53 protein-coding genes (1 of these 53 cut by a window edge) are annotated in these 57671 nt (G+C 52.0%); 34 read left to right on the top strand and 19 right to left on the bottom strand.

What is annotated here, in order from left to right; all coding sequences use genetic code 11:
- From JUF22_RS01710 to JUF22_RS01690, 5 genes are all read left to right on the top strand, one after another.
- On the top strand, positions 1 to 712 hold the 3' portion of the coding sequence (locus JUF22_RS01710) for an MFS transporter (RefSeq protein WP_203642829.1). 431 nt of this gene lie to the left of the window's left edge; 712 of the gene's 1143 nt are visible here — the last part of the coding sequence; its start codon lies beyond the left edge, outside the window; its stop codon occupies positions 710 to 712.
- A 611-nt stretch (positions 713 to 1323) separates the two neighbouring features.
- Entirely contained in the window at positions 1324 to 1833 is a 510-nt protein-coding gene (locus tag JUF22_RS01705) for a TetR/AcrR family transcriptional regulator (protein ID WP_203642691.1), read from the top strand.
- 11 nt (positions 1834 to 1844) lie between these two features.
- Positions 1845 to 2906: an ABC transporter permease gene (locus JUF22_RS01700; RefSeq protein ID WP_203642690.1), complete on the top strand. Its 1062-nt coding sequence runs from the start codon at positions 1845 to 1847 to the stop codon at positions 2904 to 2906.
- Positions 2907 to 2909: 3 nt separating this feature from the next.
- Complete coding sequence (locus tag JUF22_RS01695) at positions 2910 to 3581, top strand: ABC transporter ATP-binding protein (RefSeq protein ID WP_203642688.1); 672 nt, start codon at positions 2910 to 2912, stop codon at positions 3579 to 3581.
- A gap of 246 nt (positions 3582 to 3827) precedes the next feature.
- Positions 3828 to 5210, top strand: a complete 1383-nt coding sequence (locus tag JUF22_RS01690) for a sugar porter family MFS transporter (RefSeq protein ID WP_203642686.1) — start codon at positions 3828 to 3830, stop codon at positions 5208 to 5210.
- A 133-nt stretch (positions 5211 to 5343) separates the two neighbouring features.
- Here the strand turns inward: JUF22_RS01690 and JUF22_RS01685 are convergent, their stop codons facing one another.
- The 3 genes from JUF22_RS01685 to JUF22_RS01675 form a co-directional block, all read right to left on the bottom strand.
- Complete coding sequence (locus tag JUF22_RS01685) at positions 5344 to 5856, bottom strand: hypothetical protein (protein WP_203642684.1); 513 nt, start codon at positions 5854 to 5856, stop codon at positions 5344 to 5346.
- Between the two features lie 11 nt (positions 5857 to 5867).
- Entirely contained in the window at positions 5868 to 6362 is a 495-nt protein-coding gene (locus JUF22_RS01680; RefSeq protein WP_203642682.1) for a hypothetical protein, read from the bottom strand.
- Between the two features lie 366 nt (positions 6363 to 6728).
- A complete protein-coding gene (locus JUF22_RS01675; protein ID WP_203642680.1) occupies positions 6729 to 7694 on the bottom strand; it encodes a helix-turn-helix transcriptional regulator in 966 nt (321 codons plus the stop codon).
- A gap of 79 nt (positions 7695 to 7773) precedes the next feature.
- On the opposite strand from JUF22_RS01675, the gene JUF22_RS01670 reads away from it, so the two are divergent.
- Positions 7774 to 8244: a GyrI-like domain-containing protein gene (locus JUF22_RS01670; protein ID WP_203642678.1), complete on the top strand. Its 471-nt coding sequence runs from the start codon at positions 7774 to 7776 to the stop codon at positions 8242 to 8244.
- 71 nt (positions 8245 to 8315) lie between these two features.
- Positions 8316 to 8942: a GyrI-like domain-containing protein gene (locus JUF22_RS01665; RefSeq protein WP_203642676.1), complete on the top strand. Its 627-nt coding sequence runs from the start codon at positions 8316 to 8318 to the stop codon at positions 8940 to 8942.
- Between the two features lie 52 nt (positions 8943 to 8994).
- Here JUF22_RS01665 and JUF22_RS01660 read toward each other — a convergent pair whose 3' ends face one another.
- Complete coding sequence (locus tag JUF22_RS01660; RefSeq protein ID WP_203642672.1) at positions 8995 to 9651, bottom strand: HAD family hydrolase; 657 nt, start codon at positions 9649 to 9651, stop codon at positions 8995 to 8997.
- A gap of 491 nt (positions 9652 to 10142) precedes the next feature.
- Positions 10143 to 11315 carry an iron-containing alcohol dehydrogenase gene (locus JUF22_RS01655; RefSeq protein ID WP_203642671.1) on the bottom strand — a complete coding sequence of 391 codons (1173 nt, stop codon included), beginning with the start codon at positions 11313 to 11315 and terminating at the stop codon, positions 10143 to 10145.
- A gap of 1350 nt (positions 11316 to 12665) precedes the next feature.
- Here JUF22_RS01655 and JUF22_RS01650 point away from each other — a divergent pair.
- From JUF22_RS01650 to JUF22_RS01640, 3 genes are all read left to right on the top strand, one after another.
- Complete coding sequence (locus JUF22_RS01650) at positions 12666 to 13436, top strand: hypothetical protein (protein ID WP_203642670.1); 771 nt, start codon at positions 12666 to 12668, stop codon at positions 13434 to 13436.
- A 71-nt stretch (positions 13437 to 13507) separates the two neighbouring features.
- Positions 13508 to 14482 carry a serine hydrolase gene (locus JUF22_RS01645; protein WP_203642668.1) on the top strand — a complete coding sequence of 325 codons (975 nt, stop codon included), beginning with the start codon at positions 13508 to 13510 and terminating at the stop codon, positions 14480 to 14482.
- 84 nt (positions 14483 to 14566) lie between these two features.
- Positions 14567 to 15544 (top strand): cation diffusion facilitator family transporter, encoded by a 978-nt coding sequence (locus tag JUF22_RS01640; RefSeq protein WP_203642666.1) that lies wholly within the window; start codon positions 14567 to 14569, stop codon positions 15542 to 15544.
- A 607-nt stretch (positions 15545 to 16151) separates the two neighbouring features.
- Here the strand turns inward: JUF22_RS01640 and JUF22_RS01635 are convergent.
- Positions 16152 to 16580 (bottom strand): hypothetical protein, encoded by a 429-nt coding sequence (locus tag JUF22_RS01635; protein ID WP_203642664.1) that lies wholly within the window; start codon positions 16578 to 16580, stop codon positions 16152 to 16154.
- 152 nt (positions 16581 to 16732) lie between these two features.
- Here JUF22_RS01635 and JUF22_RS01630 point away from each other — a divergent pair, with 152 nt between their 5' ends.
- From JUF22_RS01630 to JUF22_RS01620, 3 genes are all read left to right on the top strand, one after another.
- Entirely contained in the window at positions 16733 to 17104 is a 372-nt protein-coding gene (locus JUF22_RS01630) for a winged helix-turn-helix transcriptional regulator (protein WP_203642663.1), read from the top strand.
- Between the two features lie 78 nt (positions 17105 to 17182).
- Positions 17183 to 17491, top strand: coding sequence for a hypothetical protein (locus tag JUF22_RS01625; RefSeq protein ID WP_203642662.1), 309 nt, complete (start codon positions 17183 to 17185; stop codon positions 17489 to 17491).
- Positions 17481 to 18668, top strand: a complete 1188-nt coding sequence (locus JUF22_RS01620; RefSeq protein WP_203642661.1) for an NADH-dependent flavin oxidoreductase — start codon at positions 17481 to 17483, stop codon at positions 18666 to 18668. Before JUF22_RS01625 ends, JUF22_RS01620 begins: the two co-directional genes overlap by 11 nt.
- A 179-nt stretch (positions 18669 to 18847) precedes the next feature.
- Here JUF22_RS01620 and JUF22_RS01615 read toward each other — a convergent pair whose 3' ends face one another.
- Both JUF22_RS01615 and JUF22_RS01610 read right to left on the bottom strand, forming a co-directional pair.
- A complete protein-coding gene (locus JUF22_RS01615; protein ID WP_308439779.1) occupies positions 18848 to 20125 on the bottom strand; it encodes an MFS transporter in 1278 nt (425 codons plus the stop codon).
- A 178-nt stretch (positions 20126 to 20303) separates the two neighbouring features.
- A complete protein-coding gene (locus JUF22_RS01610; RefSeq protein ID WP_203642659.1) occupies positions 20304 to 20726 on the bottom strand; it encodes a MerR family transcriptional regulator in 423 nt (140 codons plus the stop codon).
- Between the two features lie 175 nt (positions 20727 to 20901).
- Here JUF22_RS01610 and JUF22_RS01605 point away from each other — a divergent pair, with 175 nt between their 5' ends.
- The 3 genes from JUF22_RS01605 (at position 20902) to JUF22_RS01595 (ending at position 23412) form a co-directional block, all read left to right on the top strand.
- The gene (locus tag JUF22_RS01605; RefSeq protein ID WP_203642658.1) at positions 20902 to 21582 is read left to right on the top strand and encodes a hypothetical protein; all 681 of its coding nucleotides are present in this window, start codon (positions 20902 to 20904) and stop codon (positions 21580 to 21582) included.
- Between the two features lie 204 nt (positions 21583 to 21786).
- Positions 21787 to 22860, top strand: coding sequence for an NCS2 family permease (locus tag JUF22_RS01600; protein ID WP_203642827.1), 1074 nt, complete (start codon positions 21787 to 21789; stop codon positions 22858 to 22860).
- A 3-nt stretch (positions 22861 to 22863) separates the two neighbouring features.
- On the top strand, positions 22864 to 23412 hold the full coding sequence (locus JUF22_RS01595) for a phosphoribosyltransferase family protein (protein ID WP_125764133.1): 549 nt from the start codon (positions 22864 to 22866) through the stop codon (positions 23410 to 23412).
- 365 nt (positions 23413 to 23777) lie between these two features.
- Here JUF22_RS01595 and JUF22_RS01590 read toward each other — a convergent pair whose 3' ends face one another.
- Together JUF22_RS01590 and JUF22_RS01585 are read right to left on the bottom strand one after the other, a co-directional pair.
- The gene (locus JUF22_RS01590) at positions 23778 to 25451 is read right to left on the bottom strand and encodes a glycoside hydrolase family 13 protein (protein WP_203642651.1); all 1674 of its coding nucleotides are present in this window, start codon (positions 25449 to 25451) and stop codon (positions 23778 to 23780) included.
- Between the two features lie 30 nt (positions 25452 to 25481).
- Positions 25482 to 26879, bottom strand: a complete 1398-nt coding sequence (locus tag JUF22_RS01585) for an SLC45 family MFS transporter (protein WP_203642650.1) — start codon at positions 26877 to 26879, stop codon at positions 25482 to 25484.
- Positions 26880 to 27167: 288 nt separating this feature from the next.
- On the opposite strand from JUF22_RS01585, the gene JUF22_RS01580 reads away from it, so the two are divergent.
- From JUF22_RS01580 to JUF22_RS01570, 3 genes are all read left to right on the top strand, one after another.
- The gene (locus JUF22_RS01580; protein ID WP_203642649.1) at positions 27168 to 28166 is read left to right on the top strand and encodes a LacI family DNA-binding transcriptional regulator; all 999 of its coding nucleotides are present in this window, start codon (positions 27168 to 27170) and stop codon (positions 28164 to 28166) included.
- A 234-nt stretch (positions 28167 to 28400) separates the two neighbouring features.
- On the top strand, positions 28401 to 28883 hold the full coding sequence (locus JUF22_RS01575; RefSeq protein ID WP_203642648.1) for a hypothetical protein: 483 nt from the start codon (positions 28401 to 28403) through the stop codon (positions 28881 to 28883).
- Positions 28884 to 28901: 18 nt separating this feature from the next.
- Positions 28902 to 29414: a hypothetical protein gene (locus tag JUF22_RS01570; RefSeq protein WP_203642647.1), complete on the top strand. Its 513-nt coding sequence runs from the start codon at positions 28902 to 28904 to the stop codon at positions 29412 to 29414.
- Positions 29415 to 29685: 271 nt separating this feature from the next.
- Here JUF22_RS01570 and JUF22_RS01565 read toward each other — a convergent pair whose 3' ends face one another.
- The 7 genes from JUF22_RS01565 to JUF22_RS01535 all read right to left on the bottom strand — a co-directional run bounded on the left by JUF22_RS01565 (position 29686) and on the right by JUF22_RS01535 (position 37532).
- The gene (locus JUF22_RS01565; RefSeq protein ID WP_203642646.1) at positions 29686 to 31335 is read right to left on the bottom strand and encodes a peptide ABC transporter substrate-binding protein; all 1650 of its coding nucleotides are present in this window, start codon (positions 31333 to 31335) and stop codon (positions 29686 to 29688) included.
- A 771-nt stretch (positions 31336 to 32106) separates the two neighbouring features.
- Positions 32107 to 32763 (bottom strand): EAL domain-containing protein, encoded by a 657-nt coding sequence (locus JUF22_RS01560; RefSeq protein WP_203642645.1) that lies wholly within the window; start codon positions 32761 to 32763, stop codon positions 32107 to 32109.
- A 178-nt stretch (positions 32764 to 32941) separates the two neighbouring features.
- A complete protein-coding gene (locus JUF22_RS01555) occupies positions 32942 to 33469 on the bottom strand; it encodes a GNAT family N-acetyltransferase (RefSeq protein ID WP_125764147.1) in 528 nt (175 codons plus the stop codon).
- A 104-nt stretch (positions 33470 to 33573) separates the two neighbouring features.
- Positions 33574 to 34434, bottom strand: a complete 861-nt coding sequence (locus JUF22_RS01550; protein ID WP_203642643.1) for a zinc ribbon domain-containing protein — start codon at positions 34432 to 34434, stop codon at positions 33574 to 33576.
- Positions 34435 to 34445: 11 nt separating this feature from the next.
- Positions 34446 to 35924: a zinc ribbon domain-containing protein gene (locus JUF22_RS01545; RefSeq protein WP_203642641.1), complete on the bottom strand. Its 1479-nt coding sequence runs from the start codon at positions 35922 to 35924 to the stop codon at positions 34446 to 34448.
- A gap of 17 nt (positions 35925 to 35941) precedes the next feature.
- Entirely contained in the window at positions 35942 to 36382 is a 441-nt protein-coding gene (locus JUF22_RS01540; RefSeq protein WP_203637730.1) for a zinc ribbon domain-containing protein, read from the bottom strand.
- Positions 36383 to 36398: 16 nt separating this feature from the next.
- Positions 36399 to 37532, bottom strand: coding sequence for a TcaA second domain-containing protein (locus tag JUF22_RS01535; RefSeq protein ID WP_203642639.1), 1134 nt, complete (start codon positions 37530 to 37532; stop codon positions 36399 to 36401).
- A 685-nt stretch (positions 37533 to 38217) separates the two neighbouring features.
- Here JUF22_RS01535 and JUF22_RS01530 point away from each other — a divergent pair.
- From JUF22_RS01530 to JUF22_RS01510, 5 genes are all read left to right on the top strand, one after another.
- Positions 38218 to 38892 carry a TetR/AcrR family transcriptional regulator gene (locus JUF22_RS01530; RefSeq protein ID WP_203642637.1) on the top strand — a complete coding sequence of 225 codons (675 nt, stop codon included), beginning with the start codon at positions 38218 to 38220 and terminating at the stop codon, positions 38890 to 38892.
- Positions 38870 to 40666 carry a translation elongation factor 4 gene (gene lepA / locus JUF22_RS01525; protein ID WP_203642635.1) on the top strand — a complete coding sequence of 599 codons (1797 nt, stop codon included), beginning with the start codon at positions 38870 to 38872 and terminating at the stop codon, positions 40664 to 40666. The genes JUF22_RS01530 and lepA overlap by 23 nt, the downstream gene beginning before the upstream one ends.
- 534 nt (positions 40667 to 41200) lie before the next feature.
- Positions 41201 to 42415, top strand: a complete 1215-nt coding sequence (locus JUF22_RS01520) for a cupin domain-containing protein (protein WP_203642633.1) — start codon at positions 41201 to 41203, stop codon at positions 42413 to 42415.
- 10 nt (positions 42416 to 42425) lie between these two features.
- The gene (locus JUF22_RS01515; protein ID WP_203642631.1) at positions 42426 to 43754 is read left to right on the top strand and encodes a dihydrolipoyl dehydrogenase family protein; all 1329 of its coding nucleotides are present in this window, start codon (positions 42426 to 42428) and stop codon (positions 43752 to 43754) included.
- Positions 43755 to 44253: 499 nt separating this feature from the next.
- Positions 44254 to 44433, top strand: coding sequence for a hypothetical protein (locus JUF22_RS01510; RefSeq protein WP_125764166.1), 180 nt, complete (start codon positions 44254 to 44256; stop codon positions 44431 to 44433).
- A gap of 501 nt (positions 44434 to 44934) precedes the next feature.
- Here JUF22_RS01510 and JUF22_RS01505 read toward each other — a convergent pair.
- Positions 44935 to 45399 carry an NUDIX hydrolase gene (locus JUF22_RS01505; RefSeq protein ID WP_203642630.1) on the bottom strand — a complete coding sequence of 155 codons (465 nt, stop codon included), beginning with the start codon at positions 45397 to 45399 and terminating at the stop codon, positions 44935 to 44937.
- Positions 45400 to 45520: 121 nt separating this feature from the next.
- Between JUF22_RS01505 and JUF22_RS01500 the strand changes: the two genes are divergently transcribed.
- Together JUF22_RS01500 and JUF22_RS01495 are read left to right on the top strand one after the other, a co-directional pair.
- Positions 45521 to 45970 (top strand): helix-turn-helix domain-containing protein, encoded by a 450-nt coding sequence (locus tag JUF22_RS01500; protein ID WP_203642628.1) that lies wholly within the window; start codon positions 45521 to 45523, stop codon positions 45968 to 45970.
- The gene (locus JUF22_RS01495; RefSeq protein WP_203642626.1) at positions 45967 to 46560 is read left to right on the top strand and encodes a Fic/DOC family protein; all 594 of its coding nucleotides are present in this window, start codon (positions 45967 to 45969) and stop codon (positions 46558 to 46560) included. Before JUF22_RS01500 ends, JUF22_RS01495 begins: the two co-directional genes overlap by 4 nt.
- A gap of 59 nt (positions 46561 to 46619) precedes the next feature.
- On the opposite strand, the gene JUF22_RS01490 is transcribed toward JUF22_RS01495, so the two are convergent.
- Entirely contained in the window at positions 46620 to 47156 is a 537-nt protein-coding gene (locus tag JUF22_RS01490; protein ID WP_203642624.1) for a phenolic acid decarboxylase, read from the bottom strand.
- 197 nt (positions 47157 to 47353) lie between these two features.
- Between JUF22_RS01490 and JUF22_RS01485 the strand changes: the two genes are divergently transcribed.
- The 8 genes from JUF22_RS01485 to JUF22_RS01450 all read left to right on the top strand — a co-directional run bounded on the left by JUF22_RS01485 (position 47354) and on the right by JUF22_RS01450 (position 57342).
- The gene (locus tag JUF22_RS01485) at positions 47354 to 47887 is read left to right on the top strand and encodes a PadR family transcriptional regulator (protein ID WP_203642825.1); all 534 of its coding nucleotides are present in this window, start codon (positions 47354 to 47356) and stop codon (positions 47885 to 47887) included.
- A gap of 178 nt (positions 47888 to 48065) precedes the next feature.
- Positions 48066 to 48317, top strand: coding sequence for a hypothetical protein (locus JUF22_RS01480; RefSeq protein ID WP_203642622.1), 252 nt, complete (start codon positions 48066 to 48068; stop codon positions 48315 to 48317).
- Between the two features lie 321 nt (positions 48318 to 48638).
- Positions 48639 to 49373: a hypothetical protein gene (locus JUF22_RS01475; protein ID WP_203642621.1), complete on the top strand. Its 735-nt coding sequence runs from the start codon at positions 48639 to 48641 to the stop codon at positions 49371 to 49373.
- A gap of 379 nt (positions 49374 to 49752) precedes the next feature.
- On the top strand, positions 49753 to 50535 hold the full coding sequence (locus JUF22_RS01470; RefSeq protein ID WP_203642620.1) for a tyrosine-protein phosphatase: 783 nt from the start codon (positions 49753 to 49755) through the stop codon (positions 50533 to 50535).
- 715 nt (positions 50536 to 51250) lie between these two features.
- Entirely contained in the window at positions 51251 to 52627 is a 1377-nt protein-coding gene (locus JUF22_RS01465; protein ID WP_203642619.1) for an MFS transporter, read from the top strand.
- Complete coding sequence (locus JUF22_RS01460; RefSeq protein ID WP_203642618.1) at positions 52614 to 53441, top strand: alpha/beta hydrolase; 828 nt, start codon at positions 52614 to 52616, stop codon at positions 53439 to 53441. Before JUF22_RS01465 ends, JUF22_RS01460 begins: the two co-directional genes overlap by 14 nt.
- Positions 53442 to 53654: 213 nt before the next feature.
- On the top strand, positions 53655 to 54707 hold the full coding sequence (locus JUF22_RS01455; RefSeq protein WP_203642617.1) for an alpha/beta hydrolase fold domain-containing protein: 1053 nt from the start codon (positions 53655 to 53657) through the stop codon (positions 54705 to 54707).
- 427 nt (positions 54708 to 55134) lie between these two features.
- Positions 55135 to 57342, top strand: coding sequence for a glycoside hydrolase family 65 protein (locus tag JUF22_RS01450; protein ID WP_236000680.1), 2208 nt, complete (start codon positions 55135 to 55137; stop codon positions 57340 to 57342).
- Positions 57343 to 57671 lie beyond the last annotated feature (329 nt).

Here is a 57671-nt window from a genome sequence, read left to right as displayed (position 1 = left end):
CATCATGCCCTGGCAGGATATCTACCTGGTAGCGGCGGCCATTGACCTGGTTTTTCTGGTTATTGTGCATTTCCAGTTGCCCCACGACGAACGGGGCCATCAGGATTTGAAATACTGGCCGGTCATTCGCACGCTACCCAAGTTATTTGCGAGTCAAAAACCGTTACGCGGCGCGGCCATCAATGGCTTTTGCCTGTTTGGCATGTCCAACGTCCTGTGGTCCACGCTAGCCTTTTACCTCGCTGCGCAGTATCACCTGGGCAGCAGCGTGGCCGGATTGCTCGGCCTGTTAGGAATTGCGGGAGTGTTAGCCGCTCCCATGATTGGGACGTTAGTCGATCAGCGGTCACCGCGTTTGACGGTGGGTCTGGGGATGGTCTTCTCCGGCGTCGCGTTCCTGATTTTCTGGCTAGCCGGCCACTGGCTGCTGGGCCTCATCGTGGGGATTGTTCTCCTCGACTTGGGAACCCAATTCAGTCAGGTGTCCTGCCAGGCCATCGTGCAGTCCTTGAATCGCCAACAGAGTAGTCGGAACAACTCCGTCTTCATGTTCAGTTATTTCTTGGGCGGGTCGATTGGGACCTTGTCCGCTACCTGGGCGTGGAGTCATGCCGGTTGGCTGGGCGTTTGCTTGGTGGCTTTGGTGTTCCTGGTCATTGCGGTGGCGGGCCACTTCGTGATTGGCGAGCCGCAAAAATTAGCTACCGACTAACTTGAATTGGCGGGTTAAACTTGTTCTAATCATCGCCTTCGGGATGGTGAAAATGGGCCGTGACGCTGTGGGCGCACGTCTGGAGCCGAAGGGCGGTCTCCAGACTTACTTTGAGCCGAAGTTCACGTCTCAAAGATAGCAGTTGCCTAAGCGGGGAACCCGCTAAGGCAACTCCCACGGCTTGGCCCATTTTCACCATCCCTGCGGCTGACACGGGTTTAGCCCGCCATCAAGTTGGTCTGGCTAATTTGTGCTACGGGGTCGTTGTCAGTTACTTATCAGCGTGGTGTTAGGGTTATATTTTTAGTGGCAGCTTGACCCGCCTCTGGTCACTAACATTGCTCATAGCTAGTCCCATTTTCACCATCCCTGCGGCTGACACGGGTTTAGCCCCGCCATCAAGTTGGTCTGACTAATTTGTTTTGTGGCTCGTTGCTAATCACTTATCAATTTAGTGGTGGATTTTAACTTACAATAGAAGTGTTAGAACTCGGCGAAGCCTAGCCGAGTTCTTTTTTACAACAAAGTTGACACCGTGTCACCTGCATGGTATGCTGACACTCGTAATAAAGTGACACGACGTCACTTTTAACTTGAAAGGAGTCTTTTACATGCCTTCCACAACTTTTAAAAACTTAAATCCTGAAAAACGGGCGCGCGTGATGGCGGCCTTACTAACGGAGTTTTCTAATCATAGCTTAGCCGAGGCGCAGGTTGCGCGAATCGTGACGGCTGCCGGGATTGCCCGGGGGGCCTTTTATAAGTACTTTGATGACCTGACGGACGCCTACCAAACCGTTTACCACGAGGCCTTGGCTGCCGTTCACCGGGACGTTGAGACGACGCCGAGTGGGGTGTTTACGCCGGCGACGTACTACGATGCCGTGGTGGCCTTCGTGGATCAGTTCAGTAATAGTCAATACGATGAGTTGATTCGCCGGCACTATAGTGAAAATGAAAGTCTGTTGCCCGACCATCCCGTGCCCGTGAGTTTACCGGCGGCGGATTGGTCGGCGATGGTGCTGAGTCACGCGACCATCAAAGAAATTATGTTACGACCAGCTAACCGGGATGCGGCGTTGACGCGCTTCCAGCAAGCCCTACAGTTACTGGCAGAATAGGAGGCACCACCATGTTTTTAGCACTCAAGGAGATTCGCCACGAGAAGCTGCGTTATGGGCTGATCGTCGGGATGGTCGTCCTGGTCAGCTACCTGGTCTTCGTGTTGAGCGGGCTGGCGTACGGCCTGGCCCAGCAGAACACACAGGCAATCGCGACCTGGGACGCCCAGAAAATTGCGGTGACCAGTGATGCCAACGATAGCCTGGCACAGTCACTGATGACCAAGCAGACGGCCAAGAAAGTGACCCTGACCAGCCACGAGGCTTACATCGGCCAAGCCGGGGTGGTCGCCAAGGCCAAGGGCCAACCGAAGTTATCCGCACAGTTCCTAGGAATCAACCGCGGCGAATTTATTTATCGCAAGCTGATCGTGACGAGCGGCCACAAGCCAACCACGGCCCGGCAAATTTTGGTCGACGATAGCTTTAAGACTAACGGCTACCACCTGGGTGATAAGGTGAGTCTCGGCGCCACCGGCGGAAAATTTAAAATTGTTGGGTTCACCCACAACGCCAAGCTGAGCGTGGCCCCGGTCGTTTACGGGACGTTAGGGACCTGGCGGACGTTGAGCCACGTCACCAGTGATTTCAAGGCCGGCGGTATCGTGTCGAACCGGTCTGATTTTAAGCTCAAGACCAGCGACCTGAAGACGCTCGCCATGAGCCAGTTCATTAACAAGTTACCGGGTTATTCGGCTCAGAACACGACCTTTACCTTTATGATTGCCTTCTTGATGGTGATTGCGATGGTCGTGATTGCCGTGTTCCTGTATATTTTAACCATGCAAAAGTTACCCAACTATGCGGTTTTGCGCGCACAGGGGATTCCGGCAAAAGTTTTGGTCACGACGACCATCAGTCAGGCGCTGATCCTAGTCGTCGGGGGCCTGGTTATCGGGGCTGCCTTGACCGCGGCAACGGTGCTGGTCCTGCCAGCCGGGTTGCCGATGAGCTTTAACCTGCCGCTACTTGCCGGCGTGACCGGGGGGATTCTCCTGACCGGTGTGCTGGGTGCCTTGATTCCCGTTCGGATTATTTTACACGTTGACCCCGTCAGCGTGATTGGAGGTTAAACCATGCCAGCATTGACGTTAGCACACGTAAGTAAGCAATTTGGGCACGACACCAACCAGGTCACCGTCTTAAAGGACGTGAACTTCGAGGCGGAGGCCGGCCAGGTCAGTCTGGTGATTGGGCCTTCGGGTTCCGGGAAGAGTACGTTTTTGACGATTGCGGGTGGCATTCAAACGCCCACAGCCGGTGAGGTCCACGTGCAGGACCAGTCGCTCCAGCAATTGGAGGGGAAGGCGCGGGATGCCCTGCGGTTAAACAAGATTGGGTTCATCTTGCAGGCCTACAACCTGATTCCGTATCTGTCGGTCCAGGACCAATTTACCTTGGTCGACCGGGTCAAGCCACACGGTAATTTGACGGCGGCACAACTGGCCAATCTGTTAGACCAACTCGGTATTGCTAACCTGACGAAGCAGTATCCGGGCGAACTGTCCGGCGGGCAAACGCAGCGGGTCGCCATTGCGCGGGCGCTGTACCAGAACCCCGACATCATTTTAGCGGACGAACCCACGGCGGCGCTCGACAGTGACCGGGTCAAGGTGGTCGGACAACTGCTCCACGACCTGGCCAAGCAGCACAACAAGGCCATCGTGGTCGTGACCCATGACCTGCGGCTCCAGGAGTTTGCGGATAAGACTTACGCGATTATGGATGGGCGGATGACCCTCGCTTAAAAATATTTTTATAAAAGGGTAGACGGATTTTGTGCGAAGATACGCAAAATTGGTCTACACCATCGGAAAGGACTGCCTGACTGGCGGCCCTTTTTCTATCGCGTTAGCTGCGGATTTGGTCTAGAGCAGTTTCAGACTTTGTGAAGACCAAAAGAGCGATTTAACGCCAGAGTAAGCGTTTACAACACAACTCACCAGCGGTATCATGTATTTGCTGATTATTTATGAAGGGTGAGGAAAGTTAATATGAATCGACATTTGAGTACATTTTTTATTTTCACATTCGGTGCATTAGGTGGCCTCTTATTCGGGTTTGATACTGGTATTATTTCTGGGGCCTCACCATTGATCGAAAACAACTTTAACTTAGGCATTGGCCAGACGGGGTTCATCACGTCATCCGTGCTGATTGGGTCTTCCGTCGGGGCACTGGGCGTGGGTCCGTTGGCCGATAAATATGGGCGGAAGCGACTGCTGATTTTAGCCGCGATCCTGTTCCTGTTAGGGTCATCGTTATCCATGGTGGCCGTGGGCTTCTGGTCCATGGTTATCGCCCGGATTATCTTGGGCTTTGCCGTGGGGTCTGCGTCCGCTTTGACGCCAGCTTACCTGGCCGAATTGGCGCCCGCTGAACGCCGGGGGTCTCTGGGGACCTTGTTCCAATTGATGATTACCTTAGGGATTCTGTTGGCCTACGTGTCTAACCTGGGGTTCTTGAACCACAACCTGTTGGGTATCCGTGACTGGCGGTGGATGTTGGGGTCAGCCTTGATTCCAGCGGCCTTACTGCTGATTGGTGGCCTGTTATTACCCGAATCCCCACGGTTCTTGGCCGAAAAGGGTGACAGCGAACAAGCCTTGAGCGTTTTAAAAATGTTACGGAAGAATACGACCGATGATCCTGAAAAGGAATTGGCCGAAATTGAAACCGTTGCCAATCAACCTAAGGGTGGCGTCAAGGAACTGTTTACGATTGCCCGGCCAGCCGTGGTTGTGGCGGTCGGTATCATGTTGCTGCAACAATTAGTTGGGATCAACTCCGTGATTTACTTCCTGCCCCAAGTCTTCATTAAGGGATTTGGCTTCGCGGAAGGTAGTGCCATCTGGATTTCTGTTGGGATTGGGATCGTGAACTTTGTGGTCACGGTGCTGGCCACGTTTATCATGGACAAATTCAACCGGAAGACCTTCCTGATGTTTGGGTCAATCGTGATGGCCGTTTCCTTAGGGATTTTAGCCGTGATGAACTTCACCATGGACATCCACACGACGGCCGTGCCAACCATGATTCTGATTGCCATTTATATCTTCGGGTTCGCCATTTCTTGGGGTCCCATTGCCTGGGTCACGATTGGGGAAATTTTCCCATTGAGTGTCCGGGGAATCGGGTCTTCCATCGGGTCCGCAGCCAACTGGATTGGGAACTTCTTGGTTTCCCAATTCTTCCTGGTCATGCTGGCTTACTTCCACAACAACGTCGGTGGCCCATTCGCCGTCTTTGCTGTGTTCGCCGTCTTGTCCATGTTCTTCGTCCACTACTTGGTTCCTGAAACGCGGGGCAAGTCACTGGAAGAAATCGAAATGGAACTGCGGCATAACGATAAGAAAGCTGAAATGTCAGGCAAATAGAACGTTAACCATGAAAGGCTTGGGCGTTGGTCCGGGCCTTTTCGTTTGGGACGAGAGATAGAAAATGTCGGTTAGCACATGGTGAAAAAAGAGTAGTCAAAAAGCCGCCTGAGTTAGGCGGCTTTTCTGTCTCCTAGGCGGCATCGGGACCGCCCAGGAGAAGTGTCATAAATTGTTGAATCGTGGTGCGGTCGGCTTTGGCAACGAGCTGGCAGAGCAGCCAGAGCTGTTGGGGATAACGCACATCCGCGACGGGGTCCAGCGGAAATTTGGGGGTCAGCTCTAAGTCCTTGAAGGCGAGGCGGGCCTGCGCCAGTCGCAGGTGAAAGTCGTCGTTTGAGACCCCGGCAATTTGGGCGCACCCTCGCGTGATGTTGTCGGTTTGATTGGTGAAGAAGTAGCGACCGTGTTGCTGGCTGGTAAACTGGCGAACGCGCTGGTTGAGCAACGCTGGCGGCAGAATTGGTGTGCCGTAGTAGAGCAGGCTCGCGACGAGAAAGTCGGTGTCAAACGTCCACGGTCGGTAAACTCGGTGGCACACGCCATAGTTAGCGGCGACCCGCCCGTCGATGTAGGTCGTTTGTGGATCGGCATTGTGGTGCGTGAGAACGGTTAGGGTTTCTGGGGTTAGGAGGTGTAAGGTCATCGGGCACCGCCTTATTTGCTAAAAATCGTTGAAATCAGTGCTTGCACCTCAGCCAGGGACTTGCCCTTGAGCATACCACAGACGATGCCTGTTTGCTTTGCATAATGATCGTAACCGCGGTCAGACATAGGGATGGTGGTGGCTTGGTCTAGGTCAGCGAAGGCGAAGTCACAGTTGCTCATCCGAGCCGCAAAGGCAGTGGGCGTGACGCCACACACATCCGCACAGACCCGAATGAAGGCATCGAGGTCCGCTGTAATATTAATGGCTTCATATTGGACGCCGGAGAGGTCCGTGGCCACCCGCTTCAGGTCCGCAAAGTCAAACGCTTGGGGTCCGACCATGACGAGGGCTGCGGCCAGGAACTCATGGTCGTAGGACCAACGCCGGTGTTCGTAGTTGTAGATGGCCCGTTTGATTAATCGAATAGGAGAAACGACACTGTTGGGGTACTTTGCTTGGAATTTTGCTAACATGTCTAAAATGATTTCATTTAAATTGTTCATAAGTGGTACTTCCTTTGTTAGTTATTTTCAACAGCGCCGTTGAATTGCTTCCTTGTTAACAAAATTAATGATAGCACCTAGATTGAGGACATGCAAGCTTGGAAAACGCTGATATATCAGCGTTTCGAGGTCATTCTATGTACTGATTTTACTCAGCTATGTACCAGTTGAATCCAAGGGAATAGGTGCTGAAAATTGAGTCATTGTCATTTTTAGTGATGCTAACGTTAAATTAGCGTAATCATGGTGAACTTGAAAAATACCCATTTGTTATGAGGATTGGATGTATAAATAAATAAATTAGAGAACTTTTTACATTCGCCCTGAAAAGCAAAAAATCCACCAAATTTCGGTGGATGACGACAATTATTCTGTAGGTAGTTGGCTCAATTGCTCCTGACATTCAGTGCGGATGGCAGCAATCAATTCGGTTGGCGCCGTCTGAAGCGTGGCTGCGTGACCCAAGTAAAGAAACCAGCGGGCAAAGTCCTGGAGTTGTTCTGGCGAGGCTGGGTCCAGGTAGCATTCCAATATAGCCCTCTGCTGGAACTGGTCACGGTACTGAAGTGGCGCCGTGGGATGGGGATGCTGTTTAAACTGTTGAATGGCGTCGGTCGTCAATTCCAAGCAAACATTGGGTTGCGGCCGGGCCGCTTTGATAGCCGCAGTGATGGCGTCCGGGTCCAGCGTCTGTTCCTGAGCGACCGGGGTGATGGCCACGATGTCCGTGACTTTTAATTCGTAGAAGCCGTTGTCGTTCAGGTCCCACGCGTCGACGTACCAGATGGCCTGACGATTGTAGACGTGGCGAACCCAAACGGTGCGGGTGGTCGTCGCCAGTTTGAGACAGAGCTGGCGACTGCTCAAACAGTTATTTAGTAGTGTGCGCAGCATGGGTGGCGCAAAGTCAGTCAGCTCGGTTAATTTGGTGTTGGCCGGGTTGGTGTGACTGAAAACTAGTAGCTCCTGGAGCGTCAGGAGGTCATCCTGCTGGGCCTGCGAGGCGATGGCCACGAGCTTCTCCGTTAAGGTATTGCGATTCTGCAGGTAGGGAAGCTGGGTATTTAACGTCGCTAGGAAACTGACAAATAGAGCCTTCAGCTCTTCATTGTTGAACTGCACGGCGGGCAACAGGGTATTCTGAAGAACGGCGTAACCGCCATCGCGGCCGACGCTCGACGTCAGGGGCATCCCCAGCTCCTGAATATTTTCAAGATCACGAATGACCGTGCTCCGCGACACCTGAAAGTGGGCCATCAATTCACGAATCGTAAAAAATTGGCGATTGTTGATGTACCGCATCATGGTATTGACCCGTTCCGTTTTTGTCATGATTTTCTCCCAATAGCGTCAGTTTTTGAAACCATTAGTGACTATACTGAGTCTATCATTTGAAGGAGGCCACCACAATATGGCAAATTACACGATTGAAACGAAACCCGCATTCACTGTTTTAGGCATCGACACGGTGCTGACTGGCAACTTCCCCGAAATGGGTCAGCAGAAGGCGAACTTCTGGCAAAAGATCAACGCGGATCAAGCGCTGGCAAAGCTGGACGGCATCAACGATTACCCCTTCGCGGTTAACGAAGCCATCAACGGTGAATTTCACTACTACGCCGGTCGACAAGTGACGACGGCTGCGACGGCCGCAGCGGGTCAACGGTTGATTGAATTTCCCGCTGGCAAATACCTGGTCATTACCGGCACGGCTGCGGATCAAATGGGGCTGTACAACGCGCTCGAAGGTCCCGCTTTCGGCGAAATCTTACCCCAATTAACCGACTACGCCTACGTGGGTGGTCCCAACACGTCTTACGTGACTGGGAGCGATGACGCCGGTGTTCACGGCGAAATGCTGGTTCCTTTAGTCGAGAAATAAATTCGTGAATCGTCAGTGCAGGTGGCTGACGATTTTTTGTATAATGGAAATATTAACGAGGAGGCGTTTCCATGAAACATGAATGGCGCAAGGCAGAGAAGGACTGGTACTTATCCAAGCAACCGACACTTTTGACGTTGCCAGCACTGAACTTTATCACGATTGAAGGCCAGGGTGATCCCAATCAGCCGGACTTCGGGGAGCACGTTGCCGCCCTGTATCCGGTGGCCTATCAGCTGCGAATGGCGCTGAAACGCGGCGAGCTGGGCGAACCCTACGAGTACACGGTTTACCCGTTGGAGGGCGTCTGGACGACGACTGATGGCTCACGCGGGGCCGACCTGAACAAGGCGGCCTTGAAATACAAAATCATGTTGCGCCAGCCAGACCGGTTGACGGCCACGGATTTTGACCAGGCCTTGGCTGACGTTCAAGCGAAGAAGACCAATCCCTACTTTGACCAATTGAGCTGGGAAACCTACTCGGAGGGACAGGTGCTCCAGACCATCCATCAGGGGCCGTTTGACGATGAGCCGGCCACGTTTGCCCAGCTCCAGACGGTCTTGACCGAGCAGAACTTGCAGGTCATCCCCACCATGGGCGATTACTGGCACCGCGAAATTTACCTGACGGATGCCCGCCGGACTGCTCCGGAAAGGGCGAAAACCCTGCTACGGTATCGGGTTCAACCGAAGTAACGCAAAAGTCGCCTGACAATTATCGGACGACTTTTTTGGTATGATTAAAAAATTACGGGAGCCACTGTAGAACGCTATCCAGGGTGGTCACCATGTGGGTTGGCCGAGCGGCAGCTGTGGGTTTCGCGTTTTCCCGGTTGACCCAAATCGACCGCCAGCCAAGCTGATCAGCGGGGATGATGTCACTGGCGTAGCCCTGTGCGATGTGCCAGTGATTCTCGGGAGTGAAGCCGTAATGCTTGCCCACGGCGTCAAAGAAGGTGTGATCCGGTTTGTAGGCGTGGACGTCCTCGGCAGTCCAAATGTCGAAGGGCACCTGGAGGCTGTCGGCATTGGCGGGGATGATGTCCCAGCTGGAATTGGACATCATAATCAGATGGTAGCCGCGCTCACGCAACGTTTTGAGCGTGGCAATGACTTCGGGGAACGGCGTGAGCGCGCGGTGCGCCATTAACACCTCGGGATAGTAGCGCTCGAAACCATGTTGGAGGCCAAATTGTTCGTCTAGGTGGAGTAAGTTGTTGCGGGTCAGCAGATCATAGTCCAGGTAGGGATGCATGTTGTTGCGGTCGCCCTGGTAGGTGATGAATCGTTGCCGCGCCAATTTGGCATCGACCCCCAGCTGGAGGGCGGCCCGCACGATTTCCGCGTAGGTGCCTTCCTCCCGTAGCAGGGTGCCGTAACAGTCAAAGGTTAGAAATTTTGTCATCGGAATAACTTCCTTAGTTAAACTAAAAAGCCACCCGCAAAGGTGGCTTTTCGTCGTTGTAATACACAATCAATCAATTTTTAGTGGTGACCAAGAGGGGGTAACCAGGTGGCCACTGAAATTTTCTGATCGGTTAGACGGTTAATTCTAACCGATCGCAGTTGTCAGTCCGTAACATGGTTCACAAGCTGGATAGCGGGGGGCTGTCTGGTTGTGAACGTTGTTGGCGGTTACCGGGGTGGTGTGTCGCAGAGGGACTGGCCTCTGTTATTGGACCCTTGAACCGGTGGGACTGACAGATGCTAAAACGTGATGTAAGAATCAGACAGTTAGTCGGGTTCTCCACTTATCTATTCCGGAGACTTGCGGCCTCTGAAACGTGCTCCGTGGGGCAGACAGTTCCGCTTAACACCGTAACGAAAATCCCCCAGGTGCGGGGGCATTTCCGTTACGCCGTTAATGCTCGCTGTCTAAGCGCCCCACTCCGCACTCTATTTTGCGTCGTAAGCTGCTTGGAAAATCTTAACGATATCTTCTTTAGTCCCTACACGAGGGTTAGAGAAGGCGTTCCCATCCTTCAAGGCGTTTTCAGCCATCAGTTCAAAGTCTTCTGGCTTTGCACCGATTTCCTTGATGGACTTAGGAATACCAACGTCTTGTGACATTTGCTTCATGGCCTTGATGGACAATTCGGCAGCGTCGCGCGTTGATAAGCCTTCAGTGTTTTCGCCCATGATTTCAGCTAATTCAGCGAAACGTTCTGGGCAAGCAATGATGTTGTATTCTTCAACGTAAGGCAGGAGCAAAGCACAGCAAACACCATGAGGAGCGTCGTATTGACCACCTAATTGGTGAGCCATGGCGTGAACGTAACCTAAGTTAGCGTTGTTGAAGGCCATCCCGGCTAACATTTCAGCTTCGACCATCTTGGTCCGAGCTTCAAGGTTGTGGCCGTTAGCAACGGCTTCACGTAAGGAAGTTTCAATCAACTTGATAGCTTCGATACATTGTGAGTCGGTGATTGGGTTGTGGTCAACAGAAACGTATGGTTCGATGGATTGAACGAAAGCGTCCATCCCAGTAGCGGCAGTTAAGCCCTTAGGAACGTCCAACATCAAAGTAGGGTCGTTGTAGGAAACCAACGGAATGTTCCGCCATGAAACAACAACGAACTTCAAGTGGGTTTCTTCGTTCGTGATAACGGCGTGACGAGTCAATTCTGAACCCGTCCCAGCAGTCGTGTTAACGGCGATCAGTGGTGGCAAAGCCTTGTCGAGCGTTTCGATCCCAGCTAACTTGGTGATGTCATCACCGTTAGTCAAGATAATGCCGGCACCTTTACCAGTATCATGAGCAGAACCCCCACCAACAGTGATGATGGAGTCAGCGCCTGAATCCAAGTAAAGTTTCTTAACTTCTTTGATGTTGCGAATCTTAGGGTTCGGTTCAACGTTGTTGTACACAACGTAGTCAACACCAGCAGCCTTTAAGGAGTTCAAGGTCTGTTCAACCGCACCGTTTTCCATTCCTTCAAGGAACTTATCCGTTACGATGACGGGCTTCTTCATCCCTAACATCTTTGCACGGTCACCAATCTTGCTAATTACGCCAGGGCCAAAGAAATTGACACTGGGCATAAGAAAGTCATAACTACGTTCAGCCATTATACAAATGCCTTCTTTCGGAAGTTTTGAAAATCATTGGTACCAATTTCACAAAGCAATTATAACTAAAAAAATTACAGTTTGCAACTGCTTTCGGGTAAAAGTTTGTTAGTTGTCCGAGAAAACCAGGGTATATCACCGATTTGACGGTGTTCATCATGCCTAAAGAAAATTTATTTAGCGCTTACAATAATGAAAACGGGTTAATGAAAAGATAAACAAATTGTTCTCATTTTGGTGTGAATTTCGGGGGAGACAGCTGCTTGCGTCAGGTTTCACCGGGTCGTGAACCCCCTGACGCATTTTCCCGGGGTCGGGTTAAACTAGTCGTTGTCACGGCCTCCGGGATGGTGGAAATTGAACCGGAACGCGGTGGGCGCACGTCCGGAGCCAAAGGGCGGTCTCCGGACTTACTTTGAGCCGAAGAGCACGTCTCAAAGATAGCAGTTGCCTAAGTGGCAGGCCACTAAGGCAACTCCCACGGCTGAGCTCATTTCCACCATCCCTCCGGCAGACACGAGTTTAACCCGCGGGTACGGGATTGGTTGTTGGTACATTTGGTTATGGCTGGTGGCAGTTAATGTCCGCCGTTGGGTGGTCCGGCTCCAGCCTGAGACGCGGTCTCAAAGGTCGCCCCGTGCTCTAAGCTGAGAATAAAGCACTCAGCCAAGACCACCGACACAGCTGTTCACCTTGACCTGCCTCTGGTCACTAACATGGTGGTGCAGTTTTCCCATCCCTGCGGTTGACGCTGGTTTAGCCCGCAGTTACGGGAGGGTGGTCGTTGGCGTGCCCAATTGTCTTAGTCTAGTCTAAATTGGGTTGAAGGAATGGTGGAAATTACGTCGGAACGTAGTAGCTATTCCGTTCCCGGCGGCGGATTCAAAACGCCCTGCTGTGGGGTCGGTTCCAGACTAAAAGGCAGTCTTCCACCTCGACTTTGAGCCGGAGTGCGGTCTCAAAGGTCGCCCGATGCTCTAAGCTGAGAATAAAGCACTCAGCTAAGAGCATCGACACAGCTGGTCATTTTGATCCGCCTCTGGTCACTCACCTGGTATGTGAATGGCGCAATTTCCGCCATCTCTGCGGCTGACACTAGTTTAGCCCGTAGTTACGGGAGGGTGATTGTTGGCGTGCCCAGTTGCTAAATTGAGTTGAAGGGATAGTTGCTGTCCATCGTATGCATAGGACATTATTAGCATATTTAAGACAGTAATCTGCGACAATGATTGTCGTTTATCTTAATTATTAATCGGACAATCACTATTTAGTGTTAGCCATTGTAGTTGTTGATGGGTTGGCCTAAAATTGAAACTAAGAAGTACATAAATCAATTGCGGAGGCAGAAAAATGGCACATAAAAAGCATTGGCTAACGGTCGCTGTTGCGTTGTTGGCGGCTGGGAGTTTGGCGGGATGCACGTCTAGTATGAGTAGTCAGCAGGCCAAGAATGCGTTTAAGCAAAACCAGTCCAGTCGTAAACAGGCGTCGGGGAAAACGGCCAAAGATGAGTCGATCATTGCGGCGGCACAATCCTTGAATGCCGATGGCAAATACAAGCAGTCGAACAAAAAGCTGAGCAGCATTAATCTGACGGACTTGAACAAGAAGGGCTTTGGCGCCCTGAAGACGGAATTTTTCAGTCTGCAAAAGAGCAATGACAAATTTCTGTTGAAGAAGACCCAGTCCAAGGGCAATAGCGCGGCCACGAGTCAGGCCAGTGGCGGCAATACGACCACAACGACTACCAACAATAGTTTTGACGGTTACAGCAAGTACGTTGGCGACTATTATTTCTATAATGACGACGATGGCGACCGGCAACAGGAAACGTTGACGATTCACGATAACGGCTCGGTCGTGCAGAACAACAACGACGGTTCCGCCTTTCATGGGACCGCGACCATCAAGGATTCCGGCGCGCACGGTGTCTTGTCCTATGACGTGACGACCGGCACCAACGACACCAAGACCATCGATGCCAACGTGGAAATCGACGTGGTTTGGAGCAATGGCGAGCACGAAACGTACTACGGTTACACGTCCTACGACGATGATATCGTGTTGACGGACGGGAACTCGTACGATGGGGATTTAGTGAACGAAGTCTGGATGCAGTAAATTAAGATCTTTAGTACACGGCAACCCGCATCTGACGGCCGCCGTGTATTTTTAGGTCAGGAGGAATTTTGATGAAAAAATGGGGATTGTGGTTACTGGTCGGTGTCACAAGTTTGGGATTGGTCGGCTGTCAGTCGCGTGGCCAAGCACATCAGGCGGCGAAAAAAATGACATCTAGCCGCTCGGCATCGGCCAGTTCTAGCGTAACCAAGCCAAAAACACCTAAAGCAAAAGCGGCTAAGTCCCAAACGACCAAGCCGGTTCCAGCCGCGCCATTTAAACAAATTGCGCAGAGCACGATGGGCCACTTGAAGGGGCAAAACGCCGTGTTCATTCAAACAACGGCGGGGCAGACGCTGAGTTGGCACAACCGTTCACAGAAGGCCGCGAGTGATATTAAGTTGTTTATTTTGGCGACAGTCTATCGTCAGGTTGCGGCTGGTAAGTTTGATTTGGCCGCGACCTATACGCTCCGGGAGGCGGACAAGGTGGGCGGCACGGGAAATCTACAGGCGCAAGCCGCCGGAACGCGGGTCACCAATCGCGAATTGCTAAAGGACATGATGACCGTGAGCGATAACACCGCCACTAACATCATCATCCGCGAGGTCGGGGGCTTGGCGGCCGTCAATCAGGAAATCAAGCGGCTGGGGGCCACCCAAACGGTGCTCCGGCGAAAGATGATGGATCAAAAGGCGCTCGCAGCGGGACGGGACAACGAAACCTCTGCTCGTGATTTGGGGAACTTGCTAATGAAAATTTGGCGGCACCAGCTGATTTCACGGTCTGCCGATACGGCGATTTTAAAATTGATGGCGGCCAATACCAATCACACCAAGCTACCCAAATTGGTGCCAGCCAGTCGTCAAATCTACAACAAGACCGGTGAGTTCGATACCTATGGCGTGGAAAATGATGCGGCCATTTTTGCTCGGGGCAAGCAGGCCGTGGTGGTCGTGGCACTGTCGCAAAATGGCGAGCTTTCCCAGCAGATTCCGGCGATGAATCAACTGGGCAAACGGGTTGATGCCGCCGTATTTCACTGATTTGGGGAACACTGAAATTCCCTAATCAAACAGAGACTAAACGGCTTATAATGGAGCTATCTAAGCGGATAAGAGGGATTGTGTATGAAAGAATTGAACGAGCATCGGCAACAGGAACAGGCCGAATGGCAGGCCCGGCAACAGGCCGAGTTGGCCAAGTTACGCGGCGCTCAGCGGCACCTATACTTAAACGTGGCGGCTTACCTGGGCATCGCTGTTATCGAATTTTATTTGGCGATTGTGGGGCACTCCCAAACGTTGCGGGCCGATGCGTTTAATAATTTATCCGGGATTATTTCAACCGTTTTGTTATTAATTGGTATCTACATTGCCCGTGATATTCACGACGATGATTTGATGGGCCAGCCGTTACCGGAGGATTACAGCCACAACGGCCAACGCCTCCAGTTGACGCGGTTTCACTACGAAACGGTCTTCACCATGCTGACCGGGATCGTGATGATTGCCATTGCCGCCAGCGTCATCTACAGCGGCATCAAGAGTCTCATGAATCCCGCCGACCAGGAGGTGCCCCAACCGATTACGATTCTGGGGGCCGGTATCGCCACGGTCGTCATGCTGGGTGTGTGGTGGCTGAACCGGCGCGCCGGTCGAAAATTAAAGAACGCTGCATTGACGGCCGCCGCGCTGGATAGTTTGAGCGACGCCATAACCAGTATTGCGTCCATGATTGCGATTGGCGGCGCGCTGGCCTTCAAGCTGACCTGGCTTGATGGGGTGGCCAGTATGCTGGTCGGTATTTACATTTTGACGGCGGGCATCAAGATTTTCCGTGAGAGTAGCTTGAATTTGGCCGACTACTTTGACCCGGAAGTAGAAGAACAATTTCGGCAAATGGCCGCGGGCTTTGCGGGGGTCAAACGGGTGGAAGATCTCAAGGCTCACTACAACGGCAACGTGGTCACGGTTGATTTGGTGATCGCAGTCGACGCCCACATGGAGGTGCAGGATAGTTACCGGTTGGGCGAGGAGATTGAAGCGGCGATGCGCCACGAGTTCGGCGTCGTCGACACCAACGTGATGGCCGTTCCAGCGGGGTAAATTGATGTTGACTTCGCCTCCGGGCTGGTGAAAACTGAGCCTGGTCGCGTCTGTTCCCGGCGGCGCGCCCAAGATACCCTGCTGTGGGGTCGGTTCCAACCTGAGAAACGGTTTTCCACCTCAACTTTGAGCCGGAGGGCGGTCTCAAAGGTTGCCCCATGGGCTAGGCTGAGAAAGTACCCCAGCCAAGGCCATCGACACAGCCGGACATCTTGGCTCGCCTCTGGTCACTTCCACGACTGGTTCAGTTTTCCCAGCCCTGCGGCTGACAGGGGTTTAACCCATTGGGAGCCAGCACGGTGTTTCCTAGGCCTTTCGGGTAATATGAGTTTTTAAACTAGAAAACAAGTTGTTTGAACAAAAAGGAGTCGCTAATATGGCGGCTCCTTTTGATATTAATAATTACTGGTTTTTGATTATTAATTAATAATTCGATGATTTTTTGCCGTAAGTTTCCATCCCGTTTAGCGTTATAGCCAGACCGAATCCACAAGACGTTCCGTGGCACAATATACACGACAAATCAAAGAGGCCAAGCCCCGTCGAAAAACGGTTGTTTGGTCTCTCTGTAGTGCTATTACGTTCACGATAGAATCAATTCTAGCAATTACAACTTATTCTCGTCCATTTCCAGTAAAATTTTACGATGGATAATGGCTCCGATTAAGCGCTTACGTTTTTGATCGATATTCTCTTTTTTCGCAACCTTTCTGAGCCTTCTAGAGTAGCTGAAATCGAGTGCTTGAAAAATTTTATACAGATCTTGCAAATCTCTAGATTCTAGCATGTAATTAAGATTAGGTGTTTTTAAAAGTTGTTGAATTGATTTTTGATATAAGCAGATCGAAATCAGTCTTAAAAGAACTATGCTACTAACCAATGATGCTAGCCAAACCCAAGCCAGCAATAAGATTGCAACTGCAAACTCTAAGGGTGTTTCATTCATTGATAAGTTAATATACCATTCTGCACCGATGATTGCTGTAGGCACGACCGCCATACAACTAGCTAGAATTCGAAATTTAAAATCATACATTTACAAACACTTACCTCTCAATTTTAAATTAATCTCATTCTACGCTTTTAACGATGGATTGGGGAATTGATTCCATGGTTACTAAAAGGTGCCTACTCCCCAAAAGGTCGCTTAGGCGCTATAATGGGTAAAACTATTGAGGAGGTCATCACGTGAAGAAGTCGTATAACAATGGGGTCGAGGCAACGCTGGGTATTATTAGTGGGAAATGGAAGCCCCAACTGCTGTGCCATTTGGGCAACCGGCCTCAAAGAACGTGTGACCTTCGCCGTGAGTTGCCGGCCATCTCGCAAAAGGTGCTGACGCAACAACTGCGGGAGCTGGAACAAGACGGCATCATCATCCGCCACATTTCTGGGGAACGGGCACCGTTTAAAGTCACCTACGCGTTGACCGACCTAGGCCGTTCTTTGGGCCAGATCCTGGTACAGATGTCCGTGTGGGGTGAACGCCGGGCCAGTGAAGTGCCCGACATGGAAATCGCCAATGACCATGGGGGCTTCAGCCATATTTTAGAAAATTAACGAGGAGGTACTTTTAAGTGCCTTCTTTTTTTCTGCCCGGCAAGCGGTTATGCTAGGTTTCGTTGAGGAGGTGGCGCGATGGCGCATTCGATTCGCGGGCTACAGACGACCCAAACGGTGGTCACGCAACCCGTGCAGTGGCAACTACTCCTGTTGCTGGCAGCGGGTCCCCAATCCATGAGGATGATCTGGCAGCGGCTAAATGGCAAGCAACGATGGAGTTGTTGGTGTGGCTTGTGGCGATTGCAGCGCCGCCAACTCGTGATGTTTCACGTGAAACAACGGCGCTGGGCGCTGACGCCAGCCGGCGAGACCCTCCGACCGATTTTAACGGCAATTCAAAAATGTACCGCAACTCAGAAAGGTGGAAAATCAGATGACTTATAATTTTCAACAGGACTTTAGCTTTAAGAACGGGGTTACGTTAAAGAACCGGGTAATCATGTCCCCAACCACGACCATGTCGAGTTTCTACGACGGCCACGTGACCAACGATGAAATCGACTTCTACGGCGCTCGGGCCGGTGGCGTTGGCATGATCATTGGCGAAGTGGCGAACGTGATTGCTGGCGGTAAGGGCTTTGAAGGCGAACTGTCGATTGCCGATGATACCGACATCGAGGGACTGAGCCGTTTGGCCAACGCCATGAAGCACAATGGCACCAAGGCTGTCCTGCAGATTTTCCACGCTGGCCGAAAGTCTAACGACAGCATTCTCCGTGGCGCCCAACCGGTCAGTGCTAGTGCCGTTAAAGCTGCCTTTCCAGCCGATTCCCAGACGCCGCGGGAAATGACGGGGGCAGAAATTGATGAGTTGATTGTTGCCTTTGGCGAAGCCACGCGTCGGGCCATCGCCGCTGGCTTTGACGGGGTCGAACTGCACGGAGCCAATACCTACCTGCTGCAACAGTTCTTCTCTCCTAACTCAAATCGTCGGACCGACAAATGGGGTGGCGACCGTGATGACCGGATGGCCTTTGCCAAGGCTGTGATTGCCAGTGCCCATAAGGCGATTACCCAGTACGCCGACCGCCCATTCCTGTTGGGCTACCGAATCTCACCTGAGGAAATCGAAACACCAGGGATTCGTTTAGCTGATAGCTTGGCCTTCCTGGACATGTTAGGGGATTCCGCCGTGGATTACGTCCACATGTCCATGGGTTCCGCACAACGGACATCCCTGAACGACAAGAGCGACCACGAACCGCTAATCAAGAAGTTCGTTGCCCAATTAGCTGGCCGCAAGCCATTGATTGGTGTCGGTTCCGTGGAAACGCCGGCTGACGCCGATGCCGTTCTCGCCATGGGGGCTGATTTGGTAGCCATGGGCCGCGAAATGATCCGGGAACCGCAATGGATGGAAAAGGTGTCGGACGGGGATGAAGCCAGCATTCGTTACCAACTCTCACCATCTGAAATGACCGAACTGAAGATTCCGGTGGCCATGCAGTACTACCTGAAGGGCGCCTTCTACTCCGTCATGCACTTCACCACGGACCCCGCCGTTGCGGCCGATTACCAAAACGAAGCGGCGCCAATGGAAGGTTTCGAGAAGAAGATGTAGTCCCACCAATTATTAATTTCGCGAATAGAAAATACTTGTTTTAGCAAGTAAAGACACGGCCAGGAGGTTTTCCCCCTTGGCTGTGTCTTTTTGGGTTGTGATGCGGATTTGGCCGACCAGAATGAATGGCCATTAGGTAGGTAAGAAAAAAGGACCTGTCCGGAAACAGATCCTCAGGATTAATCATCTAAATCAGGTTGAGCCAACGCCTCAGTTGCTAGGCGCGCCTGTAACTGCTGATCGTAAGCGCGAGCACTTGGCAATAGCCACATGGCGAGACCGCAAATCAGGGAGCCGAGGCCACCGATGATGAACAGCTTTTCGACGCCAATGCTGTCGGCCAGGGGACCCGCAAAAATCAGGCCGACCGGTCCGGCAACACTGGTCAAGGAGTTGAGCACGCCTAGCACGCGGCCGAGTTGGTCGGCAGGAAAACTCTGTTGAATCATCGCCATCAACAGGGTGCTGTAGAACGGCGTCATGGCACCGGCTAAGGCATTTAACACCACGAACCAGACGAAGCCGGTTTGGTTGCCCGGCAGAAAGCCACTACCACCAAAGGTGATGCCCATGGCGACGGTCGCCCAGAAGATGGGTTTCATCCGGTCGCGCCAATTACCAAAGAGGCCAATGATGGCGCCCCCAGCAAGCATGCCGACGGAGTAAATGACTTCGATCAGCCCAGCTTGGCCGACCGTGCCGTGGAAGTAGCCCATGGTCATCAGCGGGTACAGGCTGGCGGCGGGCATGAACATCAGCGTGAAGGTCGCACCAATCATGGTGATGGCCCAGAGGCCCCGCGTGTTACGGAGTTTCATCAGCCCAAATTTGGCATCGGCAAGAACGTGGACCTTCTCGTCAATCACGGGATGCTCGGGAATCCGCACGAACGTCAACAGGCTAATCCCAATGATAGCGCCCAGCACGTCGACCAGAATCAAGAAATTCATGGGGACGATGGCAAAGAGAAATGCGCCCAGCGCCGGTGAAATGATCATGTTGGCCGACTGGACCATCCCCAGCTGTCCGTTGATGCGCGTGAGTTCATCGGTCGGGACCATGGTGGGCAGAATCGACTGAATCGTTGGCATCTGAAAGGTCTGCGCAATCGACCGGACTAGTAGCGAAATGAAAATTAGCCACAGGGGGAAGGTCGATTGGAGCGTGCCCGCAATCGACAAAATGATGGCGAAGACGGCAGCCACGATGTCTGGCACAATCAGCAGGGCCTTCTTGTTCAATCGGTCAACGAATGGCCCCGCGAAGGGACTGAGGAGCACCATCGGGAGCATTCCCAGCAGGGTGGCCAGGCTGAGCACCGTCGCCGAGCCCGTTTGCTTGGTCAAGTACCAGATGATGGCGTACTGGACCACCATACTGGTGATGCCCGACAGGAACTGACTGGTTAAGAAGAGATAGATGTTGCGCCGCCAGTGCGGCAGGTGTGTGGTTTCCAAGGAGCGGACCCCCCTCATAAAATATTTAATAAATGCATCGCAGGTGGTTAAGCGTAGCATATTGGTTAAGGGGGTGCAAGAAAGTTGACTCAACAAAAAACCACCTCGCACACAACGGTGAGAGATGGCTGATTTGGTTGATGAAACTGTGGTTAATGCTAGTGGGAGCCGGTCAAGTTTAAGCCGTTTGGTTGGTGGCCGTGTCGCGCATACTTGCGGGCACAAAACTATCGGGCTGGTGAGTTTTCATAATTTCTGCGTAATGATCAACCTTGAAGTTGATGGTCGACAGGTGTTCCTTAAGGTCAGCGATTTCGCGGAGCGTCCGTTCCTGTTGCGCTTGCATCATTTCATAGCGTTCAGGCACGGTGCATTCCCCTTGTTGGACGAGATCGAGGTAGTGCTGAATCCGTTCGACGGGCATCCCCGTCCCGCGTAAGCACAGGATGATATGTAACCCTTCCAAGTCGACATCGTTAAACACGCGGTTGTTGTTGGCGTCCCGTTTGACGTTGGGCAACATGCCGTGATCGTGGTAATAGCGAATACTATAGGTTGAAATGCCCATTTTCTGAGCAACTTCGTGGATGGTATAAGACATCTAGGTCCCTCCTCAAAAGGTTCGCGTTCGACTAACTCTAAGCAATGTTTTCAATCATACACGTTTGCTGGCATTTGCGCAAGCGTTTGTCTCAGTTTAAAATGTAGGCACAAAAGGGTTGCCTTCAAGTAGGTCGAAGGGGGTACACTGCTGATAGGTGAGGAGGGATGCGGGTGTGAGACAATTTAATGTTCAGACTGCGGGGGCAGACTTTGTGCCGCGGCTACCGTGGTCGACCGACCCCAGTGCTAGCCTGGTCGCGTTGTTGGGCCCGGAGCCACGGGACCTGTTGATCCAGGATACAGCGACCGACGAGCTCACCATCGTTCCCCAGGTGTCGTTGGAAGACCTGATTGAGAAATTAGGACACTCCGTCTACGGCCGTCTCGGCAATCAGCTGTTGGCGGCACTGCCAGTCACGACGCCGGCGTGGCAGCCAACCGTCGCCAACTATCTACTATTAGACTTGGCTCAGGTGAATCATGCCACGGTGTTAGCGACGATGGGCGCGTTGGTTGGGCTCGTCGTGGTTCAGCAGTCGGGTGGCCCAGCAACGCCAGCCAGGTTGGCGGGTGTCGCCAGTCAGGCGCAGTGCTGGCTGCAAGAGATTGGCGTGACGGCCCACCAACTACTCCTACCGGCAGGGGTCACGATTTTGCGAAAACTCCTGACCCAACTGCTCACGCAGAACCGCCAGTGCGATGGCTATGTCCCGGCGGATTGTGATACGCATGCGGGCCAACTTGTGCAGGAGGCCGTGGCGTTGGCGCATGGCCAGCTGGAGACGTTGCAGTTACCGGATTCGTGGCGGTTGTTGCGGGTCGCGGTGCAGGAACGGCAGTTGAAAAATTCTTAACGAGATAATGGTTGTGTGACTCAACGAATGGTGAGTCACACTTTTTTATGACCTTAAATATATCCGAAAATAATAACGCAATTTATATCTAATGTTCGTATAAATGCAAAAATAAGTGGACAATATCATTTGATTAACGTATTCTGTAGAAAGAAAGCGAATGTTAAAATAATGGGCAAGAAACGTGTGGAGGGTGGACATCTGATGCATTGGTTAGCGGATCTGTTGGCAGCAATCGGGGTTGTCTTAAATGGGATTCCCCAGGGAATTATGGCGATGTCACTAGGCTTCTCGATATTCCCGACGATGTTTTCGTTTCTGTTTGCTTCAGCGGTCAACGGGGCATTTGGTGCCGTGGCCCCCTTATCCTTTCAGGCGGAATCCTTAGCGCTGACGGGAAAGCTGGGCAGGGATTTACGCGAGCGAACGTCGATTATCTTAGGCGGTTCCCTGGTCATGCTCCTGATTGGGGTGACCGGGACCCTCACCAAAATTGTTGCGCTCCTGGGCAATGGCATCATGGCGGGGATGATGGCTGGTGTGGGGCTCATGCTGGCGAAGATTGCGTTGGGGATGGCTAAGCAAGAACGGCTGACGGGGTGGACATCGGTCGGACTGGCCGCTGTGACCTATTTAGTGACCAAAGACTTAGTCTGGACGATTGTCTTGTCCGTGGTCGGGTCGAGCTTGGCCGCCGTCTTCATTACCCACTACCGTGCCGAGCTGCCAGAACACGTGACGGCTCGCCGATTTGTCTTTACGAAACCAACGCTTAATCCCCGTGTGGTCCGTGGGGCGTTGAGCCTGGCCTGTCTGAACATTGGGGCCAATATTTCCTATGGGTTGATTACAGGGGAGATGACGGGGCTTAGGCCCAATCCGGTCAACCTGAACCTGTTGACGATTACGCAGTCGTTAGCCGATATGGGGACCAGCCTGCTCGGTGGGGCACCAGTCGAAACAATTATTTCCGCAACGGCGAGTGCGCCGGAACCGGTGATTGCCGGGATTCTGATGATGCTGATTATGGCCGCGATTCTGGCGGTGGGTTGGTTGCCCCGGCTGGGAAAATACGTGCCGAGCGCCTCGATTGCTGGTTTCCTGTTTATTTTGGGGGCCGTCGTGATTTTTCCGGCAGATGCGGCGACGGCCTTGCAGGGGAAGGACGCGACCGTGGCCGCAATTACCTTGGTGGTGACGGCCGTGGCCGATCCGTTTGCCGGTCTCTTAACCGGGGGCCTGTTGAAGGGGTTGTTACTAGTTGGACTGGGGGTCTAAACGATGTTAAAAACGTATGAGTTAAAAGTGGGACCCATCACGCGGCAGTTGCCCGTGGTGCCCATCAGTCAGGATTTAGCGATTGCCTCATTTGTGCTATTAGGGGATGCTGAGTTAACCGATTATGCTGCGGAACAATTGGCCCAGTTAGTGCCTAAGAAGTTCGATTATTTTGTCACGTTAGAGAGTAAGGGCATTCCGTTGGCCCAAGAGCTTAGCCGGCTGACCGATCACCCGCAATTTGTGGTTCTGCGAAAGGCCACCAAGGATTACATGCGGGCGCCCCTCAAGGTTCCCGTAACGGCCATCACGACCAGTGCGCCGCAGGAGTTGGTGCTGGATGGCACCGATGCCGACCGGTTGGTTGCGAAGAAGGTCGTCATTGTCGATGACGTCATTAGCAGTGGCGGCTCATTGAACGCCGCTCAGGAATTGTTGAAGCGGGCGGGGGCCACCATTGTGGGCCAGATGGCCATCCTGGCCGAGGGCGCCGCGGCGGACCGGCCGGACATTCAGTACTTGGCCAAGCTCCCCTTGTTTCCCATCGATTAAACGGGTTAAATTCATGTCAGCGCCTCCGGGAAGGTCAAAATGAGACCGATCCGCTGTGGGCGAACGTCTGGAGCCAAAGAGCGGTCTCCAGACTTACTTTGAGCCTCTGAAAAGCGAGTCTCAAAGGTATCAATTGCCTAAGCGGCTCACGCCACTAAGGCAATTCCCACGGCTGGGCTCATTTTCACCTTCTCTGCGGCTGACACGGGTTTAACCCATTGACCAGTTGTCGCCCAAGCTATCCGTGAATAAACTTGATCAACATTAAATCTCATTACACAACAAAACCACCTAGGTTCAACAACGCTCGCAGTCGTTGTTGGACCTAGGTGGTTTTTAATTTGCCTTGATGTCAGTCAGAGGTTTTATTTGAAGAGATAAACTTTGGATTCGTAAGGCCGGAGCGTGGTGCCTTGGTCGTCGGCGTAGTTGCCGATGAGCTTTTCACTGGCGTTAGCTTGGTCGTAGTCGCGGGTGACCGTCTGGTCGGTAAAGTTGCTGATGACCAAGAGGGTTTGCCCTTGATAGTGACGCTTGTAGGCGAAGACTTGTTCGTCGTCGGCATCTAATTCTTCATAGGTACCGTGAACAATCAGGTCACTGCTGTGGCGTAAGGCAATCAACTGCCGGTAGTAGTTGAAGACGGATTGGTCATCATCGACTTCGGCTGCCGCGTTGATCTTGGTGTAGTTCGGGTTTAAAGCGAACCACGGTTGACCCTTGGAGAAACCAGCGTTCTTGGAATCATCCCATTGCATGGGTGTCCGGGCGTTATCCCGGGACATGTGCGACAGGTATTTCAGCATCGTTGGTTGGTCGATGATCTTTTCTTCCTCGACGTTTTGCCGGTAGGCGTTCAGGCTTTCCAGGTCTTCGTACTGGTCGAGTGAGGTGTAGTGCACGTTGGTTTCGCCTAACTCCTCACCCTCGTAAACGTAAGGGGTGCCTTGGAGCATGTGAAGCGTGGTGCCCAGCATTTTCGCGGAGAGTTCCTGGTAAGCTGGCGTATCATTACCGAAACGAGAAACGGCACGGGGTTGGTCATGGTTGTTCCAATAAAGGCTGTTCCAACCCTTGCCATCCAAGGCCTTTTGCCAACGGGAGAGGGCGCTCTTTAATTCGGTCAATTTGACGGGAGCGTCGTTCCACTTGCCCAGACGGGGATCAGCGTTTGGGGATAGGCTGACGTGCTGGAACTGGAAGACCATGTTCAATTCGTTAGCTTCAAGACCCGTGTAGGTAATGGCGTCTTCTGGCGTAGACCCAGGCATTTCACCCACCGTCATGACGTCGTAGTGGGACAAGACCTCGTCGTTCATTTCCCGCAGGTAATCGTTGAGCTTGGGGCCATCGGAGACCAGTGGCTCCACGTTACCGTAAGGGGCACCCGGTGCTTGGGGTGCATCTGGTAAACCAGCTGGCTTGGAAATTAAGTTGATGACGTCCATCCGGAAGCCGTCGACCCTTTTGTCCAGCCAGAATCTCATGAGACTCCAGATTTCTTGGCGAACCTTTGGATTTTCCCAGTTCAAATCGGGTTGGCCGGGTGCGAAAAGGTGCAGGTAGTACTGACCACGCTTGGGTTCAAACGTCCAAGCGGACCCACTAAAGTAGGAGCCCCAGTTGTTGGGTTCGTGGCCATCGACGGGGTCACGCCAAATGTAATAGTCTGAGTAAGGATTGTCCTTGGACTGCCGGCTTTGTTGGAACCAGTCGTGTTGATCAGACGTGTGGTTGACCACTAAGTCCATTAAAATTTTCAGGTCTTGGTGGTGGGCACTGGCTAATAATTTGTCGAAGTCGGCCATGGTGCCGTAAGCATCCTGGATGTTGCGGTAATCACTGATGTCATAACCGTTATCCTTGTCGGGTGACTTATAAATGGGGTTCAGCCAAATGACGTCGGCCCCTAATTTTTTAATGTAGGGTAGGCGTTGGGTCAGGCCGGGGAGATCCCCAATCCCATCGTTGTTACTGTCTTGGTAACTGCGCGGGTAAACTTGATAGACGATGGCGTTTTTCCACCATTGCTTAGACATAGATAAAACCTCCTATAGAAATTGCTAACTCTAGTTTACAGAATTTTCAGATAATTTAGGGTGAATAACACTCACAGCGACGGCCCCTAAGAGAAAGGCGATGCCGGCGATGACTAACATCCCGGGCATGGATTGGCCGATGGCTGGGAAAATGGCGAAGCTGGCCAGGGAAGCGATAATCTGTGGCAAGCAGATCCCACAGTTGAAGAGTCCCAAGTAGGCGCCTTCGTTTTTCCCGTTGAGCGATTCGGTGAAGAGGGACATGGCTTGCGTCTGCATGGTCAGGTAGCAGATACCAATCAGGCAGAATGGCAGAATTAATAGCCATTGTGAATGGATAAAGTAGATCCAAATCATGCCAAGACCACCCATGATCAAGCTGACCCGGAACCAGAATTTTCGTTGGTTTGGCTTGGTGTGAGACAGCACGGCAAAGCCCCAAACAACGGCGGCTAGTGACTGGATGCAGGAAAGAATGCCGAACCAGTTCCCAGCGGCTTGGTAACCGGCGGAAGCGGCGTTGGCCGTGTGCCAAACGTTGTCGGCGATGGCGCCAGTCCCGTAAGTCCAGAGGTATTGAATGGCAAACCAGTCAAACAGTTGCACGAAGGAAATTTCCCAGAAGGCCCGTGGTGCGGTCTTCACTAAGTGCCAGAGACTGGCCGTCTTTTGCTTGGTTTCCGCCTTGACGTGGTGGAACCGGTTATAAGTTTCAGGGTCATATTCTTTAACGGAAACAATTGTGTAGATAGAAGTTATTAAGAGAATCGCGGCGCCAATGTAGAAGGCCATCCGCACGGACAGGGGCACGGTGCCCTTAGCAGCCACGTTGGATACCCCAAACCAAGTTAACACGAATGGGAAGATCGTTGCCAATACCCCACCCAAGTTGGAGTAGGATTGTTGCCAGGACCAGGCCAAATCCTTTTGGTCTTCATTGACCATATCCCCAATGATCATCTTGAACGGTTGCATGCAGACGTTAGAGGACAAGTCCATGAAGAGAATGGCGATGGCGCCAAATAACAGGGCGGCCAGTGAGGCGTAACCGAAGCCAAACGACCCGGCATTAGGCAACAGAATCATGACCAATGCGGCGATGGGCGCCCCAATCATGAGATAGGGCATCCGCCGGCCGAACCGGTTCCAAGTAATATCGGAATACTTCCCAATCAAGGGTTGGACGACCATACCGGCCAACGGGGGCAACAGGAAGAAGAAGCCCAGTTTAGTTGGGTCAGCGCCAATCGTTTGGAAAATCCGGCCCATTTGTGAGGACTGTAAGGAAAAGGCCATGTTGACCCCGAAGAAACCAAACGTCATTGCGAAGATGGTCTTCAAGGGTAGTTTCGGTAGTGAGTTTTCACTGGCGGTCGTAGCTGCGGTCGTCGGGGCTTGCTCACTTTCTAAGGCTGTATTTTGAGCCATAGTGATTCCTCCTTAAAAAATGAAAGTTGAATAATTGCTATCATCGGTTGAATTAATTAAGTAACCGCTTACAAGATGAATTCTAGCACTTTACACAAACGTTTACAATGGCTTAAAACAAGAAAAGCAAACGTTTGTGTAAAATTACTGAATTCATGGCAAATGACTTTGTTATTTCACGCTATTAACGGTAGAATAGGACGTAGACATGAAAACGCAAAGGTCAGGTACAGAGCAACGACTGGCCGGAACCAGTAGTAGAAAAACAAAGGAAAGTAGGTGGTCGTGATGGCCGCAACGATTAAGGATATTGCGAAATTAGCGGGGGTCTCCACGGCCACCGTGTCGCGCGTTTTGGCCAACAAGTCGGCGTTCTTTAGTGAAGCGACGGCCACTAAGGTGCACGCGGCGGCGACTGAGCTGGGTTACCAGAAGAATACGGCGGCGGCCGAGTTGGTGACACGCCATAGCAATGTGATTGCGGCCGTGGTCAATTCGACCAAGACCAACTTCGCCAGTCAGATTATTGAAGGGATTCAAGCGGAAGCCCACCAACATGAGTTGAACGTGATTATTTTATACGCCGGGGATGCTGATTCGGCCCAACAACGCCGTGCATTGATGACGGTGATTGAACGACCGGTGATGGGCATTCTGCTATTATCTGTGGACTTGGCACCGGAAAATCTGACGCTACTTCAAGGTTCACAGGTGCCGTATTGTTTCCTGTCCATCTCATTTGACGGGGAGCGTTTGCCGTACATCACCTCGGACGATTGGCAGGTCGGCTACCAAGCGACGCAAGCACTGATCAAACAGGGACATCGCCGAATTGGCTTGGCTGGCGTCGATAGGGACTTTCATACCGGCCGGCAACGGGTACTCGGGTATACGCAAGCCTTGCAGGATGCTGGCATCACACCCAAGGCTGAGTGGATTCAGCTGGGCAATTACAGCTATGACGCCGGGCAGGCAGCGATGCAGGCGTACGGCGCGCAGACCGAACTGACCGCCATTGTGGGCGCTAGTGACATGGCGGCCATTGGCGTGATGAATCAGGCGCGTGACCTGGGCCTGCTGGTGCCCGCGGACCTCTCCATCGTGGCGATTGACGGCACGGAACTGTGCAGCCTGGTCCAACCACAACTGACCAGCGTGTCGCAAAACTTCTATGAAATGGGGATTGCGGGCGTTCAACAATTGCGGTCAATCGAGACGCTACCGCAGAAGATTACGCCAATCAAGTTAGTTAACCGCCAGAGTGTGCGGATGCTGAGTCCAGAATAAATAAGTTAATTCGTGGCGCCGGAATGCTAAATTTCCGGCGCTTTTTTTACACCCATTTTAGCAAAACCTGTTACAAGAGTTAAAAATCGTGAGTCCTGATAGATTGGCTCAACAGCAGTGTACATCGTTAATATTTGCATCGGAACAAAAACATCTTGTATTATTAACCCGGTTGGACTATCTTTAAGATAGTTAGTTGGAATAACTATTTTGAGGAGAAAGTAGGGGATTCAGATGAGTCGGAAATTTATTCAAGGAATCATCGCTGGGTTAGCCGTTGTGGCGTTTGGGGCAGTGGCTAGTCAGAGTACCACGGCACACGCTGCGACGTTGCCAGATAACCTGCAGGGAAATTGGTATGGGTACCTGGGAAATGCGCGTCACCATCACACGAAGTACTACTACGTGGAGCAGATTGCGTTAACGGATTCTGGTATCGATAGTGACATTAGCTCGACTAAGAACGCTGATCTGTCAGATTTGACGTCATTTATAACCTCCGAGGCCAAGGTGACATTCAGTGTCAAAACGAAGCACAACCAAACCTTCTATCAGGCCCGAGCTTTAGGCGACCAGAGTAATCTGGGGAAATTTCGGCTGACGTCGGTCAAGGTCAAGGGTGTGAAGACCCCAGCGTTGGCTTGGGACCAGGATGGCGACACGAACTATGCCTTTAGTAAGGCCACGAAGGCGCGTTCCTGGGATATGATGGACTAGCGGAGAGGATGTTTTCTGATGAACAAATGGGTTAAAGGGTTGATTGTCAGTCTAGCCAGCGTCAGCTTCTTTGGCGTGGCCAGCACCATCCCCGTTCACGCTGCCAGTAAGGCGGTCGCCCTGCCAAAGAGTTACCGCGGTAGCTGGTACCTCTATGGTGGCGCAGAAGCCGTCAGCAAAAAGAAAGCCCCCGTCTTTTCCTACGCGCGCGTGAAGCTGGCGCCTAAGAAAGTGACGTATAGCATCTGCACCTCGACTGCGCCGACTCTGAAGAAGCCAACCTGGCAAGTGAGCTTTGTGGCACCCCTGATCTACACGAAAAAGGTTGCCAAGAAGACCCACAAGGTTAGCTACCGGATGGTTCTGCGCATGACGTCCGGCACGCCGGCAATCACGTTAAGCAAGACTAAGGTTAAGGTCAAGATTCTGGGCAAAAAGGTGCAGGCCTTGCAGGTTAAAATATCTGGCACAAAATTTTACGCCTTCCGCCAACCACTACCTAGTCATTCCGTTGGTGACTTGTTGGATTAGAACAGTCGCGTTTTGATTATGGGGATGGCGGTACTGTCGAACGATGACAGCCTTTCGACACACGGTTGCCAGCTACCCCACAGACTTTTACAAATTACAATAAACGCAAAAACAGGTTCCAACCGGGGCGCACTTCAAACGCCGGTTGGAACCTGTTTCTACTATATAAAGAAGACATGGATAAGTCTGACAGGTGGTGCTGGCTGATGAGGCCTGCCAACCGGGCCACGAGGGGGGTCGCGGTTCAGCTGGACTAGGAATTAATCAATCGTTACTTAGCAATGTAGGTCGTCTTGAAGTCGTAAGGCACACCGGCTGGGTTGTAGTTGATGTTCTTCACGTTCTTCCGTAACAGTTGGGACTTCGCAGCTTGGTACAGGGGAATCGTCCCTTGATCGTTCATCAAGACCTTTTCGGCTTCGACCAGCTTGCTCCAACGCTTGGATGCTTGGTTCCCATCCTTGTTTTCGGATTCGTCGAGCAGTTGGTCGTATTGCTTATTGGACCAGCTGGACGTGTTGTAGCTAGAGTTGGATTCGTAAACGTCGAGGAAGTTGATTGGGTCGGCGAAGACGGATTGCCAGCCGCTCAATGTCAGGTCGTAGTTCTTATTGTGTTGACGCGTAATCAGCTGAACGTAAGGAATCGTGTTGATGGAGACCTTTACGTTGGGCAGCTTCTGTAGCGAACTCTGGAGGAATTCAGCTGTTTGCTTGCTGGCGTCGGTGTCGGAAACTAACAGGGAAACGTCGAGTGACTTCTTACCGGTCTGCTTGAGACCCTTGGCCAGTAACGTTTTGGCTTCCTTCAAATTGTAGGAAACAGCGGATTTGACTTCGGCTTCTTTGTCGAAGCCTTCGCCAGTCTTAGGATTGTTGCCCATGCCGGCTGGTACGAAGCCCTTGGAAACCGTTGAGCCGTCTTGGAGCACGTCGTTGACCAGTTGCTTCCGGTCGATGGCCAAGGAGAAGGCCTTGCGGACGTTCACGTTCTTAAAGGCGGGAACGGTCTTTTGATTCAAGCTCAGGCGTTGCGTTCCGGTTGGGAGGCGTTTAACAAAGTTTTCATTGTTCTTGTTGTTCTTCACTTGTTGGCCGTCGAGTAAGGTCTCGTCGGTCTTCTTGGCGTTAAATAAGTTGTAGCTGGTCGTGGTGCTCTTGGTCACGACTTCGTTGATCTTGTCGAGATGCACGGCTTGCTTGTCCCAGTACGTCTTGTTCTTGGCAAGCGTCCAGGTAGTGCTGGTCCCGTTCCACTTGGTCAAACGGAATGGCCCGTTGTAAACGGTCGTGGCGGAAGTGGTGCCGTATTTCTTGCCGTATTTTTGAACGGCCTTTTGGTTGACCGGGTAGAAGAGGGGCCAAGCGAGGAGTTTCTTGAAGTAGGAAACGGGTTTGGTGAGGTGCACCGTCAGCTTGTATTTGCCATCGGCCTTGATCCCGAGGGAGCTGAGCGGTTTCTTGCCACTATTGACGGCCTCGGCATTCTTCACCTGGAAGAAGTAAAAGGCATCTTGTGAAGCGGTCTTAGGGTCAAGCGTCCGTTGCCAGGAATAAACGAAGTCCTTGGCCGTGACCTCGTCGCCGTTGGACCACTTGGCCCCCTTACGGAGGTTAAACGTGTAGGTCTTGCCGCCGTTGGTCAGCTCGGTCTTGGTGGTCAGCGCGTTGGCGGGCGTGCCCTTGCTGTTCAGGCGGTACAGGCCTTCCTGCGTGTTCTGCAGGACCGTGAAACTCAGGGTATCCGTGGCCTTGGCTAAATCGTTGGTCGCTAGCTCGGAGGATTCCGTCCAGTTCAGTTCCTGTTTGTCCGCGTACTTGTTGCTGCCGTTACTGCTGCTGGAGCTGGACTGACTGCCACACCCTGCTAATGTTAAGAGGCTCAAAGCCGCCACCGTTAAGATCGTTCCCTTTTTCTTCATTCCAAACATCTCCTCAAAATAAAAATCGTCCTTATGTAATTGCTACATAAGGACGATTTCACTCGCGGTACCACCTTGTTTTATGGGGGACTCACATCCACCATCTCCGTAACTTCTGTTGCCAAAAGTCGGAAGCGGTAACGGGCTTCAACTCGGACAATCAGCTTTCACCAATTGTCAGCTACCAGGCTCATCTTCGCTGCTCCGTTGTAAGCCACCTTTTCAGCTACCGGTGGTCTCTGAACTTAGCGGGAACGGCTACTCTTCCTGGTGATGCGTTCGTGTATTTCTAATATGGCTCTAATAATAACGAGCTGGGGATGGTTTGTCAACAGGGAAAATTCAATTTGTTTAAAGGCGTGGTAGCGGGGATTGTGGGGGTATATAGAAGAAACGGGGTTGGGTGGCTGGTAAATATAATCATTTTTATCATGAATTTCACATTTTTGTTTTTGGGTATTTATGCGGGGTAAAACGTGGTACTTGAATAGACTTCTTGCAAATTTCATCTGAATAATTTAGGCCTTTTTGAGGCATTAGGACGCAATTATTTTGAAGGCACTTGAGGGTAAAAACAGTGGCAATTGATTTTGCTTATTTTGAATAAGTCCTTGAATAAATTCTGGAAATAGTGGGTTTAAGTGAACATTTCCTAGTCACTTTTGCCAAATAGTTGGGCTCATTTCTCACGGAACCCCAATTGCGTTTTACACAAAAAACGACACGCAGCCAGCCGGCCAGCGTGTCGTTTCATTTTGGTTAAATATGCAATTACCCAGCGTAGGGCACAGGTTTACTGTAGTAGTACCCTTGGGTCGTGCCGGCGTTGTATTTCTTAGCCAACGCCACGTCACTTTGATCCTCGATGCCTTCCAGCGTGAAGCCGAGCTGGTACATGTCGGCAATCTTACGCCAGGAGCTGAGGCTCGGCAGCAATTCTTTTTGTCGATGTTGAAGCCGGAAATTTTGCATGGCGAACTTGATATTGTCCATGAAGGGCAAGATATCTTGCACGGCTGGGCACCACGGATTGTCCGTGCCAACGTCATCCAAGCTCAACTTGATATCAAACGCCCGGTACAGCGCCACGTAACGGTGGAGTTCCTCCAGCAGTGGCGCTTCCGTTAACTCGACGATTAACTTCAAATTTTTGATGGATTTCTTCAAGTGGATCAAGTGGCCAATTGTCCGGCGGTCCGTGAATTGTTCACGGTTTAGGTTTAGCGAAATCTCGGGATTATCTTTGTGATCCTTTAAAATGTTCGTGATTTCTTGATAGGACAGTGACACCTGTTGGTCCATTGGAAGCGCTGTGAAATCGGTTGGCGTCACCCAGTAATCGTGACAATAAGAGCGTAATAACAGTTCGTAACCAGCTAACTTCTGCGTTGCCGCGTTTACTTGCGGCTGGACGAAAAATCGATACATTTTAAAAGAAAATCCCCTCTCTACTAAAACAGTCTAAATAAACAATAGAGATTATTATACATCATTGCGCAATTAATTTACAGCCATAATGGTGCACGACTTTAGCAATTTGGCACCCCAAATTCATCGGGTCGTCCGCTAAGTGAACGCGAACGACCCGTAAAATGGTGACACTTGGCTAATCTGCTAAATTCAGCTCGTAGGCGTGACGGAGGTTATCGCCGGGTTCGTCCACGCGAATCTCGCCGCGGTATTGGTAGCCTAAGCTCCCGGCAATCGCCTGCATCCGCTTGTTCATGGCATGCGTGTCGATGCGGAAGTTACGGACGCCTTCTTGGTAGGCCTGGCTGATCAGGTTAGAGAAGAAGTAGTGGCTCAGGTGTTGCCCAGCAAAGCCGGCGCTCAGCGCAATCCGGTGAATCGTGGCGTAGGGGGCCGTCGTGTTGTGCCAGCCCTCGCCATCGATTTCGTGGTAGTTCGGGTCGTCACCGACTACCTGTGCCGCGGTTCCAGCCACTTGCCCATCAACCATCAACAGCCAGCTCTGTTGGGCCATGATGTCGCGTCTGATGGCCGCTTCGTCCGGGTAGCCATCTTGCCACTGCGGACTGCCATCGGCCTTCAGCAGGGCCTTAGCGTTAGCAATAATGGGCATGATAGCTGGCACGTCGGCCGCGGTTGCCCGTTTCAAATAAATTAAACTCATTGTTCGTCCTCCATTTGGTACGTCTATAAATTCTAGAATACCACTTGCTAGAAAATTTGTGCACGAAAAAATCGGCTAGCATTTCTGCCAAGCCGATTTAAAGGTTAAACCACGCTATTGTACAGCGATTGCACGTAACTCACGATGGAACCCCCGACGATGTTCGTGGCGATAAAGCCAAAGATGAAGAAGGCCACGGTCAGTGAGATTTCAGCTAAGAATACCGTGTAGAACTTGTCCATCCGCGATTGGTCAACGCCATCGATAATGATGAAGACGAAGGCTGCGTTGATCAGCAAGTTTGCTGGCACCATGAAGACCAGTAAAATGCTGAGGCTGGAGAAGTTAGCGGACCCCGTGATGAGGCCCAGCAAGAACGTAATCAGGTTAAAAATTAAAATCAAGTTGGTGACACCAGCAAACTGGTTCACGAAGTCCCAGAAGTTTACGTATTCTTCCGTGATGAGGCGACGGAAGGCGTAACCAATGCTGACGTAGATGGCGTAGCCGATGATGACCAGGAAGAAGATGATCAGGCCAGATTTGAAGACCAGTCCATTCAAGTTCAAGTACTTAGCAAGTTGCGCTTCTTCGTAGGTGTTGAGCATTTTGGTGACCATGTTGACAATCTTTTGGCCCAGCAAGGTTAGTGTTAAGGCTAAAAGGAGGGCTTCAACGACCATGGAGATGATTCCAAAGAATCGGTTAGCTTCGACACGTGGTTGGCTCGGGTGTTTGAGGGTGTCCAGGTACCAGTTGAAGTAATTTCCGGAGAAGGCTTGGGTATTTTCCGTAGTCGTTGGTTCGGCAACTGGTGCCGCTTGCGTTGGTTCTGGTTGAGGAGCAGCGGCTGGCTCAGAGTCTGTGGCGACCGGACTTAGCGCGTACCCACACTTGGGGCAAAACTTGGCGTCGGCTTTTAATTCGTTGCCACAATGTGGGCAGAATCTTGGTTGATTAGTCATTTATTTTCTCCTTAATCGTCTTCGTGGCGGTCAGACGTCTTAACAGCGTGACCGTACTTCAAAATTTGATAGCTTTGTGAGGAATCATCGCTAGCAGGTTGAACCGTAGCCGTGTACTGGAAGTCCTGCACGTGGTCGTAGTCGTAATCGCTCAAGCCAAACGTGTATTCAACCGTGAAGACCACTTCACTAGTACCATTCGGGCCAGGCTTAACGTCGGTCACGTCGGTATCCATGCCAATGGCATCGAGATTGTCATTATCGTTGTACCCCTTGGCCATCTTTCTGAGGTCGGCGTAGTAGCTGTTGCTGGTGCCGTTGACAAAGAAGTCGGACATATCGTCGCCATCGTCATCGGTGCTGTCGTCATTGTCCGCGAGATTTTGCGCGGCTTCAAACAGATTCGAAATAAAGTCGTCCGCGTCACCTTTATCCATCATATCCTTGTAATCCAAATCGACGTAACTCCCATCGTCATCCTTTTTCAGCTTGGTGGTTGGCGTTGTGGCCTTCCCAGCACTGGACGTGTAGGCAGCGTAAACGCTCATGTCGGACGTCCACGGTTCGTTCTTGATTTGGTAAGTCCCGGTGCTATCGGCGGTCCCAATCTTCTTGCCGTTTAAGTACACGTTAGACCCCGCAACGGTGTCTAGTTCCACTGAAATAGTGGTCAGTTCCAAATCATATGTCTTGGAACTAGTAATGTGGTAATCGCTGCTGTTGGTCAGATTATGGCCACCAATTTTTCCTTGAGATTGCAGGTGATATTCACCGGGCACCATGGCGGACAGTTTCTTGGTGAAGCTGTCAGACGTGGCAGTCGCAATCTTATGGTTGTCCAGCGTGATCACGTTACCGGTGTGATTGGTCGTAACGGTCGGGTAGACCGGGCTCACGCTAATCTGGTACTTCGGGAAGAACAACAGGTGATGTCCGTTTTGTTCATAAACGAAATCGCCGTCTGAACTGCGACCGCTGTTATCGAGGTCGGCTTTTAGCTTGCTCAAGTCCTGGGAATGATCGCTGTAGTAGCGATTGATTGGCAATAGTTTAGACTTGCTCAGCGTCAAATCGGAACTTGCGCTGGTGAAGTCGTCCGTCAGGTGCTTGCCACTCTTGATATCGTTGATGGTCCGGTCCAGCGTTGCCGCGCGGGAGTAATGATTGCTACCCCACACGAAGAAGCCGATGACGGCTACCGCGGCGACACCAATGCCCCACCAGAGGCGTTTCTTTTTCTTCGACCACGGTTGCCGTGGCTTGCGGGCTGGCCGAGTGGGGGCCGTCCGTTGTTGCGTTGGCGTCGTTGCTTGGGGTTGTTGGGACGTTTGAAATTGGTTCGTGTCACCGGTAGCGACCTGTAAGTTGGCGCCACAGTTGGGACAGAACGTATCCGTTGCTGAGACCGGTTGGCCACAGTTGGGGCAGAAGTTTGCGGCCCCGCCGCCAGGTTGATCATTGGCGGGAGCTGCGTAATGGGTTAAATGCATAAGGTTTCCTCCAGTTATTAGTGCTGAGTGTCGACAATTAAAGCTTCACCGTATAGGCAGAGCTGACTCGGTTGCATGGGTTCCGGTTGGATGGAGACCCGGGCCACGCCGTCGTACCCCTTGGCGAGCAAGAGGGCGTAGACGTGTTTCATCAGGTCTTCCCAGGCGGCTTTAGCGCCCGCACGCGGGGCGACGTCGCTTTCAGCAAACATTAAGCCGGCGGAACGGTAACCAGCGGGGATGTCGCGGTCCTCAGTGATCCGGAAATTTTTGGTCTGGGCGACCTCATCGGGGGTCAGTTCCAGGTCAAACAGGGGGAAAGTTTGGTCGGCCGCATGGGGAATCAGCGCATACTCATCTGCGGCTGACAGGGTCGTGCCACATTTCAAACAGAAATTGGCGTCGGCGGCGTTCTGGTTGCCACAGTTGGAACAGATACGGTAGTAGGTTTGTTTCATAGGAATGGTCCTTTCGTTAGTCGTCGGTGTCAACGGTCTCAAATTTACCGGTCGACGAATTATATTCAGCTAAAATATCGTGGATGTCATCATAACGGTACGTGCCGTCGTGATCGCCATCGTCGTCATACAGCTTGACCTCGGTGACGTGGTCGTGCGGCATCGATTCCGTGTAGGTGTAATCATTTTCGTCGTCGATGTAATCGGCATAATAAATGGCGTCCACGGCAGCTTGACCGTCAGTGGAGAGGTCCTCGTAGCTGCTATCGGAATCCGTGTCGTTATCATCATCATCGTAGTCACTGTCATCGCTGGTGGTGTTGTCCTCGACCTTCCCGCCAGTCGCGTCAGAAACGGTGGCTTCATCTTCGTTATTGTTCGTCACGTCATGGCCTTTCTTGGCGGCCTGGGCAATCAGGTCAACGTGCTTGCTGACGGCGTTGCTAGCGACCAGGTCGGCGGTCACGCTGGCCTTGGATTGGCTCCCGGACAGCTTGAACGTGTAGCGGCCGGGGAACAGGGGACCCGCCTTGTAGGTGTAATGGTTATTCTTCGAGGTGACCAGGGCCTGGTTATTGGCCATCAAGGTGGCGTTGGCGACGTTGGTCGTCAGCACGGGATGCATGGTGGTGACCCGCAGTTTATAAATCGGGAAAACTAGGAAACTGTGGCCGGTGGTTTCTAGCGTAAACGTGTGGTCACGGGTCTCGCCGTTTTTTTGCAGGTCAGCCTTCATGTTGGTCACGTAATTCGGGTGTTTCCGGGCATAGGTGAACAGCGGTTGGACCGTATCACCGTCGATTTTTAAATTGGGATTGTCGCTAACCAATTTTTTGGCGAAATCGTTACTCTGGTTATCGGTGATGTAATCGGTGATGGTGGCAATCTGCTTTTCCTTGCCGGCCTGCTTATTGTAGAAGGAACCAGCCAGGACAATCACCACGATAACCGCGACGGCGAGAATTGCCCATATTCCGCGGCTGAACCACTTAGACTTCTTTTTACCGGGCTTAGCGGCCTTGTTGCGCCGGCGTGACCGGTGGGCCTTGGTTGGGGTCGTTGCGGCTGCGGTGCGCAGGTCGAAACCACAGTGCTCGCAGAAAATACTATCGGGCGCCACCTGTTGGTGACAGTTGGGACAAGTTTTCATAGGGTTCACTCCTCAGATTTTGGCTATTAGGGACGAAAAAAGGCTGTCGCCCGCGTACAGTGAAAGCTTGCGCGTTGGCTCAGCCGTTGAGATCAATAGACGTTTGTTACCGCTTGGTGTAAATATGAGCATCGAGTCCGTTCCCGGCGGTGGGCTCAAAATGCCCTGCTATGGGGAACGGTGCCGGCCTGAGAGGCGGTCCGTCACCTCGCCTGAAAGCCTGGAAATGCACCAGTCTCTCAGGTCGTCCCGTGCTCTAAACTGAGAAAAACACTCAGTTAAGACCACCGACACAGCTGGTCACTTTGGCCCACCTCTGGTCACTCGCCTGTGCGTCAGCATTTCCACTAGGTAACTGATGAACAGAAGTCAATCGTTATCAAGTGGGAAGGTTGGCGGCCCGGTTAACACTATACTGTCGTTTATTGACTAACGACACTGGTTTTTGCAGCAATGAACACTAAGCGGATGAGATTATGTATGACCTGAACAGGCAGTTGCTTAAACATTGACTACCCAACACCGGACTAATTTATTAAGTTTTTGCTACGTTTATTATTATACGCCAATCCTTGTTCAGTGAAAGGATAGTTTTAACAAATTAGTTGACACAAAGCTATTCGACAGTATATGGTTAGAGAATTGCAAAAATGACTGATGGTCAATTTTAGAAGGAGGTCAGCCAGTGAGTAATACCTTATCGCCAACCGCTAAGCAGGCCAAGGCCCAGCAGATTGCGCGGGTGGCCTGGCAATTGTTTGAGCAGCAGGCGTTCACCGATATCTCGATGGCCCAGATTGCCCGCCAGGCCGGGGTGGCCAAGGGGACACTGTTCAACTACTACCCCACCAAGGAGAGCCTCTTCATGACGCTCCTGCTGACCGGGTACCAGCGCTACTTCACGACGCTGACTGCCGACCTGGCGAAGGGACCCGCCTTGACGCCCACGCAGTTAAAGACCCGTTTACTGGCAGAGACACGGACGCTGATCACCGACCATGCGACCCTGGTCCGGCTGAATGCCTTGCGCGGGCCGGTTTTGGAAAGGCATGCCGACCGTGAACAGACGCAACAAGGCCGCCAAGACCTGTACGCGGCCAACCTGGCATTGGGCCAGACGGTGGCGGCCAAGGTACCCGGCCTCAGCGTGGCGACCGCGAGTCACCTTTTTGTGAGTCAGAGCGCCATTATTAGTGGCTTAATGAACCTGGCCGGGCTGGAACGCTTCAACCACACCAGCCTCGCGACGGATTTCCCGATTTTTCAGATTGATTTAGAAACCGAGGCTTGCCAGACATTTGGCTACTACCTCGACGGCATCCTTGAGGAGGAACTGCATGCAAATTCAAAACGTTCGTAATTTTGCGATTATTGCCCATATCGACCACGGTAAATCTACGTTGGCCGACCGTATCATGGAACAGACCCAAACCGTTTCCGACCGCGAAAGCCAAGCGCAGCTATTGGATGATTTGGCCGTGGAACAAGCCCACGGCGTCACCGTAAAATCCCGGACGGTCCGGAACTACTACACCGCCGATGATGGTCAGGAGTATGAATATAACTTTATCGATACCCCGGGGCACGTCGACTTTACCTATGAGGTATCCAAGAGCCTCGCTGCTAGTGATGGCGCGCTTTTACTGGTCGACGCCACCCAGGGGGTGCAGGCCCAAACCGTTGCCAATTTGCGCTTGGCCCAGGACAACCACCTGACCGTGATTCCGGTTATCAACAAGATTGACGCCGCTGCGGCCGACGTTGAGCGGACCGCCGAACAGATTCGGTCGTTGTCTCCAGACTTTGCCGACGTCACCATGCTCAAAATTTCTGCCAAGACCGGCCTGAATGTCCACGATGTGCTGGAAGCCATTCACACCACGATTCCGGCGCCCACGGGATCACTGAAGCAACCGCTCAAGGCGCTGGTCTTCGACTCCCAGTATGACGCCTTTAAGGGAATCATCGCCTACGTCCGGTTGATGGATGGGCAGCTGAAGCCGAACGATAAGCTGAAGTTGATGGCCACCGACCAACCGGTGATGGCCAACGAAATTGGCATTTTCACGCCGCAACGGGTCGCTGCCAAGCAGTTGGTGGCCGGCGATGTGGGCTACGTGGTGACTGGGTTGAAGGATCCGCAAGCCCTGCGTGTCGGGGATACGTTGACCAGTGTGGCCAATCCCACGGCAACGGCGCTCCCAGGGTATCAACCCTCGCAGTCGATGGTCTTCGCCGGATTCTATCCCCAGGGTGATCACTACCACGATTTACAATTGGCCGTGGAAAAGCTGGCGCTCAACGATGCGTCGTTCCACTATCGCCCAGAAAGTTCCGACGCCTTAGGGGCTGGTTTCCGGTGTGGGTTCCTGGGCATCTTCCATTTACAAATCATTCGCGAACGCCTGCATGACGAGTACGGCCTGGACGTGCTGACCACAGCGCCCAACGTGACCTACCGTGTGCACGTGAAAAACGGGGACGACCCCTTGATTGTCGACAATCCCATCAAGTTCCCCGACTATAGCAAAATCGATTACGTCGAGGAACCCTTAGCCACGGCGACCATCACCACGACCAGCGAGAGCCTGAGCGACGTGATGAAGCTGGCCACCCAGCACAAGGGCGAGCTCCAGGATATGCGTAACCAAGGAGACTTGGTCGTGCTTGAATACCAATTGCCATTCGCTGAAATTGCCTACGACTTTTTCAACGCGCTGAAGTCCGTTTCCCACGGGTACGCCACGCTGACGACTGAGCTGGCGGGCTACGACATCGCCGACGTGGTCAAGGTGGAGGTTCACGTGAACTACGCGCGGGTCGATGCGCTATCCTTCGTGGTTCACCGCGAAGATGCGCCACTGATGGCCCAAGAGCTGGTTCACAAATTAAAGTTCGTGATTCCACGTAAACTGAACCCGATGCCGGTCCAATCGGTGGTTGAAGGTAAGGCCCTAGCTCGGGTTGACGTGCCACCGCTGCGGAAGAATGCCGCGGCTAACGGCGAGAAGCGCAGCACGTCTAAGAAGCAGGCGTTGTTGCGGCGGCAGAGCATGAATAAGCGGCAGTCGGCGCACAGCGATATCGAGCTGCCCCAGGAAGTCTTCAACGCCGTCCTCGACTTAGAAAAGTAGGATTCCGATTGCCGTTCCCGGCGGCGGATTCAAGGTGCCCTGCTGTGGGGCCGGTTCCAGCCTGAGAGGCGGGCTTCCACCTCACCTTTGCGCCTGAGAAGCGGTCGCAAAGGTTGTCCCATGCTCTAAGCAGAGAAAAATCGCTCTGCTAAGACCATCGACACAGCTGGTCACCTTAATCCGCCTCTGGTCACTGACACGGTCAACTTTTCTAAGTTGAGTGCGCCGGCCTTTCTGGTGTACGGTGGCTGCTGAATTAACTGTGTGGCTAATGCTTAACTTTTCTATTGTCTTGTAATCAAATAAGCGAATATTTATCTGAAACCAGTCATTCCATCGATGGCTGGTTTTTTTACTTGGTAAAAAGCGTTACATAAAACGCTATACGTGGCACAATAACGATTGCTTTCTTTATTTACAACACGTTTACGATTTCTTTATGTAATCTGTAATATATAAAGTTGTCTATATGATTGATTAACGGTCACAAGTGACTTATACTAAAATTATCTTATAGGTAAAGGGGATTTTCGAATGACTGATAAACAGGAACCAATTCGTAATGAAGACCACACTGGCCGGATCGACCAGGGCCCCCGGAACTATCAACGCGATTTACAAAACCCGGACTTATTGGTACCGCCAACCACTGACCACGGGACGGTTGCGAACCTCCGTTTTAGCTTTTCCGACGTGCATATGCGGTTGGAATCTGGCGGCTGGACGCGTGAGGTCACGAACCGTGAACTGCCCGCCTCTCACGACTTAGCGGGTGTCGACATGTGCTTGAAGCCTGGTTCTTACCGGGAAATGCACTGGCACAAGGAAGCCGAATGGGCCATGATGCTGCGCGGTAACGCTCGGGTCACGGCCTTGAACGAAAAGGGCGAAAGCTTCATTGATGACATTGAAGCCGGTGACCTGTGGGACTTCGAAGCTGGGATTCCGCATTCCATTCAAGCGCTGGACCAAGGCTGTGAGTTCCTGTTAGTCTTCAGTGAACCCGACTTTTCTGAAAACAACACCTTCCTCCTGACCGATTGGCTGGCACACACGCCTAAGGACGTGATTGCGGCTAACTTTAAGGTCGACGAAGACACGTTGAAGCCACTCCCAAGTCATGAAAAATACATCTTTAATGGCAACGTTCCCGGTCCTATCGACACGGTGAAGAAGCCTGGGACGCCGATGCAGACACCATTGACGCTACACATGAAGGACGTTCCCGCCAAGGAATTTGAAGCCGGCAAGGTCTGGATTATTGACCAATCTGTCTTCCCAGCCGCCAAGACGATTTCTGCGGCCATTGTTGAAGTGCAACCTGGTGGGATGCGGGAAATGCACTGGCACCCTAAGTCTGAGGAGTGGGATTACTACATCCAAGGTCAAGCTAAGGTGGGCGTCTTTAACTCCAACACGTTAGCCCGGACGTTTAACTTTAACGCCGGTGACGTGGGCGTTATTCCTAAGGAAGCCGGTCACTACATTCAAAACATTGGGACGGAACCGCTGATCTTTATCGAATTGTTCAAGAACCCGGTTTACTCCGATGTTTCCCTGAACAAGTGGTTAGCAACGTCGCCATCGCAAATGGTTGCCGATCACCTGAATCTGCCCGTTTCAACGGTTGAAGGATTCCCAAGTGAAGAGGCTGCGGTCGTTTGGTACAAGGATGCCGCCGGTCGTGAGGTGCAACACCCCAAGAGCACGCCAGATACCAGCAGCGCTGCCGACGTTTTCAGCGAATAGAAGTGATTTCATGACGCAAACATTTGAGACCATCGTTATCGGTGGGGGTGTCGGCGGTGCCGGTGCCGCCATGCGGGCCGTCGCCCACGGCCAATCCGTTGCGGTTATTGAGCAACGCGATTGGGGTGGCACCACCGTGACGCGGGGCAGTACCCCGAAGAAGGTCCTATTAGCGGGCGTCGAAGCCCACCGCGCGTTTGCCCAACAGAATGGCCCGGTGCCACCAGTGGACTGGTCACGACTAGCCGCTCATCGGGATGCCGTCGTGGGACAAACGCAGGAACGGTTCAAACAACGTTTCCAAACCAATGGCGTCACCACCTTTGAGGGCCATGCCGAATTTGTGAATGACCAGCAGGTGCGCGTCAATGGCGAACTGCTAACAGCGAAAAATTTTGTGATTGCGACCGGGGCGCGTCCCCGCGAAGTCGCCATTCCTGGCGGCCAGTTGATTCAACACTCCGGTAGCTTTTTCCGGAGTCACCAACTGCCGCAACACATCACAATCCTGGGTGCCGGCGTGATTGCCTTTGCGATTGCCGGTATCGCGAGTGAGGCGGGCGCCACCGTAACGCTGATCCAACACAACCACGTGACTCTCCGCGGTTTTGATGGCCAACTTGTCCAAACGCTGTTGGCTAGCCTGGCCAAACACAATGTGCACATGATTTTTGATGATGAAATTTCCCAGTTGGCCCAGACGCCGACGGGACTCGAGGTGACGACGCAGCAGGGTGCTCACTGGTCTACCGACGTGGTTTACGCGGCTTTAGGCCGACTGGCTAACGTCGAGGACTTGAATTTGAAAGCTGCTGGGGTGGCCGTACCCCCCCACGGCATTCGCGTCAATGAGTACCTTCAGACTAGCAATCCCCATATTTATGCGGTGGGGGATTGTGCTGTCACCGGAACGCCTAATTTGGCAAACTATGCCATTTATCAAGGCAAATATGTGGGCGACGCGCTAAGTGCGCCCCAAGCTTTTCCGATTACCTATCCGCTCCAAGCCAGCGCCGTCTTCAGTCTCCCCCGGTTAGCGCAGGTCGGTGCCAGCGTTGCGGTTGCGCGCCAAGATCCCGCGCACTATACCCTGAAGACCGTTGACTTGAGTCAGTGGTTAACGTATCAACGGAACTACGATACCGATGCGAAATTACTGTTGGTGATTAATCGTCAGAGCGGTGAAGTAGTTGGGGCGGAAGCCATTAGCCTCCAAGCTGACACGGTGATTAACCAGTTGGCCCTCTTAATTCAACAGCACGTGACACCAGAAGCGCTGCACGACACGTTCTTTGCTTACCCATCCACTGCCGCCGATTTATACGGCATCTGGACTTAACGCGGGTCTCCGGACTGGTGAAAACCGGGCCTGCGGTGTTGTTCGTTCCCGACGGCGGGCTCAAAGCGCCCTGCTGTGGGGTCGGTTCCAGCCAAAAGGCGGGCTTCCACCTCAACTTTGCGCCTGAGAAGCGGTCGCAAAGGTTGTCCCATGGGCTAAGCAGAGAAAATCGCTCTGCTAAGACCATCGACACAGCTGGTCACTTTGGCCCGCCTCTGGTCACTGACATTCACCAGCGTGGCCCATTTTTACCAATCCTGTGTCGACGCTGGTTTAGTCCAGTGCCACAAGTAAGCAACGGTGGTCGACTTTAAGTGAATATGAGAATGATAGTTAAAAGGCCCGAGACGGTTGTTGTCTCGGGCCTTTTGGTGTTGTTAGAGGTTATAGCGGTCACCAAACAAATTGGGGTGAATCTACCAATTTTTGACTGGCGTTGGCGTATTCTAAGCCCACTAAAATTGGCTTTAGAATTTGTGAAGCACGAGGGGATGGGCACATGAAAACGCAATTTAACCGGCATTTTTATCGGACGTTAGTCTTTTGGTTAGGCCTCATTTGTCTGGGCGTTGAGCTCTATCTATGGCCAATCGATGATTCGTTTTCGCGTGCGGTCGGACTAGGGACCGGTGGCTTCTTAGTGGTTCTAAGTTTCTGGCGTGAGGTTGAGGAGGACTAGGTTTAAATAGTTTGAGGCTATTGTGAAAAAGTGCCCGTTACGAGAGTGATTGGTGCGGTGGTCGTCTTTAAGGCAGTGAAAGTGAGCGATCCAATGTCAGTGACCAGAGGTGGAAGTCCGTTCCACAGGCTGGAACCGGCCCCACAGCAGGGCCTCTTGGATCCAACGGCGGGAACGAAATTGACCACTGTCATATTTAAATTAAAGGGAAACGTTTTGATGGGTTTACGCAGTGTCAGCCGTGAGGGCGGTGAAAATGGTCTACGCTGGTGGATGTCAGTGACCAGAGGCGGGCCAAAGTGACCAGCTGTGTCGATGGTCTTGACTGAGTGGTTTTCTCAGTTTAGAGCATGGGACAACCTTTGAGACCGGTTTTTGGCTCAAAGTTGAGGTGGAAGCCCGCCTCTCAGGCTGGAACCGACCCCACAGTAGGGCACTTTGAGCCCGCCGTCGGGAACGAACAGCACCTTACCGGCCTATTTTCACCGCCCGGTAAGGTGACTACCGCGCCAACCCGTCAAAGTAAGTTTTGGTGGCGGCGAGCATGTCGGCCGTTTGTTGATTTAACAACGGCGGCAACTGGTCCAACGGAAAGTATTTCAAATCCAGCGTCTCGTCCGTCGCCGTTTCCAGGGTGTGCCCACCAACGGGTTTCACCAGGTATAGCCGGGAAATAACCTGGGTCACGTCGCCGTTGGGGTATTTGGTGAAGCCCTGATCGAAGAGGCCCAGCGGTTTAACGATTTCAACGTCGAGGCCGGCGTCTTCCTTATATTCACGAATCATGGCGTCGTCGTAGCTTTCACCGTACTCCAGGTAACCGCCGGGGAGGCTCCAGTTATGGGTGTCAGTCCGCAAGTTGAGCAGCACTTCATGCTGGTTGTTGGCCACGATGCCTGCCGCTGCGTTTAAAATTAAGGGCTTGTGTCCCACTAAATTCCGGACTTCTTTGATATAGTTTGCCATTAGTTGTTGACCTACTTTCTCTGAGTTTTGTCCTCAGTATACCGCAAAAGTTGGGGATGCAGCAGGCACTTTGAACGCAATAACTACCCTTGAAGGGTATAATACGTTTGAGGTGATTGCGATGAGTCGAACCGCACAGAATATTAAATTCATCCGCCAACATTATGGCATCAGTCAACGGCGGTTGGCGTCGTTGCTCAACGTCTCCGTTAGAACTGTCCAGCACTGGGAACAGGCAGATTATGCGCCCAGTGGTCCCGCAGTTAAATTAATTCAACTTTTGGCGAACAATGACGCAGTTTTTACGGAGTTAACTAGTATAGAGGAGGATGAGGCAATTATGTACTTGGCACACGATGATCAAGCTTTCACCATTATGGGCGTCCCGTTTCGAAATGAAGCAGAATATCGGGCAACACTGGATGCAACTATCAGTAATATGTATGAGGGTTTTGAACCAACGGTCGCGGACATTGAGTTAGCCAGAGAGGCTGATGACTTAGGCCGCCCACTGACCGGGGCAGAGGTTTTGGCAAAAATCAATGCGCGAAACTCGGTGCCAAATAAGTGAAAATCTGGGCAGACTATCTTCAAGAAAATGGCACGCTGAAGAATAAATTAGGCATCACTGAAGACGAAAAATTGCATGCAGTTGAATACAACACTAGTGCCATTCAACAAAAATTTATCCGACAGAATAATTACGTTTTACCAGATGGATACCACCTAACCGGCAAGGACGTCACCGAGCTAAAACGCATCAACGCGGCACTGCTGGGCGATATCTACGATTGGGCGGGTCACTACCGCGAAGTGGATTTCAACAAGACGGCTGATGGGGTCGTCACCCACTTTCATCCCGTCATGTTGTTTGGCAATGCCGAGTGGGATATTCAGCGACAGCTCACGGATTTCGCGACGTTACCGGCGGACAAGCAGGTGGTGGCCACGGCCCTGGGCAATCTAGTGACCGAGATCAACATGTTTCACCCGTTTCGCGAGGGAAATGGCCGGACGTTGCGGGTCTTCACGGAGGTGTTGGCCTGGCAGAAGGGCTTTCGTCTCGACTTCACCCAGGAACAGCAGGACGCTTATATGACTGCCAGCATTCAGGATGAACCGGTGTTGATGGCGGCGGTTTTTCTAAAAATTTTGAAATGAAAAATGGCTTCACACCGGCTCTCAAAGTGAGCTGGGTGAAGCCATTTTTGCGTTTACGATTACTTGTTTACCCGTTGGTAGTTGGCGTCGAAATACTTGCCGGCACGGATGTCGTCAGGCAAACCTTGGTAAGGGGCTTCGCTGATGACGTATTCGTTGTTTTGACCAGCGTCGCCGATGTAAGTGATCGTCGCAAATTCTGGGACGACCATTTTAGGATAGGTGGCGTACTTTTCGCGGGCGGCTTCCATCACGTCAATGTGTTCGTTTTGGTAAGTGACCGTGATTTCAGGATGTTCTTGAACCCACTTCGGGAAGAAGATGGTCCCGTTGACCTTGTTTTCATTAGGCAGGAAGTCCAGTGCCACGTCGGTCCCAGTGGGTTCCGTCCAGGCAACCTTGTAGATGCCTTCCGTCAGCATGACGATGTTGGCTTCTTGGTCCGTGACCCAACGACCAGCGACCATGCCGCCGTGGATTCGGTAGTCAACGGTGTGGTCGTTCTTCGCGTACCATTCGTATTCCCAGCCGTTGTCGTAAGTGTAGATGAAATGGGTTCCCAGGAAGTCATCGAGGGTTTTGAATGTTTTAGTCATGTTAAAAATCTCCTTCTATTCTGCAGGAAAAACATGTAATTAATTACATGTTTTTATTTACTTGATTATCATAGTCACTTCCGCGGGACTTGTCAACGATTTTCCTTGATGTTTTTCCAGGGAACTGGTTCAATTGAGACAGCGCAACGCGTTTGTGACGAGAAAAATTCTCGTAAAATGGAAGGAGGCTGATGATTATCGGTCAGCGAAATCGGCTACAATACATCATCTTAGGCCTACTGAATCAGCGTCCCCAGACCGGCTACGACCTGGCGAAGGCGTTTGAAAATGAAATCGGGGAGTTCTGGCAGGCGCAACACAGCCAGATCTACCCCATGCTCAAGCGAATGGAAACGAGCGGCGACATCACCCACGAGGATACGGTGACGGGTGAGAAGCTGGCGAAGAAGCAGTACTCGTTGACGCCGGCCGGCCATGATAAATTAGTGGCCTGGGTGAGCGAGCCCTCGCCAGAGTTGTCGGCGACCAAGGACGAGTTTATTTTAAAACTGTATTTTATTAAAACGGCGGCCGACCCGCGGCTTCAGCCCATGCTGCAGGAACAGGCGGCTCTCCACCGCGCCCAGTTGGCCCACCTCAAGCAACGCCGTGAGACGGTCTTCCCGGACCAGGCGGCAATCAATCAGGCCTATGGGCATTACCTGATTCTGGACCACGCGATTGGTCGGGAGCAGTACTACGTGGATTGGCTGGAGAAGTTTTTGCGTTAAGACTTTGGTACGCGAAACTTCCAAAAACCAGAAAAATAGGTAAAAATGGAAGTATACTTCCAAAAATGCTGAATCTGAGTAGAAATGGAAGTATACTTCCTGAAATAGAAAAATGTCATACATCTGTATACACGAGCGCTTCGTGCTACACTAAATCAAAACAAGGGAGTTGAGGGTTATGGCTAAGATTGTAACTTTGCGAAAGTCTGGAAATAGCCGTGTTTTGACGGTCCCTAATGATTTAGATGTGGATGTAGGAACCCAGTATCAGGTGAAAAAATTACCAGATGGTGGGATTCTTTACCAGCCAATCAAGCGGCAAAACATTTTTGCGACACACGATTGGCAAGAATATGCTTATCAAGCGGACTTACGGAATGATTCAGAACTGGGACCTGCTAAGCCAGTTGGTAAGGAGTGCGTTGAATGAGAATGCCCAAGTGTGGTGATGTTGTCGTCGTTGATGCAGAGCCCCATTCTGGCAAGGAAGTAGCTTTCTTAAAAAATGCTATCATCAGTAACTAAGGATGGAAGTATGGCACAGTGGTAGCTCGCTGTGCTTTTATTTTGGCCTAAAATTTTCTCGGAGCCAATGACCTTTTCAGACTTAATTCTGCAAGCAGACCAGCAAGTCGCGAGAAATTTTATCGGCCACGGGGGATGGCTATACTTAGGAGTGGATTGTCTACAAAGGGACAGTTCAAATCAATTGAAAGGTCAAAGTTGGCCTTTTGTGGGAGGATACATACAGATGAAGTTCAGAACAGTTTGGGTAGCGGTGTTAGCCGTAGCAACGTTGGGTGTAACGGCTGAAGTCACGACCCCGGCACAAGCCGCAACCAAGGTTTTACAGACCAAGAAAATGAAGAAGGTGGCCTATAAGATTAGCAACGGCTATTTCTATCGGAACACGAAGCTGACCAAGCGGACGCACAAAGCCAGCAAGTACGCCAAAGTTAACTTTTACACGTACAAGTCAGCGAAGATCCGCAAGAGCAATGGTAAAAAGGTGACTTACTACTACGTTAAAAATAAGTCGGGCAAGGTTAAGGGCTGGGTCTGGCGCGGCAATCTGCGTAAGCAACCAACCTATACACGGCAGAAGAAAGATATCGTGGCCATGAAACGCATCGTTCAAGGGATGTCCCCGGATGTACAGAAAGGGGCTTTGGGCCTGTTTGCACATATGAACTACAAAGTAGCCTATCATGATGGGGCTAGCAATCGAGACCTATATAACGTGATTTTTCAGATGGAACAAGGAGCGGACTATGATAATTCAACTGATATTCAGGGGATTATCAAAACCTATAAGCTCTTTAAGGGGCGCCTTGCGGATGAAAAAGTGGAGGCTCTTAATGATTACAATGATGTAGATGATGTGCTCAAAGGTCGTAGTGACGCGGATTTATCTGATGTGGCTGGGAATTTAGTCGAAGATATTTTGTTCACTGTTGAAAACATGGATAATCAGGGTAGCAAGTGACAGAATGTGTCTAATTCTAAATAGGTTCAAATACAGCACGGCCATAGCTGGCGTGCTGTATTTTTGTGGGGTTAGACAAGTGGGCGTTCAGATTGAGTCAATGGTGATTGAACAGGTTAGTGGTATTGATTAAAATTTGAGGCATTATTGTGGCGCCACAATACAGCTAACCAATTTCTGAGTCATCAACGTCTTAAGTGATGCTATTGCTACAGCTGGTCGTGATTGTCGTCCCAATTGGTTATGAATTTACAAATAAAGTATAATTAATAATTAAATAACAGTCAGAATAATTAATACGCAAAATTTACATAAACCTTGCGAAAAATTTACTTGGTCTTGGTAAAGTTAAGTCATTCAGAAAGGGGATTACACTTACATGAAAATTCGTGCCGTTTTAGCTTCAATCAGTTGTGCATTGGTCTTACTCGGGGCTACCGCTGCGCCTGCTCAAGCAGCGACAGCCAAGAAGGATGCAGACCTGCAACCAGCTATTTCCAAGAAGGTCAACGCACCTATCAAGTTGGCCGGTGCCGAGAACATGCGAGACATGGGTGGTTACAAGACTAAGACTGGTCAACGCGTTAAGAAGGACCGTTTACTGCGGAGTGATTCACTGGAAAAACTGACGAAGGCGGATACGAAGAAGTTAGTGAAAAAGTATCACGTCAAGGAAATCTTTGATCTGCGGACCAAGTCCCAAATCGCTGAAAAGCCAGACGTGAAGATTGCCGGCGTTAAATACTTAGGTTCCTCTATCTTAGGAACCAAGTCCAACTACGATAACGATGATGAAGGTATGTACCGCGACATGGCCAACAAGCCATCTGCCAAGAAGAGTTACCACAAGTTCTTAGTCGCTGCTGCTAACAACAAGAAGGGTGCCCTGTTATTCCACTGCTCACACGGAATGGACCGGACGGGAACGTCTGCCGCAATCCTCTACACGATTTTAGGGGTAAGCAAGAAGGATATCCAACGCGACTACTTATTATCCAACACCCAACTGAACGTGACGTGGGCAAAGCCAGCGTTACTGAACCTGTTCTACAGCCAAGTTAAAGAACACTACGGCTCAATGAACAACTACATCAAGAAGGGCTTAAAGATTACCCCAGCCCAAATCAAGCAAATCAAAGCCAACTACCTGACGAAGGCCTAAGCTTAGCGTCACTAGAATTAAACCGAAATGACTGATCTAACAGCCGTATCCGCCATTAACTGGGGATGCGGCTGTTTTGGTGTTTTTGAAACTCGGTTCGCAGAGGTTCAAAGAAGTTCTGAAGATTGCTAGGGAATATGAGATTAGTGGTTGGCAGAACCAGCAGATCAGCCAGTGCTCCAGAACTAGGGGGCCACTCTGTAATGGTTAAAAACCAATCTTAGCCGCAGGAAGCCAGGGATGGAGGCGGCTGTGTCGATGGTGTTGAGCAGGGTTCTTTCCTGCTCTACAGCATGGGTCGACTTTGGAGACGTGTGGGTTTCACGGCTTCAAAGCGAGGTGGAAGCCCGTTTTTTGGCTGGAACCGGGCCCCACAGCAGACGGAATCTCTGGAAGCCGGAGGCGGTCAGTCTAACACTAGATTTCAGGCAGAAAACCAAGCCCCCTAGTTCTGGGGCAATTGGTTAAAACTGATAACTAATAAAGCCCCCCAACTACTGATTTTGTCACATATCGCGTATGATAGGGTCGACGGTAACCGTTAGTAAGTCAATTCTGGCTAACTAAGCCTAATGAATGGCTGAGGAGGTTAGAAAAGGTAAGTTGCCAGTCAGAATTTAGGATTACAGCTGAGGCCCTTAACCGTTATGCTATATATGTAAGCGGTTACAGATTACTGGAAATGCGCAAAAACTTTTTGGGGGAGGTACGTATCATGAGTAAAGCACAGTTATGGAAACAACGGTTCTTCTACGGGTCGACCGACCTGGCCGGGAACCTGATTTGGCAAATTGTTGGGCTGTATTTACTGTTCTACTACACCACGGTTATGGGCATCTCGCCAGCATTTGTGGGAACCCTGTTCTTCGTGGTTCGGATCATTGATGCCTTTGATGGGGTGGTTTATGGATTCTTGATTGACCACACGCACTCGAAATACGGGAAGGCGCGGCCATACTTCTTATGGTTTGGGATTCCGCTGGGGATTCTGACAATGCTGCTGTTCTTCAACCCGTCATTTGGCGGTAACAAGGTCTTCCAGCTGGCTTGGATCTCCATCGTCTACACGTTATTCAGTTTAGTTTATTCTGGGGCAAACACGCCGATTACTGCTATTCTGCCTAGCCTGACTAAGGACCCTGATGAACGGACCAACCTGGCAAGTGCCCGGATGGTTATGACGAACATCGGGACCGCTGTGATTGGGGCCATTTCCTTACCGATGGTTGCCAAATTAGGGGGCAAGAACGCCGAAAAAGGTTGGATGATTTGGGGGATCTTTATCGGGATTGCCATCATTGTTCTGTTCTTAGGCGCCTTTGCCAACCTGCGTGAAAAAGATGATATCGTCGATGACTCCGCCGACGCACCAGAAATCAAAGGCCACCTCTCCGTGGGTGAATCTTTGAAGGGTGCAATTAAGAACAAGCCATGGGTCATCTTGAGTTTGAGTTTCATCCTGCTACAAACATTCTGGGTTATCCGGATGCAGACGGCCGTTTACTACCTGACCTATGTTTACCGTCGGGCCGACCTGGTTGGGGCCTTCAATGGCCTGGTCATCGTCGCCGTCATTGGGAACATTTCCATTCCGTTCCTGAGCAAATTTATGAAACACCGGAACGTGATGATTCTGGCCATGGCGACCTTCGCTGTGGGTGAAATCATCATGAGCTTCAAGAGCATTCCACTCCTGTTCGCCGGGAACGTGATTGCGTTAGTGGCCATGGGGGCAGCGTTCTCCATTGCCTTCGTGATGATTGCCGACACCGTGGAATACGCGCGTTCCGAAATGCACATTGACGAACCCGGCATCCTGTCCTCCGTGCCAATGGTGGGGGCTAAGCTGGGCATGGGCTTCGGTGGGTTAGTTTCTGGTTGGCTCTTAACCTGGGGTGGTTTCCAAGCCACGGCCAAGATTCAGGGCGCCAAGGCGTTGACCGCCATCAGCACCAGCTTCGTCTGGTTACCGATTATTTTAGCCTTACTGATTCTGGTCATCCTGTTCTTCGGTTACAAGCTGGACGAAGATGAAATCGCGTCGGCTAAGGCCATGAAGGATGATACTGGCAAATTAAATGAAGACGCTTAACTTAACGTTCGGGCCGCCGGCAAACCCGGTAGCCGTGACGTTCTATCAACCGGCCGCCATCGCTGACTTTGACCAGCCACCGCGGCGGCCGTTGGCCATTCTCTTACCAGGCGGCGGCTACCGGTTCTACAGTGACCGGGAAAATGAAATCGTCGCGTTTCAGTATCTGGCGCAGGGGTATGCGGTGGCGGTCGTGGCCTATCGCTTGTTAGATCAGCCACCGGTCTACCCGCTTGTGCTGGAACAACTAGCCCACGTCGTTGCCGGTTTTCACCAACAGGCCGCCGATTACGCGCTAGACGCTGACCATGTCTTACTGGTCGGCTTCTCTGCGGGTGGCCACGTGGCGGCACTCTACGCAGATTTGTGGCCGCAGTTAGCGCAGCGTTGTCAATTGCCGCGTCAGGATTGTTCCGTGTGGGCGGTGACCCTGGCTTATCCGGTGATTGGGTTGCGGTTAGGTTGGCCGGTCGATGCGGCGACCCGGCAAGCCATTGCGGGGAAATGGGCGCTGACGGAGGCTGACCATCTGGTAACGGCCCAGAACCCGCCGACGTTCATTTGGACGACAGCAACGGATGAATTTGTCCCGCCAATCAACGCGCAGTGTTACGTGAAGGCGTTGCGGCGCGAGGGGGTGCCCGTGCGGTTTCACCTGTATCCGCGGGGGCCGCACGCGTTGAGCTTGGCCCAACCGGTCACGGCCTTTGCGGCTGGGACGCACCGCGATGCGACGTTTGGCCAACGCTACGTGCAAGCAGAGGTGGCGGGCTGGTTTACCGAACAGTTACGCTGGCTGCAGCGCCTATGGTGACGGCCACTTTAAAAAAACAGAAAAAGTCGCTGATAACCCGTTTACACCGTACCGTTTTGGTGTTAAAACATAGCCGAACGTGAAAAGGCGTTGCCACCATTTTTCTGGAGGCGCCGGCGATGGATGGGGATTCATCTGCTAGTTTGACTGATGTGACAGGTTTCAGCATGAAAGATTCGTCGGAACGACTATTTCACGAGAGGGGTAATCAAAATGTTGAATGATACGACAACCAAGCAGTCTTTGGGGTACAACGATGAGTTGCGACGGCTGCAGAAAATGCGGGTCAGCAGTGTTGAGGATGGCGTGACCAGCTGGATCAAGGAACGCGACCCGATTCACACCTTCGAGCCACTAGTTTGGGAGACCGTGGCCGAGATCGAAGAGAACCCGCAATTGCCGACTGACCTGTTTAGCCTGCGGCAAGGAACGGAAACCTCCGGCCAACGGGATTTAACCAACGTTGAAATGAAGGTCGAAATGCAACAAATCGTGTCCATGAATCGACGGGTCCGGGTCATTCGTATCGCTCGGATGGACCATTTAACCGCGGATAAGGCGCTGATCTATTTCCACGGCGGGGCCTACTACGGGGGCACACCGGAAGATGTTTTGCTGGCGCTGAAGTTCGTGGCGGAACAGGCGAACTGCGTGGTCTACAACGTGGATTACGCGCTGGCACCGGAACAGGCTTATCCGGCTGGCATCTTGGACGGGTTAGCCGTGGTGGCGGCCATGACCAAGAGTTACCAACAGATTTCACTGGGCGGCGACTCGGCCGGGGGCTCGATTGCCTTAGCCGTCAGCCAGCTCTGCAAGTCGATGGGCATCTGCACGATTGCGAGCCACATGCTATTTTACCCAACATTGATTCAGGGCTCCGACTTAAACGGCCCGCTGTGGGATGACCGCAGCATTCCGGTCGTCGACGAGCAACGGGACGCCTTACACCGGAGCTATCAGTTGTTTGAACAGCTAGATACAATCATGAGCGGGTACTACGTGGCGGATCAGCCAGTTGACCTGACGGCACCACTCCTGTCGCCATTACTAGCCGACCCAGAGATTTTCCACCGGGTCACCGTGTTGGTCGGGGAATACGATCCGTTCCGTCTTCAAGATGAGGCTTTCATTAAAAAAGTCGGCCACGCCAACGACGACGCCAATTACTTCCGTTACGGCGGCATCAGCCACGCCTTCTTAAACTTCACGGGAAACGTCCCGGCAGTCGAAGACGCACTGGCAACGGCGGCACGCTTGATTTAGGGTAAAGGAAATTGGTGAGTAACAACTGGCAATGTAGCTGACCGCAATGAGTCAGTGAAGGCCAATGGGCTTGCCAGTGTGAGTGACCAGATGACTCATTGAAAATTAACCGAAGACTTTGCGAGTAAATGTTGGTAATACGTCCAAGCCAATGTGGTTAGACGACCATGGACTTACCAATGTGAGCGACCAGAGGCGAATCAAGAGGCCCAGCTGTGTCGATGGTCTTAGCTGAGTGAATTTTCTCAGCTTAGAGCATGGGACGACCTTATAGACCGGTGATTTACCGGGCTATAAGGCGAGGCGGAAGACCGCTTCCCAGGCTGGAGCCGGTCCCCACAGCTGGGCCTCTTGAATTCGCTGTCGGGAGCGCAAGCCACACTTGCAAGGCCAGAAAAGGCAGTTATTAGTAAGTATGGGGGAGATTATGTTGACTTTACGCGACTATCACTTAACTTTGCACGACGTGGCCGATCACCAGCCGGAGTACTTGGAAACCATCTTTTCGCTGGCTAATGGGCACTTCGGCGTGCGGGCCAACGATCCAATTACGGGCAATCCCATCACGGGAACGCTGATCAATGGTTTTTATGAAACCGCCCCCATCACCTATGGGGAGGCGGGTATTGGGTACGCGACGCAGCACCAAACGATTTTAAATTTACCAGACTTCCGGCACATTCACGTGGCGACGGCTACCGGCCATGACTTCACCAATAGTGAGCGGACGGCGGTTGATTTGGATTTGACGACCGGGGCGCTGGTGGAACATTACACCCTGCAAACGTTGCAGGGCGAGACCATTACCATGATTATGAAATCCACAATTGGGCAAACGCAAACGGAATTTTGGGCAGCCAGCTATAGCTTCATGGCGGCCAACTATGCCGGCGGCTTGGTCATCAGTAAATCCATTGCGGTGCCGGCTGAGGCCGAGGCCATTGCGTCCGCCGATCCCCGGAAGACGCGGATGGCGGGGCTTCCCATTTGTGAGACGGAATTCATGGGGCGTAACCTACAACGGTACCACGTGAAGACGCGGCAGACCAAGCAGGCGGTGACGATTTATCTGGGGATGTTAACGCCGGGAGCGGGGCTGTTGCGGCAAACGGTCGATTTGAGCGACCGGGTGGCCCACGACTTGACCTATGAGGTGTACGTTGGGGCTATCGGCAAACAGAATACGATTGATCCCGCGGCGCCGTTCATGGCGAACTCGCTGTCGGTCTTGTTGGCGGACAGCCGAGATTTCTGGCAAGACGTTTGGAACCGCAGTGAAGTGACGGTCAGCGGCAACGACGAGCTGGATTTGGCGATTCATTACAACCTGTTCCAGCTGAATCAAGCAGCTGGGCGGGATGGGCGCACGAACATTGCGGCTAAAGGCCTGAGCGGGTCCGGTTACGAGGGTCACTACTTCTGGGATACCGAGATGTACATGCTGCCCTACTTTATTTACACCAATCAGCAGATGGCCCGGCAGCTCCTGTTGTACCGTTACCAAACGCTGCCCAAGGCGCGGCAACGGGCACGGGCATTGGGCGTGGCGCAGGGAGCGCTCTTTGCCTGGCGGACTATCAATGGTGAGGAGGCCTCGGCCTACTTCCCAGCCGGCACGGCGCAGTACCACATCGATGCGGACGTGGCCTACGCGGTCGGCAAGTATTACGAAATTACCCGGGACATCGACTTCATCGAGCAATGTGGCTTTGAAATGGTGCTGGAAACGGCTCATTTCTGGGAAGAATTCGGTTCCTGGCATCAGGAGGGCACCGAAAGCCGCTTTGAATTTCACACGGTGACGGGGCCGGATGAGTACACGGCGTTAGTCAACAATAATTACTACACCAACCGATTGGCTAAACATAACTTTGAGCTCGTGGCCTATTTAGCCAAGGAAATTTTAAAGGATGATCCGCAGGGCTTAGACAAGTTTGGGATTGGTCGAGCGGACTTAGACGTCTTTGAAAATTTAGCTGAACACGTTTATCTGCCATACAGTGAGGACCTGCACATCAACGAGCAAGATGATAGTTTCTTAAGCAAGCCGCGCTGGCCGGTCGACCGGTCGACACCGGAAAACTTTCCGCTGTTGTTGCACTACCACCCGTTGACGATTTACCGGTATCAGGTGGCGAAGCAGGCCGATACCTTGCTGGCGGATTACCTGTTCCCAGAGGATCTGACGGATGACCAATTGAAGCGCGAATATCACTACTATGAAGGGGTCACGACGCACGATTCCTCGCTGTCACGCTCAATCTTTAGCATTTTGGCGGCACGGATGGGTGATCCGGAAAAGGCCTATCATTACTTTATGGATACGGCGCAAATGGATCTGGTCAACCTGCAAAAAAACACGGCAGATGGCCTGCATCTAGCAAATCTGGGTGGCAGCTGGCTGGCATTAGTTGCTGGCTTCTCGGGCTTCTACGTCCAAGACGAGGTCGTCCACTTTACCAATCATTTGCCAAAGGAAATCCACCGGCTGACGTATCGGATGAAGATTGCGGCCAGCGTCTTAGAGATTGATCTGACAGCAACCTCAACCAACGTCACGGTCATCAGTGGCCCGATTCCAACCTATGGGGTTAGCGTGAATGGTCATTTGATTTCTTTGGAGAAGGTTAGTTAGAGTGCGGAGCGAGCCGCTTAGACTCTGAGCATTAACGTGGCTAAGGGAATATCCCCGAACTTGGGATATTTTCTTAGCCGGGTTAAGCGCAGGAGTCTGGCTCGCGTAGCACGTTTCAGAGGCTGCCAGGACTAGGATTGTTCCGTGTAGAACCAGACAAGTGACCTAAAGCAAGCTGAAATAAATGGTCAGTCTTTGGTTGGGATATTTCTAAGCGCAGGGACCTGGCTCGCGTAGCACGTTTCGGAGGCTGCCAGGACCAGGATTGTTCCGCGAAGAACCAGTGAAACGACTTGAAGTAAGCTGAAGTGAATGGTCAATCTACGCTT

Source organism: Levilactobacillus lanxiensis (assembly GCF_016861655.1).
Classification (GTDB): Bacteria; Bacillota; Bacilli; order Lactobacillales; family Lactobacillaceae; genus Levilactobacillus; species Levilactobacillus lanxiensis.
This window is presented reverse-complemented; position numbering and strand designations above follow the sequence as displayed.

Coding starts and splice junctions, on each gene's coding strand:
- JUF22_RS01705 (WP_203642691.1), top strand. CDS start 1,324: ATGCCTTCCACAACTTTTAAAAACTTAAATCCTGAAAAACGGGCGCGC.
- JUF22_RS01700 (WP_203642690.1), top strand. CDS start 1,845: ATGTTTTTAGCACTCAAGGAGATTCGCCACGAGAAGCTGCGTTATGGG.
- JUF22_RS01695 (WP_203642688.1), top strand. CDS start 2,910: ATGCCAGCATTGACGTTAGCACACGTAAGTAAGCAATTTGGGCACGAC.
- JUF22_RS01690 (WP_203642686.1), top strand. CDS start 3,828: ATGAATCGACATTTGAGTACATTTTTTATTTTCACATTCGGTGCATTA.
- JUF22_RS01685 (WP_203642684.1), bottom strand. CDS start 5,856: ATGACCTTACACCTCCTAACCCCAGAAACCCTAACCGTTCTCACGCAC.
- JUF22_RS01680 (WP_203642682.1), bottom strand. CDS start 6,362: ATGAACAATTTAAATGAAATCATTTTAGACATGTTAGCAAAATTCCAA.
- JUF22_RS01675 (WP_203642680.1), bottom strand. CDS start 7,694: ATGACAAAAACGGAACGGGTCAATACCATGATGCGGTACATCAACAAT.
- JUF22_RS01670 (WP_203642678.1), top strand. CDS start 7,774: ATGGCAAATTACACGATTGAAACGAAACCCGCATTCACTGTTTTAGGC.
- JUF22_RS01665 (WP_203642676.1), top strand. CDS start 8,316: ATGAAACATGAATGGCGCAAGGCAGAGAAGGACTGGTACTTATCCAAG.
- JUF22_RS01660 (WP_203642672.1), bottom strand. CDS start 9,651: ATGACAAAATTTCTAACCTTTGACTGTTACGGCACCCTGCTACGGGAG.
- JUF22_RS01655 (WP_203642671.1), bottom strand. CDS start 11,315: ATGGCTGAACGTAGTTATGACTTTCTTATGCCCAGTGTCAATTTCTTT.
- JUF22_RS01650 (WP_203642670.1), top strand. CDS start 12,666: ATGGCACATAAAAAGCATTGGCTAACGGTCGCTGTTGCGTTGTTGGCG.
- JUF22_RS01645 (WP_203642668.1), top strand. CDS start 13,508: ATGAAAAAATGGGGATTGTGGTTACTGGTCGGTGTCACAAGTTTGGGA.
- JUF22_RS01640 (WP_203642666.1), top strand. CDS start 14,567: ATGAAAGAATTGAACGAGCATCGGCAACAGGAACAGGCCGAATGGCAG.
- JUF22_RS01635 (WP_203642664.1), bottom strand. CDS start 16,580: ATGTATGATTTTAAATTTCGAATTCTAGCTAGTTGTATGGCGGTCGTG.
- JUF22_RS01625 (WP_203642662.1), top strand. CDS start 17,183: ATGGCGCATTCGATTCGCGGGCTACAGACGACCCAAACGGTGGTCACG.
- JUF22_RS01620 (WP_203642661.1), top strand. CDS start 17,481: ATGACTTATAATTTTCAACAGGACTTTAGCTTTAAGAACGGGGTTACG.
- JUF22_RS01610 (WP_203642659.1), bottom strand. CDS start 20,726: ATGTCTTATACCATCCACGAAGTTGCTCAGAAAATGGGCATTTCAACC.
- JUF22_RS01600 (WP_203642827.1), top strand. CDS start 21,787: ATGCATTGGTTAGCGGATCTGTTGGCAGCAATCGGGGTTGTCTTAAAT.
- JUF22_RS01595 (WP_125764133.1), top strand. CDS start 22,864: ATGTTAAAAACGTATGAGTTAAAAGTGGGACCCATCACGCGGCAGTTG.
- JUF22_RS01590 (WP_203642651.1), bottom strand. CDS start 25,451: ATGTCTAAGCAATGGTGGAAAAACGCCATCGTCTATCAAGTTTACCCG.
- JUF22_RS01585 (WP_203642650.1), bottom strand. CDS start 26,879: ATGGCTCAAAATACAGCCTTAGAAAGTGAGCAAGCCCCGACGACCGCA.
- JUF22_RS01580 (WP_203642649.1), top strand. CDS start 27,168: ATGGCCGCAACGATTAAGGATATTGCGAAATTAGCGGGGGTCTCCACG.
- JUF22_RS01575 (WP_203642648.1), top strand. CDS start 28,401: ATGAGTCGGAAATTTATTCAAGGAATCATCGCTGGGTTAGCCGTTGTG.
- JUF22_RS01570 (WP_203642647.1), top strand. CDS start 28,902: ATGAACAAATGGGTTAAAGGGTTGATTGTCAGTCTAGCCAGCGTCAGC.
- JUF22_RS01565 (WP_203642646.1), bottom strand. CDS start 31,335: ATGAAGAAAAAGGGAACGATCTTAACGGTGGCGGCTTTGAGCCTCTTA.
- JUF22_RS01560 (WP_203642645.1), bottom strand. CDS start 32,763: ATGTATCGATTTTTCGTCCAGCCGCAAGTAAACGCGGCAACGCAGAAG.
- JUF22_RS01555 (WP_125764147.1), bottom strand. CDS start 33,469: ATGAGTTTAATTTATTTGAAACGGGCAACCGCGGCCGACGTGCCAGCT.
- JUF22_RS01550 (WP_203642643.1), bottom strand. CDS start 34,434: ATGACTAATCAACCAAGATTCTGCCCACATTGTGGCAACGAATTAAAA.
- JUF22_RS01545 (WP_203642641.1), bottom strand. CDS start 35,924: ATGCATTTAACCCATTACGCAGCTCCCGCCAATGATCAACCTGGCGGC.
- JUF22_RS01540 (WP_203637730.1), bottom strand. CDS start 36,382: ATGAAACAAACCTACTACCGTATCTGTTCCAACTGTGGCAACCAGAAC.
- JUF22_RS01535 (WP_203642639.1), bottom strand. CDS start 37,532: ATGAAAACTTGTCCCAACTGTCACCAACAGGTGGCGCCCGATAGTATT.
- lepA (WP_203642635.1), top strand. CDS start 38,870: ATGCAAATTCAAAACGTTCGTAATTTTGCGATTATTGCCCATATCGAC.
- JUF22_RS01520 (WP_203642633.1), top strand. CDS start 41,201: ATGACTGATAAACAGGAACCAATTCGTAATGAAGACCACACTGGCCGG.
- JUF22_RS01515 (WP_203642631.1), top strand. CDS start 42,426: ATGACGCAAACATTTGAGACCATCGTTATCGGTGGGGGTGTCGGCGGT.
- JUF22_RS01510 (WP_125764166.1), top strand. CDS start 44,254: ATGAAAACGCAATTTAACCGGCATTTTTATCGGACGTTAGTCTTTTGG.
- JUF22_RS01505 (WP_203642630.1), bottom strand. CDS start 45,399: ATGGCAAACTATATCAAAGAAGTCCGGAATTTAGTGGGACACAAGCCC.
- JUF22_RS01500 (WP_203642628.1), top strand. CDS start 45,521: ATGAGTCGAACCGCACAGAATATTAAATTCATCCGCCAACATTATGGC.
- JUF22_RS01490 (WP_203642624.1), bottom strand. CDS start 47,156: ATGACTAAAACATTCAAAACCCTCGATGACTTCCTGGGAACCCATTTC.
- JUF22_RS01480 (WP_203642622.1), top strand. CDS start 48,066: ATGGCTAAGATTGTAACTTTGCGAAAGTCTGGAAATAGCCGTGTTTTG.
- JUF22_RS01475 (WP_203642621.1), top strand. CDS start 48,639: ATGAAGTTCAGAACAGTTTGGGTAGCGGTGTTAGCCGTAGCAACGTTG.
- JUF22_RS01470 (WP_203642620.1), top strand. CDS start 49,753: ATGAAAATTCGTGCCGTTTTAGCTTCAATCAGTTGTGCATTGGTCTTA.
- JUF22_RS01465 (WP_203642619.1), top strand. CDS start 51,251: ATGAGTAAAGCACAGTTATGGAAACAACGGTTCTTCTACGGGTCGACC.
- JUF22_RS01460 (WP_203642618.1), top strand. CDS start 52,614: ATGAAGACGCTTAACTTAACGTTCGGGCCGCCGGCAAACCCGGTAGCC.
- JUF22_RS01455 (WP_203642617.1), top strand. CDS start 53,655: ATGTTGAATGATACGACAACCAAGCAGTCTTTGGGGTACAACGATGAG.
- JUF22_RS01450 (WP_236000680.1), top strand. CDS start 55,135: ATGTTGACTTTACGCGACTATCACTTAACTTTGCACGACGTGGCCGAT.